This is a genomic window from Flavobacterium sp. Arc3 (assembly GCF_041431375.1).
In the GTDB taxonomy this organism is placed as follows: domain Bacteria; phylum Bacteroidota; class Bacteroidia; order Flavobacteriales; family Flavobacteriaceae; genus Flavobacterium.
The window spans coordinates 57,672-115,342 of the sequence record NZ_JASMRI010000008.1; the positions used below are offsets into that span (position 1 = coordinate 57,672).

Consider the following 57,671-nt stretch of genomic DNA (forward strand, 5'->3'; position numbering starts at 1 on the left):
TGATCTAAAGTTTGTTTAAGATCTACCTTTGTATCTGTTGAAAGGTCAACTAATTGGGATAAGCCTAGAATGTTGACAATCGGTTGTCTGATTTGATGAGAGGTCATATATATCATCATCTCTATTCCTTCGATGTATTCCTTTTGATATTCTTGGACTCTTTTAAGTTCTATGTTAGCCATTAGTAACTCTTGTGCTCTTTTTTCCTTTTCTTCATTTTGGAAAAGAAGTTCTGTATTGGCAATAAATAACTCAGCGGCTCTGTCTTTCTTTTCCTGATTTTGAAAGGCGAGTTTTTTCTTAATGGTAATTAACTCTTCGTTTATTATTTTGCTGTCCATGGCTCCTTAATTGAAATTTTTGAAAAAATGATGATTAAACTTAAAGGATTAACGGATGCTATTATTGCGGGTCACTTTCTTAGAAAGAATATAAATCAATAGTATTATTCTAATCATGATAAGTAAATTGACTTATTTAAAATATAATGTGAATTTTTTATTTAAGAAGTATTGATTTCTAAAGATCAATACGTTTAGCAACTAAATTAGTTACTACGAATTGTAATACGGTTCCTGCTATCCTTTTTATTGGATTGTGCGTTGAGCCCAACAATAACTTCTTTGAGATGTAGCCAGTAGATAAGCCAATGACCGTATTAAGTATATTGTGTCTTAAATCTGGAGAAGATGTCATTTTTTTTAAAGCACTTTTCATTAAGTTTAAAGGCTTTACACTTTCATATACGACAAGGTAGTGTTGATGTAGTGATTGTAATTCTTCTGCCTGTTTTTGTTCCAACAATAAGATCGTTTGTCTCAAAGTTTGTGTTGCGCTCCTTTTTTCCATGCTATTTGTGTTTTAGCATTTTGGTAATAATAAAATTACTGACCGGCATTTTAATCCATTGATCTTTATAATAATATAATACAATTGACAGTATTAAATATAAGGCAGCCATTATAAAGAAGCCGAAATAAAAATTCCCAAGAAGTTCACCAATCCAGAACGAAAGGCCAAGGTTTAGAAGTAGTAAAAACATAGCAAAAACAATAGCAATTGTTAATCGTGATATCATTGAAGATAGAACATCTGCTGAAGTGTCAATAACGTTTAGTTTTGCCAACTCCACAGTTGTCCGAGTATAGTCTTCTACTTTCTCGAAAAGAATTTCTATTGTTGTTGCTTTGCTACTCATAATTCTATTTTTAAGCCAATTAAAGTTTAAAAATGCTATTGTTAGATATTGATATTTTTAATATCCATATTTTCAATATCTTTTTTAGTTTTTTCAAATTTAGATTTCCCTTCATTAAAAAGACCTTGTCCTTCTTCTTTAAGTGCATCATATTTTTTTGACATCGTATCTAACGCAACATCGAATTTATCTTTTAATTCATCTGCGTAATCGTTGCTTACATTTTTAATTTTTTTTCTTGTTTTTTTTCCTTTTTCAGGAGCAAACAATATTCCCATTATTGCACCTGCTGCAAGACCACCTAAAACTCCTAATATTACTTTATCTGTTTTCATAATTTTATTTTTTTATTATTTATAATTGTTTATATATTATAATCTTCTTCCTTGGATAAGTCTTAATAATACTGCAATTACTGCAATAACAAGTAAGATATGAATGATTCCTCCTGCGCTAAATGCGAAGAATCCGATTGCCCAAAAAATGATTAAGATTACTGCTAATGTGTAAAGAAGATTGCTCATGATTTCTATTTTTTTATTGATTAATTATTGTTTTAATATCCGTGATTCTCTGTAAGAACCTCTTTTTATTTTTAGTTTAGTCTAAGACCAACATATACATTAAACACACTGTTTTTAGCATCTGGATCTGCAAAGCTTCCTTCTTTAAATACATGTGTTAAACCATAGTTGTAACGTACTCCAAAGTTTACAGTCTCTAAGTCAACGCCTAAACCTCCTGAAATTCCAGCGTCAAACCTTTCAAAATCATTAGTGTCTAATTCAGTTTCAGAGGTAAACAGGTTTGAATCGTTTGTTGTTTTACCGCTTACCATATAAGCTGCATACGGTCCCACATGTACATTAAAAGCATCTGTAAGATTGAAAACTAATAGTACAGGAACTTCAATATAGTTTGTTTTGAAAGTTGCTTTTCCTTTTGCAAAAGCATTATCGTAGGTAAGTTCCGCACCTTTAGTAGTGTAAGAGATTTCAGGTTGTATGGAAATAGAATTTGTAATTGGGAATTTAGCATACAAACCTGCATTGAAACCTGTTAATATATTATTATCATCTACGTTATCAGTGTAAAGATTGGAAAAGTTAAGACCACCTTTGAATCCAAATGCTGGAGTTTTTGATTTTATATCTTGTGCATTTGCTCCATTAAATGCAAAGCATGTTAGCAAAAAAGCAGCTAACGTAAGTTGTTTTGTTTTTTTCATTTTGTCTGTTTTTAATTTTAATTTTTGCTTCTATATTGTTTTACAAATATCGGTTACATCGTGAGGGGATTTCTTATATAACTTTTTATAAATGTTACATTATTTACGGTTAGCTACTTATTATGTAATGAATTAGAACTAGATAGCTTTAATTAGTGCTATTTAAGAACGTAAATAATCGATTCGTTTATTTACTTCAATACCTCTTTAAAGGCCATTGATAATTTGGTTTAACTCCTGCCTTGTTTTACCAAGTTTTAGTTGAAGTTTTACCATCATCTCTTCTTTTTTGCCTTCGAGAAATAATACGTCTGTGTCAGTCAAAGCGGCAAATTTTTGTTTTAGACGTTCCTTTTGCTTTTCCCATGTCTCTTTAAGATCTTTCTTTTGCATTTTAGTCTAATTTATATTCGATATTCAGTGCCTTACAAAGGTCGAACGTTATCACTAAAAATAAGTTACATAACTTTTAGAAGAACTTATATGATTCACTTATTTTAGAAATAATTTATGATAATTCATACGAAAGAACCGAAGAAAAATGGCATAAAAAAACACCTCAATTTTTTTAAGATTGAGGTGTATTAAAATTTTCAGCTTCTTCTTTTATGACAAGTCTCCCGCTTCAGTAATTTTTTAAATTATATTGATTTACTTTTTCTCTTGTTCTTTTTCCTTCAATTCTTTTTCCTTTTCTAACTCTTTAAGTTTCTTTTCTTCTTCTTTTTTCTTTTTATTAAAATATCCTTTCAATAAAAAATTATGTTTTGCCGCTTCCATATTGTCACTCAATCCCTTAGACCCGGTTTGGAGATTGGTAAGGGTTTTTGTCATACTATTTGCAAATTTTTCATCAGTGATTAATTTTGATAACGCACCGTTCCCATTGTTCATTTTATAAGTGAATTCAGCAAGCTCATTAGTAATGATACTGGCATTGTCCATACTCACTTTAACGCTTCTCATGATTTCATCCATTTCAATTGCTTGGATTGATTTTATGGTCGCGTTATCTTTTACGATACTCTTAGAACTAGTCCCTGGAGATATGGTAAGGACTTTATCTCCCATTAACCCATCAGACCCTATACTGGCAACAGCATCGCTTTTAATGAATTTTTGAACTTCTTTTTTTATTAATAACCGAACTACTACTGAAGTATCCGTTACTAATTGTATTTCACTTACTGTACCTACATTTATTCCGGAAAAAAGGACATTATTTCCTATTTCTAATCCGCTAACGTTTTTGAAATTTGAATTTAAATTAAATGTAGAGCCAAACATGTTTTTTTGCTTTCCAACAAAATAGATTGTGGACGTAAAAGCCACTAATCCTATTATAACAAACATTCCTAATTTCCAAGTGCTCCCTGATTTGCTGCTCATAACTAACTTCTTAAATTAAATAATTATATAAAAAAGGATCGAACCCATTTGTCTTCACTCTCTTCTAATTCTTGATAACTGCCCTCTGCATGGATTACTCCGTCTTTCAGAATCATAATGCGGTCAGCAGTAAGTTTTGCACAGGCCATATCATGTGTAATAATAATTGACGATGTCTTATTCTTTTTCTTAATGTCTAAAATTAACTCACTTATTTCCCTTGATGTAATTGTATCAAGACCGGTAGTAGGTTCATCATAAAGAATAATCTCAGGTTTTAATATTAAGGTGCGGGCAAGAGCAATTCTTTTTTGCATTCCGCCTGATAATTCTGAGGGCATTTTATTTATGGCTTCAGCCAAACCTACACTTTCTAATACCGTGTTAATCTCTTTTTCGATTTCTTTGATTGTTAAACTAGAGGCATGACGTTTTAAGGTAAATGCAAGGTTTTGTTTAACAGTCATAGAGTCGTATAAAGCAGAGTTTTGAAATAAGAAACCAATTCTAATTCGAACTTCATTAAGCTTATGAGTGGCTAAGTTCAATACATTTTGACCAAAGACCTTGATTTCTCCTTGGTCAGGTTGAACTAGACCTACAATACATTTTATAGTTATTGATTTACCAGAGCCAGACCTACCTAGTATTACTAGATCCTCTCCTTTATTTAGGGATAGATCTACTCCTTTTAGAACATGATTGTTTGCACCAAAGGTTTTAAAAAGTCCTTTAATTTCTATGACGGGTCCTTTTTCTTCCATTGTTACTTGAGGAAGTGTAGTTGTTGATTCTTGCTCCATTTTAAAAAAGTAAATCAGTTAATTGAACGGCTAACATATCGATAATGAAAATAGTTAGGGATGCTGTTACTACAGCTGAATTTGCTGCTTGACCTACACTTGCGGTTCCATTTTCAGCATTGAATCCTTTATAACATCCAATCATTCCAATGAAGAAACCAAAGAAGAATGTTTTAATTGTAGCTGGAATTATATCCACGAATGCTAATGAATCAAAAACCTTTGATATATAACGAAAAAAACTAACATCTCCATGCATATTTATACCAATGTACCCACCAAGCATACCAATCCCGTCAGCAAATATTACCAGAAGAGGAACCATAAGCATTGTCGCTAAAATTCGAGTAACTACTAGGTATTTGAACGGATTAATTGCTGCTACTTCCATGGCGTCTATTTGTTCTGTTACTTTCATGGAGCCCAGCTCAGCACCTATTCCTGATGAAATTTTTCCAGCACATATTAAAGCTGTAATAACGGGGGCAATTTCTCTAATAAGTGAAAGTGCTACCATACCTGGCAACCAAGACTCAGCTCCAAATTTAGCTAGGGTAGGGCGTGATTGAAGAGTTAGTACTAATCCCATTATAAAACCTGTTATAGCTACTAAGGGAATTGATTTATACCCTATAATATAACATTGTTTCATGAATTCTTTGAATTCGTACGGAGGAGAAAAAACCTCTTTAAAAAACTTCGTTGCAAATAATGTTACATTACCTACATCAGTAAATATATTTTTTAGATAAACGTTCAAAGCTTCATGTGTTATATAGATTAATAATTAGTAGTTGCTGTAGTTTTGTTTAATAATTGAAGGTTTTAACTTGAGAGTAATTTTTGTTATAATTTAAATAGCTCTTTTATAAGACTTCATTTTAGCATAATCAACATTTATTAATAAATATTGTTCGTTTAGCATTATTTGCTGCTTAGTCGAAAGAGATTCAAAATTGTTGTAAATCGCTTCATAGTAAGACTGTATTACAATAGTTTCATTTCTTTCACTGGAATATATGACGTCATCGAGATCCTTATAAACAAATATGTTTTTAAGATTAAACCAGATAGAGTAGAAATATCTTTTATTGGTTTGATTTTCTACTGGATTTCCTCCTAACTTTATAATTTCTTTTTTAAGTTCAGTTTTAATTTTTTCACTTGTTACTTGAAAATTGCTAAATACTTTTTTTAAATGTGATTCTTCAGTATCTTTTGCAGCCTCTTTATATCTTTGGATTCGGGCATTATTAATTGAAATAAATGAATTTAATACTATAATCGATTTTTCTGTATCCATAATATTCTAATTTTAAAATTAAAGTAGTATCGCAGTTCTCATAGTGTAAATGTATTTAGTCTGTCAAAAATTACTGTTGTATAATTTTTGCATAAATTTATATTTTTCACACTTTTTCAATAGTGAGTGAAAGGAAACAACAGCACCGTTTTAAAATCTATTTTACAGTACTAATTCTAATTTTTTATTTGAAAGCAAACTCCGTTTATCATTTGCTGTATTAATTTTCTGCAAAATATTTATTGATAAAAGCATGCTGTTGATTTACGCTCATTTTTTCAGTTTCTTTTATCTCCACTTTCATTTTCATAAACCGATGGTCTTCACTTAAAACATCAAATAATTCGACTTTTGCATCCGCCGGCCCAAAAAGAACAATTTGTTTGTAGTTTTTAATTGCTTCTCCTATTTTGTTATAATAGGCATATAAAAGATGTTGATCCGTATTTATTGATAAATCGGTTTTTTGTGATAGAATAAGTTCGTTTTTGCCTTCAATAAATTGAGATTCAATTGTTTTAATTTCAAAGGGATTGTTAGTGAACTCCATTAAATATGCAATAGAATGATCCATCCATACTCCTAATTTTTTTACTCTTTTCATGGTATTTAATTGTTTAAGGAAAATCTAAAAAATTTTTATAGAAACCTTTTGTTCGTAATACGTTAAAATTCAGTTTTTTAATGTAAAATCATGTTACGCAACTATTGAGAAAGCTTACATAATTTACATATTGAACTTACAGGAAATTAAAGTTATGACGAAGTTAAATTTGGCCGAGTATTAGTTAATTAGTGCTAATTGAATGATGATTTGCTATCAAAAGGAGATGATATAAAGAAGGAGATAAGAAAGAGGCAATTAATTTTTTTTGCTGTTGACTGATTCTTTTTTTGCAATTGCGGTAGGAGGAACGGTGCCAGAGTAAAATTTGGCATAGGCCGCAGTAAATTCAGCACCAAAAAACAGAATCATCGATGAGTAAGAAACCCATAATAGAATTAAAATGACTGAACCTGCAACTCCGTAAACTGATGCGGGATTTGCTGTACTGAAATAAAAGGCGAGTATCGTTTTACCAACGGTAAATAGAATTCCGGTCACTATAGCACCCAGCCAAACATGTTTCCATTTTATTTTGGCATCGGGTAAAATTTTAAACATTAGTGCAAAAAGCACCGATATTACCGCAAAAGAAAATAAAAAGTTTAATACGTTGAAAATGATAACAGTGGAATCATTCGAGTATATTTTGATCCAATCTGCCATACTGGATAGTGCCGTACTGACAACCAATGAAACCAGAAGTAAAAAAGCGATTGCTAATATTAATCCAAATGAAAATAATCTAGCTTTTAGAATAGTAAAAATTCCTTTCGAGGGTAGTACTTCTACTTTCCAAATTAAATTTAGCGATTTCTGTAACTCCACAAATACACCTGTTGCTCCAACAAGTAAAATAATAACTCCTATTATCGATCCCCATACTGTAGATTTTGATTCAGTAGACTTAATAAGAATTTGACTAATCTGGATCGATGTTTGTGATCCCATTGTACTAGAGATTTGTTCTAAGATATTTCGATTTACAACTTCGTTTCCAAAGAAATAACCAGCAATCGAAATAACTAAAACTAAAAGTCCTGGTATGCTAAAAATGGCATAGTATGCAATAACAGCACTTTGTCTAAACGGATCTTTGTCATTCCACGAAGTGAAAGTCGTCGATATTAGTTTGGTTGTATCCTTAGTTTTAAATTGTATTTTTTGCATTTTTATAAAAATTATTATAAGGAATAAAGGTCAGTTTTTCAATGACTTGAATTGTTATATAACTTTTTAAATAAATTGTAATATTCACATTTTTAGTACACAGTATTTTTTTATTCAAAAACAAAAAAAATTAGTTCAAAAAAAGGGTTGCATTTTACTGCAACCCTTTAACCAAACCAAACCAAAAAAAAGTTACTGAAATTCTGCTGCTTTTGTAATCTTCTTTAGAAGAGCAACAACCATTTTAATCTTATGTCTACTAATTTGTACTTTTTTAAAGTACTAAAAATTTCTTGTACTAATAATTATTTCTGTATCAGGGTACTGCACTGCTGGATCTTTCTCAGCAGTTATGAAAATTTTTGTGGGTTTCATTGGAGTAACTGTTTCAAAATTGGCTTTCAGTTTTGAAGATAAAAATTTTGAATCACTTTTTATCTGGCCAATATTTTTAACCATTGAATCATCTGTTTCCATCCATACTACATAGGCTTGTTTAGATGACTCTAGTCTCTTTACCTCTGCAAGGTTCTCCAGTTTAATGTTGATTACGTAGTTCTTATTATTATCTTTTGTTATTTTCACTTCACCGCGTGCGGCAGGAACAATAGTTGAAGTTTGGAAGGCAATATTTTTAGAGCAAGAACTAAAGGTTGCTGTTAGCATGATTGCAAACACACCCAAAATTAAACTCTTTGTAAATCGATTAAAAGTATTTTTTTTCATTGTAAAAAGGATTATCTGTTATATAAAGTTTTATAAAAAAGAATGAACCTTCACTCCCAATTAAAACGAATTTCACAAGATTTTCGTTTTGAATAAATAGGAGTGAAGATTTGTTTTCTAGCTTAAATACCTTCTTAATATCCAGGCTATTGTTTCGTGTTCTTGTAACAATCCCGTTAGGAAATCAGCAGTACCAATATCTTCATTTTCATCTTCAGATACTTCGATTCCTTTACGTAGTGCAACAATTACTGTTTCATGATCATTTAATAATTCAGTCAACATTTCTTTTTTAGCGGGGTACTTATTTGGGGATTCCTTTAGATTGGTAAGTTTAGAAAACTCTTCCATTGTCCCTATTGTTTTTCCTCCAAGTTTGTTGATGCGTTCTGCAATTTCATCTACACTTTCTTCTAATTGTTTGTATTGGTCTTCAAACAATTTATGTATTTCCATGAAACTTTCTCCAGAAACGTTCCAGTGAAATTTTCTCGTCTTAATATACAAAGTCATTGCATCTGCTAAAACGGATGATAGTAGTGTAACGCTATTTGCTAAATTTTTTTCTGTAATTCCAATTTGTGGTTTCATAATGTTAAATTTTTATATTTTAAGTATGAATAGTGAACTAAATCAGTAGCCATTTTTAAATTTTAATTACTATCACCTAGTAATAAAATTTGTAAGCTGATTTAGAATTTAAATTAATTATTTTTTATCTTTTACGACAAGGACAACACCTCCCATGATTAGTACTACACCAACGATTGGCGACCATTGTACTGGATGGTTTTCTTGTTTGTTTATTTCTATCGGGCCTATATCTACAACTTTTTCTGTGGTAACATAATTAAATCCAGTATAAAATACCATTATGGCTCCAATAACTATTAATAAGATTCCTATATTTTTTGCATTCATGGATTTTAAGTTTTTAAAGTTAATATTTGATAATTGGCATTTTTTAAAATACCAACAGATACATTTGTATGTATTAAAAAATCAAATATCAAATTGTATTTAATTTTAAATTGCACAGCACCTGATTATGAATAACGGAATCGCAACTGATTCATTTTGAAAATAAACAATGCTTTGCTAACTAGTGTTATGATCTAAGATTCATCTTTTGTTGTTCTAACTAAACTTATTCCAGATGTAAAGAATATTAGTCCTAATATTCCGTAGATTATCAAAGCTTTAATATCTTGATTACCGCCTGAAGTATTCATAAACAATACGGCAGCATAGATTAACGCTCCGATACCAAGAGCTGTAAGTAATGCCCCAAAGATTCTTTTAAGATTCATAATTTTATTTTTTAGATTTATAAATTTGATTATTTTGTTTTTTGACGATAAACATTGATTTATGAACTGAAAAGCCCAAAAGCATTAAGTATCCATATGATAGTCACAATTACAATTAATGAATTGAATATATTTTTTATTGTGGTATCCATAGGAACATAAGTATTGATCAGCCAAAGAACAGCTCCAATAACAATTAAAACTAACAATATGCTAATTAATGACATGATGATAACTTGTAATTATATTATAATCAAAGGTAACCCACTTATAGGCAGTATATTTTATACAATTTGAAGGAAAAGTTTCATCATTCACAGATTTTGTTGGATAAAATTAGAAGTTTTAAAAAAAAGCACGATTTGCCATTAGACATACGGTGCTTTTTTTAGTAATCTTAAATTTTTATTGTGGTTGTGTAACGGTATTCATTTCAAGTGTTACTGCAGTTTGTGCCATCATTCTTCCGTTAATGGAAGCTCCAGTTTTTAAATTGATACCAGTTTGGCTTAATATATTTCCTTCAAAATGGCTTGTTGTTCCTAGTGTCACTACACCAGCAGTTTGCCAAAAAATATTTTTAGCTTGTGCACCTCCAGCTAAAGTAATTCTCACTGCCGCACTCATACTAAGGTTTCCGGCAACCTGGAATATCCATACATCAGTTGGGCTACCAGAAATTGTAATGTCTTTTGGAATCAAAAGATCACTTGTCCAAGTATAAAGTCCTGGAGTAAGCGTTTTTCCTCCAATACTTCCGGCTCCTAAATTTAGAAAATCAGGATTAGAACGTCGCGCTGCATCCGTATAGGCAGTTTGCATGTCACCCACGGCAGTTGTTAGGCGCGTGGCATTTGTCACTCTAAATGGGAGTGGACCTGCGGCATCTACGGTGTATATTGTACCAGTCACTTCATAGCATTTTAATAGAATGGCAGCGCCTGTAATAGGACTTGCTCCCACATCTCCTGTAACGTCAGATTTATAAACATCAGTAATTCCTGTTTTAGAAAGAATTACGAAATTCTCAGCAAAGCCAAGATTTACACCTTTTAATTCTGAAATTGTTGACTCTGCAGCAAGGGATTGTTTGGCAGATGTCAAAGTAGTGGTTTCATAGGAAGAATTTGCTACCACAGGTTCTGCAGAATCCGTATCTGCACTGCAGCTTGATAGCACTCCAACCAATAGCATCGCTACAATTGGCATTACTTATAATAATTTCATGAATTTGGGTTTAAAATGTGAATTAATTATCACTAGCCAAATGTGATGATATTATTATCAAAGAAGTTATGTAAGCATGTTTAAACATTATACAATTCGCATAATTTGAGAAAATGTGCTTTTTTAGGTTAAGGTATAAAATAGCTAAGCCTCTCATTTGACAGGCTTAGCTATTTTATAATGTGTACTTTTAAGTTGTCGGATCTATAAATAACATCATTACATTCTAGCCATATACCAACTTAGTTCTTTTTCAATTCTTTCAAAATGAAAATAAGCAGTAATGTTTTTTTGAAGTCGTAAGAAAGAAGTTTCGCTTTTTACCACATAATCAAAAGCTTTGTGGTGCATACAACTAATGGCTACATCAATTTTATCTTGAGATGATAGCATTACCACTGGAATATCGGGATTAAACTCTTTAATTTTGTCTAAGGTTTCAATTCCGTTCATTGCAGTTTTATCAATTCCATCCAAATGATAATCAAGGATTATTACATCTGGTTTTTTGTCTAAATTTGCTAGACAAAGTTCCCCAGTTGCATACGTTTCCACAATAAAATCGGTATGTTGAATAAATTCGATTTCTAGTGACTTTAGAAAAACGGCATCGTCATCTACTAAAAATAGTTTTATTTTTTCTTCGTTTTTCATCAGTTTTTGTTTTTTATATTATTAAATTCTATTTCTAATTCTTCACAAGCTTGATTGCAAACCGTTGAAAGTTGCAAAACCAAGTCATTTATTTCTTCTTTTTGATCTCCTAAATTACCTGTGTAATTCTGTATTTTTTTAGCCATGTCTTCAAATTCTGAGTTAATACCCATTATGGAAAAGGAAGGAATCATTTTGTGGGCTGAGGCCCGAAGTAATTCCCAATCATTGCTTAACAAGCTTTCTTCCAGTACAGTGACCAATGGAAGTGTTTGTTTGATATATGCATCAATCATCTCCATCATCAATTTAGGATTAGATTTAGTGCGAGTCTCTAGATAGCTTAAATCAATATGTTTTTGAGTTTTGTGCACTATGATTTTTTTAATTTCTTTTTCTTTTTTAATAGATGACTTCCTAACAATACTTACAATTTTGCTATATAATAATCGTTCGTCAACAGGTTTTGCAATGTAATCATTCATTCCTACAGCCTTACATTTAGCTAGGTCTACCGTAGTAACATCAGCTGTTAAGGCAATAATAGGAATATCAGAATTCATTGTTTTTCTGATGTATTCTGTCGCCTCAAATCCATTCATTTCAGGCATTTGAAGATCCATTAAAATTATATCATAAGAATTATTTTGAAGTTTATCAACCGCTATTTTTCCGTTTTCGGCAATATCACGTTCGAATCCAAAATCATCCAAAAGTGTTTTCATTAATAATTGATTCAACGCAATGTCCTCAACTACTAAAACTTTAATGTTTTTTTTCTGCTTGTCTACTTCAAGTATTTCGGTTTCGATTTCTGCATCAGCCGTTGTCTTTTGGAAATTCAATCTAAAACTAAAAGTAGTTCCTTCACCAACTTTACTAATCACATTAATACTACCTCCTTGAGGTTCCACTAATTGTTTAACAATTGCAAGCCCTAGTCCAGTTCCACCATAGATTCTAGACGTCCCGCTTGAAGCTTGTTGAAAGTTATCAAATATAGATGCTATTTTTTCTTCTGGAATTCCAATACCGGTATCGGTGACTGCAAACTCAATCGTAACATTTTCTAAATCTTCGTCAATTAAACGTACGTTAACCGTAATTTTTCCTGTAGATGTAAACTTGACGGCATTACTAACTAGATTTAAAATAATTTGATGTAATCGAATCGGGTCTCCCACTATGACTGCCGGTATGTTAGGGTCGTATTCTTTAACTAATTTTAGATTTTTCTCTTGAATTTTTGTTTCGAATAAATGAAGCATTGATGAAATGGACGACTTCACTTTAAAAGGTATTTTTTCAAAGGACATCTTCCCAGCATCTACTTTTGCTAAATCCAGAATGTCATTTATAAGTACAATAAGCGCATCACCACTCATTTTAATAGCATCGAGGTATTCTTTTTGTTTGGCAGTCAAATCAGTTTTCAGTACAACCTTTGTGAAGCCTATAATGGCATTCATCGGCGTACGTATTTCGTGACTCATATTGGATAAAAATTGCTGTTTTGCTTTTACGGCATTTTCAGCAATTAAAGCTGCATTTTCAGCATTTCGTTTTTCTTCTTCAGCAATTCCTGTGGCAAGTTCAGCAAAGACTTTAGCCTCTATCAGTTCCGTTTCAATCCTTTTTTGGTCTGTGATATCTCTTGCAACAACAACAGCACCAAGTACATTCCCTTGATCATCTTTATAAACTGATCCATTGAATAAGACGTCTGTCAGTTTACCGTTTTTATGACGAAGTGTAAGCGGAGAGTCAGCAACAGATCCTTTTGCAAATACTTCCTGATATACTTCTCTCGCCATTTGCGGCTCTGTGAAATAATCAAAGAAATCAGAACCGGTAAGAAGCTCTCGCTCCATACCTGTAATTTTGATAGTTGCTTCGTTCATATCGGTGATTTTTCCTTCGATACTAATAGTAACCAATGGATCAAGACTTGCCTCAATAAGGCTTAACGAATAATTAGAGCTTAATTTTTGGGCTGTCACATCTCTTGCGGCAGCAAATACGCCTAGTACTTCTCCTTTATCATCTTTATAGACGGACGCATTGTATAATACATCTGTTAATTTCCCATTTAAATGTTTTATCGTCAAAGCGTAATCAGAAACAAAACTTTGTTCAAAAACTTGAATATAAGCTTGTCTCGCTTTTTCAGGCTCTGTAAAGTAAAGCGAAAAATCTGTTCCTATTAAATTTTCACGTTGAATACCGGTGACCGCTATTAATGCATGATTTACATCGGTGATCTGCCCTTCGGCATTAATAGTAACTAGAGGGTCAAGACTTGCTTCGAGTATACTTCGTGTATACAAAGCTGCTTGCTTTTGTTTTGTTACATCACGGGCAACTATTACAACTCCTAATACGTTTCCTACATCATTTTTATAAACAGATCCATTAAATAACACATCGGTTAATTTTCCGTCTTTGTGACAAAGGGTAAGAGGAGAGTCAATTACAAAACCTTTTGAAAATACTTCCTCATATACTTCACGTGCCATATCAGGATGTGTGAAATAATTAAAGAAATCAGATCCTATCAACTCTTCGCGTTTAATACCAGTGATTTTAACTGTTGCTTCATTCATATCGGTAATCTTACCATCAATATTGATCGTGATTAGCGGGTCTAGACTTGCCTCGATAAGACTAAGGGAATAATTAGAAAGTAATTTTTGTGAGGCAGTAAATAGTTCTAATTCGTCATTTCTGACTTTTAAACTTTTAACAATAATAAAGACAAGTGTAAAAATAACAAAAATCAAAATCAAGAGTAAGAAGAATAGTATTTCCGAATATTGAATACTATTTTCATTTTCTGTTTTTCTTAATTTAAGAGCATTGTATTCTTCAACATTAATTTTAGAAATGATATTCTTAATTACATCAGTAATAACTTTACCATCCTTTAGAATAGCAACCTTTTCATTTTCATCCAATAACTCATATGGTCTGTCATCTATAATTTTTTGTAATAAGACCAATTTTTTGGAGGTCATGATTTTTAAAGAATCTACCTGAATGTTTTGGTGTGTGTTGTCGCGGGTTAGCTCTGACAAAACCGAAAGATTTTTGTTCATTGCTTTTACAGCATTATTGAACGTATCTAAGTAAATGTCGTTTTCAGAGATAATATAGCCTCTTACTCCAGTCTCGATATCAAGAATGTCTAAAAGAACATTATCGTTTTTGCGTAATATCTCCTGAGCATGTTCTGCAGAATCGCTGCTTGACTTTACTTTTAGGTTATTGAAATAGAAAACACCTAAAACAGTAGTCAATATAATCGCTACTAGGATATAATAAAGTTGAAATCTTTTTTCTGAAATTAATTTCATGATGGTATTAAAACTTAATTGAGATTACTTTGATTTTTAATACCAACTTCCTCAAGAGGAGATCGTCTTTTATCTTTCAAATTTTTAAAGTGAGAAGGGGAGAGACCTGTTACTTTTTTAAATTGACTTGATAAATGCGCTACACTACTATATCCCATTTTCCAGGCAATTTCAGTGATATTGTGTTCACCATATATAATCAGTTCCTTCACCCGTTCTGTTTTATGAGAAATGATAAAATGCTCAATCGTGGTTCCTTGCACTTCAGAGAATAGGTTGGATAAATAAGTATAATCGTGATTCAGCTTTTCACTTAAATAAATAGAGAAATTTACTTTAATAACTTCATCTGAATGGTGAACCATTTGGATAATTACATTTTTAATTTTTTCGATCAGCATAGATTTTTTATCATCCATTAGCTCAAATCCAGCACTAAGTAACCCTGCTTTAAGAAGTTCTCTCTGCGCCATAGAAATGTTTTCCATGACATCTACTTCCCCTAAATCAACAAGAATAAAATGCAATCCAAGTTTTTTTAATTCCTCTTTAACTGCTAGTTTACAGCGATTGCTGACCATGTATTTGATATATAGCTTCAAATTATTTATTTTTTAACTGATTGTGTAAAATTTGCATTTTTTTCGCAGAAAAGAATTACATAATTTATAGATTAGTTGTATAATTTACAGATTATTTCGACTTTTTTGCAGCAAAAATAGGTAATAATTAGAGATAGTGGCTAGCTATTTTTAAATTAAGATTTCCGTATCTATTTCTGGTGTTAATGTGATTTTTTCGATTAGCTAGCGTTAGGTGTTAAAATTTAAAGATTTAAAACAGCAAAATACAAAAGCCGTTAGCAGTATTAAATTAATACAGCTAACGGCTTTTTTCATTCTTTTGTACTTTATAATTTAAGCTTTAACAATCATTTTTCCAGTGTTAGAACCTTCAAATAAACCGAGTAATGCAGTTGGTAATTGATCAAACCCATCTACAACTGTCTGTGTGAATTTTAATTTTCCTTCTTGAACCCAACTTGATAATTGCTTCATTCCTTCAGGAAATCTATCTTGGTAATTACTTACTATAAACCCTTGCATTAAAACACTTCTTGTTAGTAACATAGGTTGTAGTCTAGGGCCCATGGGTGTTTCTTCGCTATTGTATAAGGATATCTGTCCGCATAATGCAATACGGGCATGAAAATTAATGGCACTAATTACAGCATCAGAAATCTCTCCACCTACATTATCAAAATAGACATCGACACCTTTTGGGCAGGCCTCTTTTACTGATTTGTAAATATCTTTGGTAGTCTTATAATTAATTACTTGGTCAAAGCCAAAGTCTTCAATTAATGTTTTTGCTTTTTCATCTGTACCTGCAATCCCTACCACGTGGCAGCCTTGTAATTTAGCAATTTGTCCTACAACCATTCCTACGGCTCCGGCTGCACCGGACACAACAACAGTTTCACCTGCTTTTGGTTTACATATATCCATTAGTCCAAAATAAGCCGTTAAACCAGTCATACCTAAAATACTTAAGTAATAACTCAGCTCGGGTACATTGGTATCTACTTTTTGTAGGACATCATCTTTTGATACAAACGTTTCTTTCCACGGAAATCTTCCTACTACGGTATCACCAACTTTAAAATTATCTGATTTACTTTCTACAATCGTAGCAACAACACCGCCGTCGAGAGGTTCGTTAATCTTAAAGGGTTCCACATAAGATTTGGCATCATTCATTCGGCCACGCATATAGGGGTCGACCGAGTAATACAGTCCTTTTAACAGCACTTCCCCTGGCTGTAACTGATCTAATGTGGTATTTTCAAGTTTGAAATTCTTTAGCGTGGGTGCGCCAGAAGGTCGTGATTGTAATATAATTTGCTTTGTAGTCATAATTCTTTTATTTTAATTGTTAAACAGATATTAAAAGCACTTATTTTTAAAACAAAATAATCATTTCCCTATTTTAAAAATAAGTGCTTCTTTATACATCTATATAGTTTTAGCTTACTCTAATTAGTTTTTTGTTTACAAACTCATGAATTCCTTGTTCAGATAATTCACGTCCGTAACCTGAACCTTTAGTTCCTCCAAAGGGCAAGTCTGGTTGTGTTCCTGTGGGTTGATTGATGAAAACCATTCCGCTTTCGATCAAATCAGCTAATCGTATGGCTCGTTTTATGTCTTTTGTAAAGATAGATCCCCCTAAGCCAAAAGGCGAGTCATTTGCAAGGTCTATAGCTTCTTGTTCATTTTCGACTTTGTAAAAAGAGGCTACGGGACCAAATAATTCTTCCTGAAAAGTAGGTACTCCACGTTTTAGATTAGTTAAAATGGTAGGTTGCATAAAAGCACCGGTTTCAAAGGCCCTTTTACCGCCTACTAGAACTTTGGCACCTGCTTTTTCAAATCGTTTCACCTGATCTAATATATTGACTAAAGCTTCTTCGCTACTTAGCGGTCCAACCTCTGTATTTGGATCCATAGGATCGCCTACTTTAAGTGAGGCAACTTTTTTGGCAAACTTTTCTAAAAACTCGTCAGCTATAGCTGCTACGGCAATAAATCTTTTTGAAGCTACACAACTCTGTCCGGTATTGCTAAATCTTCCTGCAATAGCCATTTCAACAACGGTATCTATATCAGCATCTTCAAGAATTATAAACGGATCGCTACCACCTAATTCAAGGACTGATTTTTTTAAATGTTTACCTGCAGCTTCTGCAATACTAGAACCTGCACCTTCACTACCCGTTAGCGATACTCCTTTGATTCTTTCATCGCTAACTAAAGCTGTACTTCGTTTACCTGAAATCAATAAATTAGTGTATAATCCTTCTGGCGCTTTTGCTTCTTTAAATAATTCTTCAATTGCAATACCGCATTGAGGCACTATTGATGCATGTTTTAATAAAATGGTATTCCCTACCATGATATTTGGCGCAGCAAATCGTATGATCTGATAAAAGGGAAAGTTCCAAGGCATAACACCAAAGAGAACACCTATAGGGCTACTGCGAACAAACGCTTCGCCAGATTCAGGGTTTAATTTTTTATCGGCAAGAAATGCAGCACCATTATTAGCGTAGTAATCCAATATGTCTGCACTTAGATCAACTTCCCATTCCGCTTGTGCTTTTATTTTTCCCATTTCAAGGGTGATTAAGTCGGCTAAATCGCTTTTTCCTTTACGCATCAGATCGGCTACTTTATGCAACACTTTTGCTCGTTCGTGATAAGAAGTTTTCTTCCATTCTTGAAAAAAGTCATTAGACTTTTCGATTGCGGCTTCAACTTGTTCGTCAGTCATTTCATCGAATGATTTTACTACTTTGTTTGTGGTGGGGTTTGTTGTTTGAATAGACATAAATTTATTTTTAATTAATTTTAAATAGATTTAATCTTGCTTTTTAGGGTGTTAAAATGAGTGGAAATAGATACTGTGATTTCAGATATTTAGAACTACAGTATCTATTTCGACATTTTTTAAACAACTTTTATGCAGATTAAAGTTTGTTTTATAAAATTAATAAGAAACCCAATCGATTTGTCGCAACTAAATGTTAAAAGAATAAGACAGTACTACTAATTAATTCATAAATTTTAACACGTAAGTATTTATTGTATGTATTTTAAGGCAGTAATGAGTGTATGGTTCTATTTATCAGTTAATTGGTTCTTATCTTATATTCAGTTATTATGTTAAAACGATAAAAATAGGGAAGGACAATTAAACTTAGTAAGAGGATTATTTGTTTCATTATAATTGCTTTTCTATGAAATTTTAGAAATCAATAGTATTGCCACGATATTTTTTTTCCAATGATTTATTTGTAACCGATAGATCCAGTGGTATGTATTTATTCTCAGAGATGCTTTCTAGAATTACAGCAACATTTGAAGTATTATGTAATTTCATTTCTAAAATGATAATGTACCGTGTCTTAATTAAAATACTAAAATAAAAAAATTAAAGCCAACATAAAATATTTATGTTGGCTTCAAAAAGTAAAATTTGTTTTTTATTGAGATTAAATTTCGATATAAATTACTTTCAGACTATATCGAGCAACTTAAAAGTTGACTGAGTACTTTCTGATTATTTAACGGCTATTAAATCTACTAATTCAATTACAGGATCTTTAGAAAGTAATGTTCCTGCGTTTGCCATTAAAGCTTCTGCAATTTTACCTGCAAGATGCGCTTTTCTACCTTCTTCAGTTTCAAAAGTATCAAAAATCCCAAAGGTTGATGGCCCTATTTGTAATCCGTACCAATTTACAGTGTCTGGCTCGTCCAGTACTAATGGTAAAGCACTTTTTAAAAATGCAGCAACTTCGTCTTCTTTTCCTACTTTAGCTTCTAATCGTGCTAATAAAGCATATTTTTCCATGATGATAAATTTTATTTAAGTAATAAAAGTAGTGCTATTAGTTTTTAGGTTTGTATAGTTTAACTATTGTTCAACCTAAAATTTAACAGTATAGTACTTTTAGCAGAATCAGAAATCATAACAATAAAGGGAAACGCTGGAAGGCTGGCTCTTATAGACGCCTCACCAGATTTAGGGTTTACGTTTTTATCGGCAAGAAAGACCTCAGCTTTATCGACTTAGTAATCTAATATATAATAACGTAGATTGCCATCTTATTCCGCTTAGGCTAAAAATTTCCCGATTTCAAGGTTGATTAGCTCGATGAACTAACTTTTTCTTTTTGCGTAAAATATCGGCTACTTTATGCAATACTTTTGCTCGATCATCATAAGAAGTTTTGTTCTATCCTTTAAAAAAGCCATTAGACTTTTCGATTGTGGCTTGAACTTGTTCGTCAGTCATTTCATCGAAGGGTTTTAATATTTTGTTCGTAGTAGGGTTTGTTATTTGAATAGACATTAATTCTGGTGGTGTTAAAATAAGTAGAAACAGATACTGTGATTTGAGATAATTAATAAATGTGTTGATACTGTATGTCATTTTCTTAGGTATGTGCTAACCTTTGATACTATGTTAAAACGACAGGGATAGGGAAGGAGTGTCGACCGTATTACTAGCTTTGAACTGAAAACAAAAAATCCAAATAGAAAATGAAATTAAGTCATTTTCTATTTGGATTACTGTTGAAAAGCAAATCATATAAAGTTATTCTGTATCGGTATCTGTATTTCTGAATAATTTTCTTTCGAAAGTATCAGACCAATCCATTGACTTTATTGCTGACACTTGACTTTGATCGTTCATGTAAACACGAAGTTCTTTATTGGCCACCGCCTTTGTATAGAGTGCTTTATAACGAAAAATAGTTGTTCTAGTTTCGTTGTCTTTATAGATTTGCATTAATTTAAGGTCTTTAAAATCACCATATCGCTGTCTAAATTTAGCACATGTTTTTGATAGCTTTTCCTCTGTAATATTGTCGATTACAGATCTTGTTGCTTCACTTTTATTAAAAGGCTTAAACTTAGAAGTGTTACAAGTCATTAAAATTCGTTTGCCTAACTGATAGGCTTTAGTCTTTAGATTAGCGTCAACTTCGGTGGTGGTTAATCGCACGAATGTTACTACTTCTGGTATTGCCTCAGTTGTTGTATCCGGTTTTTTTGACTTACATCCAATAAGTACAATTAAACTGAACAGTAGGATAATTTTTTTCATTTTCAAGATGTTATTTTTAGTAATAAGTTAGGGTCAGGGCAATTGTTTAGATAAAAATCCAAATCACTTTTTGTGCAAACACCAGGGTAATCACCAGAATTAGCCCCTATGTTATCTATAATCTGAAAATGTAAATGCGGTGAGTAATCGCCGTTTACCGCTGCATCTCCCAAAAGGCCTATTTGTTGTCCTTTTTTATAAACTGTGCCAACTGCAAGGTTATCAAGACTATCTAACGACAAATGTCCGTATAAAGTATAAAATGTTTGATTTTCGATATGGTGTTCTAAAATGATAGTTGGACCATAATCACCAAAACCAGCATTGAAATTGAAACTATGAATTTTACCCTCAAGCGCTGCTAAGATAGGAGTTCCCGCTTTTATCCATAGATCTAGGCCAATGTGCATATTTCTTTCCTCTGTCTCAATATCTTTAAAAATAGTACTTCGCTTATAAAGATTCCTTTCTTCATTATACCCTCCATACGCCACTTTTGAATTGTTTGAAGTCAGATAATTTTCTATATATTTTTCAAAATCAGCTGAATCAGCCATCGATTGCTCACGTAGATTGTAATTTAAAACAGATAAATCCAAAGCGACATATTGATTTAAAGTAATAGAATCAGCGATTACTTTGACGTTTTGGGCATTTCTTAAAACGGTTTCTAAACTTGTCATTTTTTGCTATTTTGTGTTTCTAATTTCAATAATATAAAAAAAGCCAACTGAACTAATTCAGATTGGCTTTATTATTTTTAATTTTAAAAAACGAGATTATTTTTTAACTTCAACTTTTGCAGTACCTCCAGAAACGTTTACGTTGGTTTTGTTTTCTCCGTTTTTAGTACTTACATCAACACCGTCCGTACCTACACTTATAGAAGTTCCATCTTGTTTTTCTTCTACTACAGGAGCTTCTGTAGTAACTTCAATGGTTTGATTAGTTGTGGTTGCTGGAGCTACTTCAGGAGTTTCTTCTTTTTCTTTACAAGAAACGATTGCCATAACAGACAATACGCCTATGAACATTGATATTTTTTTCATTTTTTTATATTTTAGTTTGTAACTAATTAGTCGACAAGATACTGTTTTTATTATTACTGAAACAGTTCCAATTACGATTCAGTTAAATATTCCCAGTACTTTATTTTTTTAATATAAGTTTGGATACTTTGCAGGGTTTACCTCATTCATCATTGCATATACTTTTTCGTAAATATCTTCCGCAGAAGGTTTAGAGAAATAGTCACCATCAGTTCCATATGAAGGTCTGTGTGCTTTTGAAGTTAAGGTTTGTGGCTTGCTGTCTAAATAGTTATAGCCATCTTGTTGGTCAATAATTTGTTGTAAAATATAAGCAGATGCACCTCCTGGAACATCTTCATCAATTACTAACAAACGATTTGTTTTAGCAATACTTTTTACAAGATCATGATTAATGTCAAATGGAAGCAACGATTGTAAATCTATAATTTCACAGTCAATACCTACTTCAAGTAGTTCTTGTGCGGCTTGTTCCACTAATCTTAATGTGGAACCATAAGAAACTAATGTAATATCAGAACCTTCTTTCATCGTTTCAACCACACCAATAGGAGTCTTAAACTCACCATAATTAAGCGGTTTTTTCTCTTTTAAGCGGTATCCGTTTAAACATTCGATTACTAAAGCTGGTTCATCACATTCCAATAGTGAATTGTAAAAACCTGCTGCTTTTGTCATATCTCTTGGAACTAACACGTGAATTCCTCTAATGGCGTTGATAATCATTCCCATAGGTGAACCAGAATGCCAAATTCCTTCCAGACGATGACCTCTTGTACGGATGATTAGTGGCGCTTTTTGTTTCCCTACTGTTCTGTATTGTAGGGTGGCTAAATCATCACTCATGATTTGGATCGCGTACAATAGATAATCTAGATACTGAATTTCGGCAATAGGGCGCAGACCTCTTAAGGCCATTCCTATACCTTGTCCTATGATGGTAGCTTCTCGTATTCCAACATCGGCAACACGGAGCGCACCATATTTTTCTTGCATTCCTTCTAAGCCTTGATTAACGTCACCAATTGCTCCTGCATCTTCTCCAAAGATTAGTGCTTCTGGGTATTTTGTGAAAATAGCATCAAAATTATCACGTAAAATCATTCTGCCATCTGTATCTTCATTTGAATCTTCAGCATACTGTGGTAAAACTTCTTTTGCGGAAAATACATTTAAGGCAGAATCAGAATGTAAATGACTACTGAATTTTTTTTGATTTATCTTAGTATACGAAGTGATCCAGTTTGATAGCTCCTCTTGTCCGTTCTCATTAAGTACAAGACGCAAAGATTTACGTGCTGCAACAAGAATTTCTTTTCTTATCGGGTCTTTTACACTTTTTAAGCTGGAAGCATATTTTAGAATACCTTCTTTATTATTACTTGAATTTGCAATTTTTTGCAATAATAAAATCAACTCTTTTTGTTCTTCAACAATAGGCTCAATAAAAGAACTCCATGCGGCTTTTTTACCTGCTAGAACTTCTTTCTTAGCGTTTGCATCTATCTCGGCTAACTCTTCAGTAGAGGCAATATTAATTGCAATCATCCATAATTTCATCTGTCTGATGCAGTCAAAATCTCTTTCCCACGCTAGACGGTCTCCATCTTTGTATCTTTCATGTGATCCAGAGGTAGAATGTCCTTGAGGTTGCGTTAGCTCACTTACATGTATTAGTACGGGAACATGCTGTTCTCGCGAAATCGCTGATGCTTTCTCATAGGTAGCAATAAGATCAGTATAATCCCATCCTTTTACTCTCAGAATTTCGTACCCTTTTTCAGTCTCGTTTCTTTGATATCCTTTTAAAATTTCTGAAATGTTCTCTTTAGTAGTCTGATGTTTTGCATGAACAGAAATACCATATTCATCATCCCAAACGCTTATTATCATAGGTACTTGTAAAACACCTGCAGCATTAATGGTTTCAAAAAACAATCCTTCAGAAGTACTTGCATTTCCAATGGTTCCCCAAGCCACTTCATTTCCTTCATTTGAGAAATTTGCTTTGTTGGGTATTCCTTTAACTTGTCTGTATATTTTTGATGCCTGTGCAAGTCCTAATAATCTAGGCATTTGTCCTGCTGTAGGAGAAATGTCAGCACTGGAGTTTTTTTGTTTTGTTAAGTCTTTCCATGAACCGTCGTCATTTAAACTGTGTGTAACAAAATGACCGCCCATTTGTCTACCGGCAGACATTGGCTCTTCTTCTAAATTTGTATTACCATATAGTCCGGCAAAGAATTGTTCAACAGTCATTTGACCTATGGCCATCATAAAAGTTTGGTCACGATAATATCCGGAACGGAAATCACCATTTTTGAAAAATTTAGCCATTGCTAATTGGGGCACTTCCTTTCCATCACCAAAAATTCCGAATTTTGCCTTTCCGGTCAACACCTCTCTACGTCCTAATAGACTACATTCCCTACTTATCATAGCGATTCTATAGTCGTTCAACACTTCGGTTTTAAAGTCTTCGAATGTCAATGTAGTATTGGTTTTTTCTTTTATCATAGTTGGAAAGTATCACTTTATGAGACAAATTTACTTAAAATCTATCGATTTTCATAATACAGTGAAAGAAATATAATTTAATTATTATCAATTAAATCACTATAAACATATGTATAATTTAGATATTCGGAATTTAATTGCTTTTTATTGTATAATAATATAATGAAAAAGTATTAAAACTTTCGATTAAAACCATTTTCGATTAAATAAATTGATTAAAATTTTAGGAGATAATGTAATTACAAAACGAATTTTCTCACTGTATTTGTCTTGGCCTATTTCCCAACCGTTAGAAGAATAGACGGGTAGGTACATTTCAAAGTAATCGGGAACAAGATTTAATCGGATGCCGTTATCATATACAAATCTCTCCCTTTGGTATCTGTTTTTTAATATTCCGGCATCACCATAGACTTCAATCCAATTCCACAACGTATAACTCGCATTGACAGTAGTCATCCATTGATTGGCGTATGGCGTATTGAGTTTTGATTTAAAACCACCCTCAGCTACAATTAATTGTTGGCTAAAAAAACCACTGCTTTCAGATCTCCCATAGTAGCCATAATCAAACAAATAATCGGTCGGTCGGTCTAGAGCAAAACTAAAGAAATCAGAATTGGTTTTGTTGTATAGAAAACTACCTGCATAAACACGCAAATTGATCTGACGATTATTCTCAAATAGTTGTCTGTATTCCAGTTCTGCAGCAATTTTCCCAAACTTAGCCGCTAATTGTAGGTCAGTCGAAAAGCTAAAATGATGAGTTACCTCAGTTGTTGTATTGAAGTACTTGGCATTAAACACAGAATAATTTTCTGTAGAATTGTCAATTATAAGGTCACTCTTTTCTCTGCTCACCATCACTTGGCGTAATACGATTAGCTGTTTTTTGTTGTCTCTAATATCATCTTCCCTGATTTTTAACTGAACCATCGGATTGATTTTTAAATAAGCAGCATCTGGTGCATAATGGAAATAAGCACCGGAAAGTGAATAACGCACATTGTAAAGAGCACTGTTTCTATAGTTTTGATTGACCACCATAAAACCCGAACCAGAAAATGTTTTTGCATTTGTTGAATAGGCTGGATTTACGTCAAAGGTAAAAGGCTTGTCTAAAATCGTTTTGTTATGCAGGCGCATTCCAGGAGAGAGGCCATCATATAAATTGTAGGTGAGGGTAGGGACATATAAAACCTGATTGTAATACGGATCCTCAAGATCCTTCATAAACACAAATTTTACGGGACGGTTATTTGGAAAAAAAGACTTTAGGGATTTCCAGTTGTTTCTTAAATTGTATTCAGGAACTTCGTTCTTATAGTTCAAAACAATTTTATCGGCACCTTTTCTTTCAACAGTAAATACACTGTCGGATATTTGTGGGTCCAACCATTTTTTAAACACAATTTGGCCTTTATAAACTCCATATACTGGCACAGGAACAATCACTCCTGTTTTATTTTTAAGGGTAAACGAAATACTGTCTTTGGATTTTTCTACGTTAGCAAATTTAAAATCAATGATTTCCCTAGAATCTATAATGGTTTTAAAGAACCAATTAATATTTTTACTTGAATTTTCTTTTAAAATGGCTTCAAAATCATTTCTGGATACCTGCTTCTCTTTGTTTTCAGCATAGAACTGGCGGATACTGTTACTTACCACGGCATTACCAAGATAATTATCTAGATATCTAAAGCTTAATCCGGCGCGATATTTACTGGCGATTTGCTCGTTGAATTTTATCAGAGAATTTTTTGGATCTCCCAGCGGTTGATCCAGATTTTTTCTGGCCATCAACATATAGAAATAGCTGTACTGCTCATTAAAATCTAAATTAGTCAAATTGTAACTTTTCAATAATAGAAAGGTAGAGGCGCTACCTAGCATTTTTGTGTCAGGGTAATTTTGTTCTATATATTTCATCATGACATAAACCTGAATCCCGTCATAGATCCAATTGTCTTTCCTATTGTCTAAATGCAAACTGTTTTTTAGATAAGCATTCAAGTAGGTTTTTAGAAATTTAATCTCATAGGTAAATTCATCCGAAAATGGCCTGATAAAAGAGGGCAGTTGATTTAGACCATAGAACGGATTGCGTTCATAATCCGTTTGTGAAACAACAATTTTATCAAAAGGGTACTGCCCTATTAAATCATCTACATAATTAACAATACAATCAATCGCATAGGCTTGTTGTTTTAAGCTGACTTTATCCTCTTTTAAATTAGTCACTACTTCAAGGCCTTCAGTTTTATAGCTATAAAAACTGGATTTTGGTTCTATAAAAAGACTGAAATTAGTTCTGTTTTTTCCTGATAGTTTATAGATGGTATAACTTTCCTTTTGAATTCCCCCAGTACTGTCCAGATCAGTGGTCACTTCTAAACCTTTGGCTACTTTTAATTCGATATCAATATCAGATACCGCAGTGGCAATATCATCTAAATTAGCATTGCTGTATTTAATAAAAGTATGGTTTTCATAGCGGGCAGGAGCGAGGTACCACGTTTTTAGATTCATGCCACCTGTTGCATCGTAACCAAATTTAGTAAATACATCACTAGGAATCTTTGTCGTATAAGTAAGGCGCAATTTTATTTTTTCGTGCGGGGCGAGTTTTTCTCTCAATTTGACACTAATAATATCTGGATTTTCAGCCGTTCTTTGCCAGGAAAGGAATAATTTATTGGCATCAATAATCGTTATATTTTTAGTACTGCCTCGTTCTTCTTCTCTAGCCAGATGGAAACCGCGATAGAATTCATCCGAAAATCGTCTGGCCAAAGGAGTATTTACATCAGAGTAGGCATTATTCCAATCATTCAAAACCAGCGAAGTCAGCGTATCATTTGACTCATTAAAAAAAGTCAATTCCTGCTCGATATTCAATGTTTTATCATCAGCATTCACTTCCACAAACAGTTGAGAATGATGCTGGGCATATTGTTTTATTGAGGTCAATAAAACTAAGATACAAATCACTATTTTATAAAATGGTTTCAATGATCAATTCAACTGGTTAGTAGTGCACAATATACATTTATTTGGACACAAAAGGAATTATTTTTTTAAGAGAAGGCATAAAAAAAAGCTGTTCGTAAAAACAGCTTTCTTTATTAAAAATTGGGTTGCAAATTGTACTTTTTATAGAAAGTATCCAAGACATCAACCACTTCGTCTTCGGTATCAACAATTTTTATCAGATTCAAATCGTCGGGGCCTACGGTCTGTTCTCTTTCGATTAACATTTTCTTTACCCATTCTATTAATCCGGACCAAAACTCAGTTCCTACCAGTATGATAGGGAATCTCGCGATCTTTTTTGTCTGTATCAAAGTCATTGCTTCAAATAGTTCATCCAAAGTCCCAAATCCACCAGGCATAACCACAAATCCTTGAGAATATTTCACAAACATTACTTTTCTAACAAAGAAATAATCAAAATTCAGGTTTTTATCGCCATCAATGTACGGATTGAAATGCTGCTCAAACGGCAATACAATGTTCAAGCCTACTGAAGTTCCTCCGCCCAGATGCGCCCCTTTGTTACCTGCTTCCATTATCCCTGGACCGCCACCAGTAATTACACCGTAACCGGCTTTACTGATTTTGTAAGCTATTTTTTCTGCAAGTAAATAATACGGGTCTTCTGGTTTTTTTCGTGCCGAACCAAAAATGGATACACATGGACCAATACGTCCCATATTTTCATAACCGTTTACAAACTCGGCCATGATTTTAAAAATCGCCCAGCTATCATTAGTCCGGATCTCATTCCAGTTTTTCTGTTTTAAGCGGTCTTGGATTATTTTATCCTCATCATTGTCAAAATCTTCTAATCTCATATTCGTATTGTATTATTAACTATTATTTTCAGGAGCCTTATCCAGCTATCCGCTATATTCCCGATAACAAAAACTACGGCCAATGCCTTGTTTTTCTAATTCGGGAGATACCGCTTCTATCTGGGCTAGGAATCCAAGATACTAAAGTAACTCTTTTTTCAAAAGCGGCACGGTATAGTTTAATTATTTTTAAAAGCTTCTTTCTTTTTTGAATTGCTGTATCGACAGGAACTTAAATGGGACAGCCTTTTTATAAATAAGAAAAACCTTAGATTCGTTAATGTAAAGTTCAAAAAGAGGTGTATATTTGATGTTGTATACAAGTTAGCGGTAATTTAATGAAAGAAAGCGATAAAATAGAAATAAACGATGAAATTTGGACTGATATAAATTATCAACTAGGTAATTATTTGCTTAAAGAAGCATTCTCTAATCCAAATCTCAATCACAAGCTTGAAAATTCTGAAATTGTTTATCATTACGTAACTTTAGAGAGCTTTTTATCAATAGTAGAAAGTCAATCTTTATATTTCACAAACCTTTATTATCTAAATGATAGAAAAGAATATAATCACGGAGTGGAAATAATATTAGATACTCTTAAACACCAAGCTTATAATGAAACTTCTGAATCAAAATTAAAAATCTTAAACTACATTGAGAAAAATTTAGAATCAAATAATAAATCATCTAGATATGTTGCTTGTTTTTCAAAAAATGGAGATTTATTAAGTCAATGGAGAGCATACGGTAATCAAGGAAAAGGAATTTCTATTGGATTTAAAAAGAGTAATTTAGAATATTTTGATGGTGTATCTTTAAATTGTATGAATATTGAATACCGAGAAGAATTTCAAAAAAAAATTATAAATGAAATTATAAAAATTATAATCGCATACTTTGAAAACATAAAAGTCTCAATCGATTGGGAAGGTTATAATTATGAACTTTTAGTATCAAAATCAATTATAACATTTATTGAAGATTTCATTTCAAATTTTAAAGACCCTAGCTTTGACGAAGAAAAAGAATTTCGTCTTGAATATAAAATTGACGGAAATATTAATAAAAATGACAACAGTAAACTTCTTTTTCGTAGTAATGGTAGTTTAATTATTCCTTTTTATAAAATTGAATATGTTAACAGAAACGATAAACTTTCAATAGAATCAGAATATAAAAAATTGCCAATCGAAAAAATTATTATTGGGCCCTCTTTAGATTACGAATTAAATAAAAACTCAATAGAAAGTTTTCTATTAAAATTTGGCTATGAAAATATTGAAATAATCCAATCAAAAATACCTTATCGAATATAAACTGGTGCTAACAGCCGTTTGGCGGGATTGCGAATTTTGTGGTAAATTCACGTTTACGTTTCGCAATAAATTTTATCTTTAACAGAAAATATAAGGTTACGAAGTTCGCAACCTCGCCAAGCGGCAAACCGTCAGGCTGTGAAAAAACCTGCTTTTCCCTTAATTTCACAAATAATACATACTCATAAACGGCAATATAGTCGTTCTACTGCTAGCTATTTTTTAGGCAGCAAATTGTCGCTCATTTTTAATAATGGCTTTATAAACCCTAAAATAGTTCGTTATACAGACAAAACAAGCTTTTGCTTTGTAGGGGGAGTTCCATTTTTTGAGTTTGGCAATTAAATCAGCCACGCCCAGTATATTGACCGAGCGTTTTATGTTGTATACCAGCATAATTACACTGTGTTCCCCATTTACTTTTTCGAGTCCCGTTAAATTAGTGTGATTATAACCCCATTGTCTTTTTATAGTACCGAATATATGTTCGTTTATCTCTTGTCGTGTTCGGTATAACTGTGGGTTTTCCTGATAGCGTTTGTTGTTTTCTTCAACGCCTTGCGCGTACTCGCTCCGATCGATTTCTCTTCCTGCTGGTCTAGCGGTACAAAGGTGTTTTACGGGACATTCCCTGCAGGCTGGGGTTCGGTATTTTTTAAATTGATACCCGCTTTGTTCTGTGCGCCCACTTTATTTATGCCATCTTCCTGTGGTTTTTAAAGTTTCTCCTTGGGGACAAGTATAGCTGTCGTTTGCTGCATTGTATTTAAATTTGGCTACCAAATAATCTGGTTGCGTTACGCTTTCTTTGCTTGTTCCTGGCGTAGGATGGGCTACAATGGTGGTGATGTTATTATTTATGCATTGGGTAATTTCCCTTCCATTATGATAGCCTTTATCCACCAAAACGGTGAAAGTATCTACGCCTAAATTTTCTTTTGCTTCCAAAGCGATAGCCCCTAAGGCGTTAAGATCGTTGCGGTTTATGGTGTGAGTAGCTACAACTAAGTTATGCTTATTATCCACTGCTGCCTGGATATTATAGCTTATCTCAACTACTACTCCTTGAACTAAAAGTGCTCTAGCATCTTGATCCGTGGTACTTATTTGAGGTTGTCCACTCCCTTTTAGTTTTTCTTCTAGAAATTCATAGCGTAACTTATTCTTTTTTAATCGCTCTATTTTTTCTGCAATCTTACTTACTGTAATGCTATTTTCCTGTAGATCATTTTGGGCCAATTCGGCTAGATATTCTTGGGTTCGCTCTTCAATATACATTAAATGTCTCTCAATTTTCTTTTGATTGAAGTTTGCTTTCTTACTGTTATGCGCTCTACTTTTTGCGCCATCAATAGCGATGGTTTCACATCCAATCAAGTCAGCATCTTTAAGAAAAGAAACAAAGAGTTTGAACAGATTCTTTAATCCCGATGGATTCTGCTTTCTAAAGTCGGATATGCTATGGTAGTTGGGTATGATTGCGCATAAAAGCCATTGCAATTCGATATTGCGAGCGCACTCCTTTTCTAGCTTTCTGGAGCTCCGCAGCCCATTTAGATAACCATACAAATAGATTTTAAGAAAGATTCTAGTATCAAAGCTCGGGCGACCTTCCCCTTTAATGGTTTGAACAGAAAAACCTAAAGTTTGTAATGACAATGCTTCGACAAAAGCATCGATAAAACGAACGGGGTTTTCCGGTAAAATAGTGTCTTCTAAACTAGAAAAAACCATCTGATTGCGAGAAATTCCTGTGATGTGTTGCATCATTAAATATACAACTTTTCTTGCTTTAATATTCGAAATATACATTATATTTGAAAGAACATAACGGCGGTTTTTTCACAGACTGACGTTAGGCGATATTTTGTCGCAGAGTCGGAGAATTCAATGATCTAGAGAAATTGAGTTTTTCAATTTTAGAAAGAAAAATTAATGTATTTTTGATATTTATATAGGACTTAAAATGGAATTAACTGACGTATTTGTAACTGAAGGTCTGCCTGGACTGACTTTTGTAGAACCACCAAACTATCATCAAATTTTAATAGATGTAAAAAAGAAAGGCAAGCCTGTTGTAATAGAAGGTCAAGCTGGAACTGGTAAGACTACAACAATTTTAAAAATTATAGAAGACATACAAGAAGATATTTCTTTTACATATTTATCTGCTAGAAAAAGAGATGATGTTGTAACTATTGTAAAACTGATTAATGACCCAAAACCGGGAAATTATGTTATTGATGATTTCCATAGACTGGTAATTAATTTTAAAGTATCACTCTCCAATATTGCAAAAATTGCCGCTGATGAAGGTATTGATTCAAAATATCCAAAACTTGTTATAATTGGAATAAATCAAACAGGATATGAATTACTAAATTTAGCACCAGATATTGCTAAAAGATGTGGCATTTTCAAAATAAAACCGGGAACAGAAGCAGTTACTGCTAAAATTATTGCTCGTGGAGAACACCTTTTAAATGTTAAATTTTTTAGACCCAAAATAATATTTAATGAGGCTAAAGGAGATTATTGGTTAACACAACTAATATGTCAAACTATTTGTCTTGAAAATCAAATTTATAAAACTCAAGAGGAAACAAAAATTCTAACATCTAATATAAAAGATATTAGAAAATCCATTATTGAAAGACTTGAAAATGCCTTTCATACTATTGTTAAGGAGTTTTGTAGAGGAAAAAGGTTTAGACCAAGTAACAACTCGTATATAAAATTTCTACAATCAGTTAGCAAAACAAGTACTTTCCCTGTTGATTTAAACGAACTGGCTGCTAATGCAGAAGAAGCTAATAAAATTGCAATAAATAGTATTAAAGAACATCGTCTTAACATTCATATTACTGAAAAAAAGTTATTAAATTCAAATTTTTATTATTCGCCAGAAACAAAACTTTTCAATATTGAAGATCCTGCTCTTCAATATTATATAAAACATATTGACTGGAAAAATTTATATAAAGAATGTGGGTTTAATAAATCTCAAAATAATTATACTTTTGACATTGCTATTTCTTTTGCCGGAGAACATAGAGAATTAGCCGCTCAAATCGCACACACTTTGCGATTACTTGACTACGAAGTATTTTACGACAGGTTATATGAAGCTAATTATTTAGGAAGTTCATGGAGCAAAGAATTTGAAAGGATTTTCGCAAATGAATCAAAATTTATAATTTGCTTACTGGATGAAAATCATCGCTCTAAAATTTGGCCCACTTTTGAACGTGAATGTTTTTCCGAAAAAGTGCAAACTAATGAAGTAATTCCAATATTTTTAGACAACACTAAATTTGTAGGTATTCCTCAAGATTTAATTGGAATTAAATTTAATTATTCCCCAGATGAAAAAGATTTGACGAAAAGAATAAGAGAAGAAATAATATACAAGATAGTTGCAAGGGTTCAATAAAAAAACATCGCCTAACAGCTAGAGTTTCGTTGGGTGCGTAGCACCAACAATGAAGCTCGTGTTGAACGAAACCGCTTCCACTTCCGCAATACTATGCACTTATCGTAAAGGTTTTAGAGAGATATTCAAGAGGCCATAGCGCCTCTTTTTTTGGAGTAGTTTATAACATGGTTTTCGAGTGTTTTCCTTCACTTTTGAGCATAAATGCCCTTACCCTTAAAATGAACTTTCGTAGTCCCGATAGCTATCGGGAGAGTCTTGGCTAGTGCCAAGATTCCAAGCCGGAAGATCTTGTTGGTATTTAGTTTGATTTATCAAAACAAAGTACGAATCGAAAATAATTATGAAATATACAGACGACGACAAGCCATTGTGGAACACCCATATGGTGTTATCAAAAGACAATGGGGCTTTTATTATATTATAACTAAGAAAACCATTAAACACGCCTCTGCCCATGTGGGACTGATCTTTACGGCTTACAATCTGTGTAGAATTTTTAATTTAATTGACCCAAATCAACTAAAACAGTATCTAAAAGTACTGCGCTGCTATTTTGCTGTTATTAGCACTTATTTTAAGCTTTTTTATGCCTTACTTTTTTTCACAACAGCCAATAGTATTTATAATAAAAAAATAAATATTGTAGCTTAAATCGCCTATATTTACTTTAAATTTAACACCTAATTAAACAGTTTGGAGGTTTTTAGACAAACTGACGTTGGCTGCTATTATAAACCGACCGTACTAACAAAAATTGACAGACAGAGAAATGAAATGTAAAAATTGCGACACAGATTTAACTTCAAAATATTGCCCAAACTGCGGACAACCAAACGAACTGAAAAGAATTGATGGACATTACATAATTCACGAAATTGAACACGTTTTACATTTTGAGCGTGGAATTTTATATACGATTAGAGAACTAATTACAAATCCAGGACAAAATGTAAAAAATTATCTTAATGAAAACAGAACAAGACTTGTCAAGCCAATCATTTTCATTGTTGTCACTTCATTGATTTACTCATTGTGTAGTCACTTTTTTCATTTTCAAGACGGCTATGTAAGCTATTTGGACAGTACGAAATCTACAACGAGTGAAATTTTTAAATGGATACAAGGACATTTAGGGTACTCGAATATAATTATTGGTCTATTCATTGCTTTGTGGACAAAACTATTTTTCGGAAAGTACAAATACAACATATTTGAAATACTAATTCTTCTCTGTTTCGTTATTGGAATGGGAATGTTGATTTATTCAGTTTTTGGAATTCTTCAAGGAATAACACATTTCAACTTAATGCAATTTGCTGGAATTGTTGGACTTATTTACACAACTTGGGCTGTTGGACAATTTTATGACAAAAGAAAAGTTTCCTCTTACTTTAAAGCTTTTTTCGCTTACATTTTAGGTATGCTAACTTTTGCATTGGCAGTTATTATAGTTGGAACTTTAACAGACTTAATAATCAAACATTAAAACTGATAAAAAATAAAAATGAATACTCATTTCCATTACTAATTATAGCACTTGTTTTAGGTTGGACAATTTTTAAACAATTTGACTTTGAAAATTTGAAATATTAAAAACCTGCATTGACAGTAGTTTACATACTAACATTTTTAATGACAGTTTACTTTGTATTAAAAAAGGACAAGGGCAAAGAAAAATAACAGCAGCCAACCGCTATTTAGCGAGATTGTGGGTTTAGTGGAACTACCGTTTCGCATCAAGTTTTCGTTAAGCCGCAAATACTCGTTTTCAAGCGCTTCAAACACGGCAACGTTGGGTGATATTTTACGACCAAAAACTAAAAATGAAAAAAATAACATTATTAGCATTATTTGCTACAATTTTCGCTTCTTACGGACAAAATTACAAAGATTTAATTAAAAAAGCGGATTCATGCTACAATGAAAAATCATATAAATTATCAAATGATTTCTATAAAAAAGCATTTAAAATTGAAACTAAAAATTCAAATGATTTATATAATGGTGCTTGTGCATCTGCTTTAGCAAATGAAAAAGAAAACGCATTTTTTTATTTAAAATTATCAATTAATAAGGGCTGGACATACCTTGAAGAATTAAAAACAGATAGCGACCTAGAAAATTTACATTCTGAAACAGAATGGCTGAAATTAATTGAAAAACTGCAGAAAAAAAATGACAAAGAATTATCCTTGATTTTCAAGGGAGGAAAAGAAGTTGTAAAAATTTCGGTTTCTAAAACAGACCCTTCAGAATTATATATAAATGATGGAAATTCAACAGAACTTTTTTATTACAAGTTTGTGCCCAAAGAAGTAATAAAAGGAGTGTTGATTATTTTACCATCTGGTGGCGAAAGTATTGAAAACACATTAAGACAGATGACTCTACATAAAATTGCAGTTGAAAATGGAATTATGGTAATTGTTCCATCGATAAATTGGAGTACTGATAATCGAGATGCTGAATTTAATATGTTGGATAAAATTTTTAATGAAATTGTTGAAACTTACAAAGTGTCAAAAAACAACTTTATTATTGGAGGACTTTCAAATGGTGCAATGATTTCTTTATCTTATGCTGAAAGAGCAACTAAAAACCCTGAAAATTTTTTCTTAATTCCAAAAGGGATTTTTGCACTAGATGCTCCTTTAGATGAAGCACGGTTTTATAAATTTTGTGAAAGAGAAATTAAAAGAAATATAGTTCAGTCAGGAGTGAATGAGGCAAAAAGGATTAAAAATAATTACGATAGTATCTATGGTGGTTCTCCTGATAAATTTCCAGAAAAATATATTGAAAATTCTATTTACTCCTATGGCGAAAAAGAGGGTGGAAATGCAAAATATTTAAAAGAAATGCCTCTTCTAATGTTTACTGATATCGATACAGACTGGTTAATTAACGAAAGACATCGCGATTTATATGATTGGAACGGTATTGATATAATTTCAATGATTAATCAATTAAAGATGATGGGTAATGAAAATGCTAAAGTAATTGTTAGTCAAGGAAAAGGAATTAGATTAAACGGTTCAAAAAATCCACATTCTTGGTCAATCATGGACTCCACAGTCTGTTTAAAGTGGATTACGAAAACACTTGATAAATAAAAAACATTACGCAACCGCAGTTTTGCAAGATTGCGAATTTTCTGGTAAATTCACGTTTACGTTTCGCATCACGTTTTCGTTAAACCGAAAATTGAGCGGTTACGAAGTTCCAGCCATCTTAGTGACATAACCTTAGTTCAAATAGTAGCTGCTCTACGAAGTCTACCTAAAAGGGTATTGAAAGTGCATATGCCTTGCGTAGTCTCCAGACTTCTTGCTCACAAACCAATACAAACTAAAAAACTACTGCATCACACAGTAGTTTTTTAGTATTATTTCAAAGTCTAATTAAAAGATAATAATTTGCGAATTTGCTGTAATTAAAAACACTTACTCCAATTCCTTTTTCAAAAACTTTGCAGTATAGCTCTTTTTATTATCGGCTATTTCTTCGGGAGTTCCTTTAGCAACGACTTTTCCGCCGCCTTTTCCTCCTTCAGGACCAATGTCTATAATATAATCTGCCAGTTTTATCACGTCCATATTGTGTTCGATAATCAGGATCGTGTTTCCTTTGTCTACTAATTTGTTGATAACGCCCATCAATACGCGAATGTCTTCAAAATGAAGTCCCGTTGTGGGTTCGTCCAGAATGTAAAAGGTGTTTCCAGTATCTTTTTTGGATAATTCTCCAGCAAGCTTAATGCGTTGTGCTTCCCCGCCCGAAAGCGTGGTGCTCTGCTGACCAAGGGTAATGTATCCTAATCCTACATCTTGAATCGTTTTTACTTTACGGTGTATCTTCGGAATCATTTCAAAAAACGGAACTGCTTCGTCAACAGTCATGTTCAATACATCAGAAATGGATTTTCCTTTAAAACGAATTTCTAGAGTTTCTCTGTTAAATCGTTTTCCTTGACAGGTTTCGCATTCTACGTAAACATCTGGAAGGAAGTTCATTTCGATGGTACGCACACCAGATCCTTGACAGGTTTCACAGCGTCCACCTTTTACATTAAAGCTGAAACGTCCCGCCTTATAGCCACGTATCATGCTCTCTGAAGTCATGGTGAATAATTTCCTGATTTCAGTAAACACTTCGGTATAAGTGGCAGGATTAGAACGTGGTGTTCTCCCTATCGGGCTTTGGTCAATATTTATTACTTTGTCAATAAGCTCTAAGCCTTCAATTTTTTTGTACGGTTGCGGTTTCTTGACACCATTAAAGTAATAGGCATTCAAAATAGGGTAGAGCGTTTCATTGATCAAGGTCGATTTACCGCTTCCAGAAACTCCCGTCACACAAATCAGTTTACCTAATGGTAGTTCAATAGAAACATTTTTCAAGTTGTTTCCTGTGGCTCCGGTTAGTTTCATGAATTTTCCATTGCCTTCCCGTCTTTTTGATGGAACTTCGATTTTCATCTCGCCATTCAAATATTGTGCGGTAATGGTATTTGATTTCAGGGTTTCCGCCGGTGTTCCAATGCTTATGATTTCGCCTCCAAATTTTCCCGCTTTCGGACCAATGTCAATCACATAATCAGCGCGTTCAATCATGTCTTTATCGTGTTCGACCACAATAACCGAGTTACCTATATCGCGCAATTGTTCCAAAGAATGAATCAGTTTATCATTGTCTCTTTGGTGTAAACCAATACTAGGCTCATCTAAAATATAGAGTACGCCAACCAATTGTGAACCTATTTGTGTTGCCAGTCGGATGCGTTGTGCTTCTCCACCAGAAAGTGATTTTGAACTTCGGCTTAAAGCCAAATATTCTAAACCTACGTTCATTAAAAAGTTCAGTCGATCCTTTATTTCTTTAATTACCTCAGTAGCGATACGCTGCTGTTTATCAGATAAACGACTGTCTAAATCCTTAAACCATGCGGTCAGGTCAGAAATGTCCATCGCACAAAGTTCCGTAATATTTTGTCCGTCGATTTTAAAGAATTGAGCTTCTTTTTTCAAACGGGAACCATCACAAACCGGGCATGGAATTTCATCCATGAACTCCTTAGCCCATCGTTTAATAGTCGTAGAACCGCTTTCGTCGTGCTGGTTTTTTATAAAGTGAGAGATTCCCTCAAAGTCTATTTTGTAATCTCGAGCAACACCTAAATCTTTTGAGTTTATCGTGAATTTTTCCTTGCCACCATTCAAAATCATTTCCATCGCTTCGGCTGGAATTTTTTCAATGGCATCGCTAATTTTAAAACCATATTTCTCTCCTATGATTTCTAATTGCTTGAATATCCAAGACGATTTGTATTCGCCCAAAGGAGCAAAACCACCCGCTTTTATGGATAATTTTGGATTTGGAATAATCTTTCTTGTATTGATTTCGTTTACCGTTCCCAGTCCTTTGCAATGATCACAAGCTCCTTTTGGAGAGTTAAAAGAAAACAAATTAGGTTCCGGATTTTGATACGATATTCCAGTAGTAGGACACATCAGGTTTCTACTAAAATAGCGTACTTCTTTAGAATCCTGATCCAGAACCATCAACACATTTTCCCCATGATGCATGGCAGTGTTGATGCTTTCGCTTAAGCGTTTTTCATTATCTGGAGTTTTTTCAATAACCATACGATCCACAACAATTTCGATATCGTGGGTTTTGTAACGGTCCAGTTTCATTCCCGGAGTAATATCTAGGACATCACCATTCACACGAACTTTTAAGAAGCCTTGCTTAGCTATTTGCTGGAACAATTCTCCGTAATGTCCTTTTCTCGCTCTAATAACCGGAGCAAGAATATTAATTCGTTTTCCTGTGAAATCGTCAATAATTAGCTCTTTGATTTGTTCATCAGAATAGCTGACCATTTTCTCTCCCGTATTGTAACTATAGGCATCTGCTGCACGTGCATAAAGCAGACGCAGGAAGTCATATATTTCAGTGATAGTTCCCACAGTAGACCGCGGACTTTTGCTGGTGGTTTTTTGTTCAATGGCGATAACAGGAGAAAGTCCATCAATTTTATCGACATCTGGACGCTCTAAGCCGCCAAGAAACTGTCTGGCATAAGCCGAAAATGTTTCTACGTACCGGCGCTGTCCTTCAGCGTAAATAGTATCAAATGCGAGGGATGATTTTCCAGAGCCTGAAAGACCAGTAATGACTACCAGTTTTTCACGAGGAATGGAAACATCTATATTTTTTAGGTTGTGAACGCGAGCGCCTTGAACCTCAATAGTATTGTCTTTGTCTAACATAATTTTTGCAAAAAAGCAAAGTTACCATTTTGATTTATTCTTTCGATAGAACACTTTAAAAGTTTATGTTAAAATCAATGCTTTACAATTGAATTAGGCGCTGTATTTAGAGCAGAAACACCGCTTTTTTCAATAAAGTACTTTCCCGCTTTCCGTTTCAATCTTATAAGGCAAAACAGGTGCCTTATAAGGATTCTTACTTCAATCGGGGCTATTGAGGTCGTTTTGTTCTTGTAATAATGAATGGGTATTTCGCATAAAAAAACGCTAATTATTTGATTAGCGTTTTCTCTTTCTAGTGGCCATATAATTCTCTACGGCTTCTCTTGTGGTAAGCCAATTGCGTCCTTCTTTATAAGCATCTATTTTACCTTGCCTAGCCAGTAGACTGATGTATTCTTGACCATAAGGCATATCAGGTTCCTGAACTAAATTAGAAATGGCAATGTATTCTGTATCATTTCCTGGAAGTGCATTCAAGTAAATATTAAGTGTGCGCTCAAGAGCTTGACACATCAATAAGGTAAGTTTTTGATAATTACCTCCATTGGCTTGATTGAGTGCTTCATAGTATTTCTTTTGATCGTTTTTTAAGATGATGGCAGGCGGAAAACCACAACGCATCAATACTAAATTCATTGCCAGCCGGACCGTTCTACCATTTCCATCAAAAAAAGGATGAATCCAAACGAGTTTATGATGAAAAACAGCCGCTAGCTCAATGTCATTAAGTCCTAACGGATTTGTATTGATAAAATCAATCAGTTCATCGAGTAAATCCGAAACTTTATTGGCATTTGGAGGAACAAAATTAGCACCTGATATACGCACGCCTCCATTGCGCAAGCGACCTGCAAAATCATCTTCAATGGAACGTAAAACTAATCCATGCAAAGACAAAATATCTATACTACGCAACACATAATCAGCATTTACAATGGAGAATAAATAAGCGATTGCTTTATCGTGATTGTGGGTTTCAAAATGTTCTCGTAATGATTTTCCCTTGATGGTTATTCCTTCTTGAAGCACCATTTGAGTTTCTCTTAAACTCATGGTGTTTCCTTCAATACTATTAGAATTATAGGTCCATTCTATAGATAGACTTTTCTTGATTTTATTCAATGCGATGGCAGGCAATGGTCTGCTGGTTTGCAGGACTTGCTTTTTTTGATACAATCGATCAAAGGTTGATTGAAATTCTTCTCTATAATTTGTATCTATCTTCCACATAACCAAAAAGATACTACAATTATCGGATAATAATAAAAAACACCCTATCCGATATTAAGAATTATAAATTATTCAATAGTCATCGATTTCAATTTGGTACGATAGGCTTCAAGTGCTATTGATTTTGATATAAATCCGAAGTATTTATCATCTTTCACCACGGGTAAAAAGGCAACTTTTGATCGTTCAAATTTGTTCATAACCGTCTCCATTGTATTAAATGGATAGATTATTTCAGTAGGAACGGCCATGATGTTTTTAACTAAAGTATATTTTACCCTGTAGGTGTTAAAAATTATTTCACGTATGTTATTGAAATGGACAACACCTACTAAGTGTTTTTCTTTATCTACGACAGCAAAAATAACTTGATTCGAGTGCGAAATTAAATCGACTAATTTCTCCAAGTTTTCGTCTGGGGTAACCGTTAAATAATCGGTTTGTATAATAGAATTGGTATCTAATGTAGCAAGTACATTCGTGTCTTTATTACTGGTAAAAGCATGTCCTTTTTTAGCTAATTCTTTTACATCCATGGAATGTCTTTCAAATCGTTTTGAAATAGCAAAACTGATGGAAGCAACAATCATCAAGGGAAGCATTAAACTGTAGCCACCAGTTATCTCAGCAATCAAGAAAATCGCTGTCAAAGGAGCATGGAACAATCCGCTCAAAATACCGGCCATACCTACCATCGTAAAATTACTAACGGGTAACTGGGTTAGACCAGTTAGATTTATCGCTTTTGAAAAGACAAATCCAAGATAGGAACCTACAAATAAGGAAGGGGCAAAGTTACCTCCGTTTCCACCAGATCCTAAAGTAATTCCAGTGGCAAAAACTTTTACCATCATCGTCAAGCCTACAAATATTAGTAGCACCCAACTATTATTACTAAAACTACTGAAAAGAGTGTTTTCTAACATTACACCGGGATTATCCTCTGATAATACTTTGATGCTTTCATAACCCTCACCAAAAAGTGTTGGAAATATAAAAATTAAAATGGCTAGAATAGAGGCTCCTACCATTGCCTTTTTATAAGAGTTAAGTTTAAGTTTAGCAAAATAATGTTCCGTTCTTTGAAAATATCGGGTGTAGTAAACAGACATAAAACCAGTTAATATACCTAGAAGGATATAAAATGGGATTTTATGATAATCGAAGACTTGTTGCTGTTTAAAATTTAATAAAATAGATTCATCCAAGATAATTTCAGAGACCAAAGCACCGGTAGCGGCGGCAATCATAATTGGAGTAAATGCTGCAATACTCACATCGACAAGTAAAAATTCGATAGCAAATAAAACACCGGCAATGGGCGCGTTAAATGCCGCAGCTATTCCGGCTGCAACACCACAGCCAATAAGAAGGGTTCGGTCTTTATAACTCAGTTTGTAGCGCTGTGCATAATTTGAACCAAAAGCGGCTCCAGCCACAACAATAGGACTCTCTAAACCTGCCGATCCCCCAAGTCCAACAGTTAGGGAACTTGTAATGATTTGGGCATACATTTGTTTTTTTGGAACGATACTGGCTTTCTTTGCAACTGCATATAAAATTTGGGAAGTCCCTTTTTCTATAGAGCCGCCAAGCACTCTTTTTACTACCAATACAGTCAGTAATAAACCTGCGATAGGTAATATACTGTTTATGAAACTTAGTTTTAAAATACCATTAATATAAGTGGCAAATGAGAAAACTCGGTGGGCAAATGATTTCAGAACAATAACTGCAAATGCTGAAGAAATACCTACTAATACACTCGATAGGAAAATAAATTGCTTTTCTGTTAGCATAGATTGCGACCAGCCAATAATATTTTCTAACTTAGTAATGTATTTTTTGAACATTTCTTTTTTTTTAAAAGTGCTAATTTACTATTAATTTAATGATCCTATAAGTTTTTTAGTGCTTCTTTTCTGCTCAATCGTTGTAGGTTAATATTGGTAACAAAATTTTTTATTACTTCTGGATTTGCTTTTATATATTCACGCAAGGGCCAGCTAATTGCTTTCAAAATAAAAATTTAGAAGAGCGTATATGTTGACTGCATATTTTTTATATTAAATCTAAATCCGTTTTGTTTTTGTTCCAAAAGAACCAAATTATTCTCAATAGCCACAGCATTTCACTATGGCTATTTTCTTTAAAGGTAAGTTCTAAATCGGTATTAAATCACATTCCTCTAAAATCCCACGGCGGTATCATCTCCTCTAAAATCTGCTCCACCTTCCAACTTATTGTTTGGCAAAACTAAAATAGCATCTACTTTACCAATAACAGGAGTTGTTTTTTCATTGATGAGATAGGCTTTTGCTTTTAATGTATCAAGGGTTTGTGTACTAAACGTATTCGGTTCAAATGTAATCAGATCGGGCAACCATTGGTGGTGAAAACGGGGTGCATTTACAGCGTCTTGCATACTTAAATTGTATTCGTACACATTCAATATGGTTTGCAATACAGAAGTGATAATGGTAGAGCCTCCAGGCGAGCCCACGGTCATCAATAGTTTTCCATTCTTTTCTACAATGGTAGGCGTCATAGAACTCAACATTCTTTTTTGGGGAGCAATGCTGTTTGCTTCATTTCCTACAAGGCCAAACATATTAGGAACTCCTGGTTTAGCGCTGAAATCATCCATTTCATTATTCAATAGAAAACCTAGCTCATCACAGTAAAATTTTGAACCATAACCTGCATTTAGCGTTGTTGTTGCGGCAATAGCATTTCCAAATTGATCTACGATGGAGTAGTGGGTCGTTTCCATACTTTCGTTATAATTTACATTCCCTTCTTTGATGTCTGATGATAAGGTGGCTTTCTCAAAACTGAAATCGGCCATTCTTTGCTTCAAATAGTTGTCATCCATTAATGCTTTTAAAGGAATTTTTACAAAGTCAGGGTCTCCTAAAAAGTAACTTCTGTCTGCATACGCTCTGCGCTCTGCTTCTACAATAACTTGAATCGCTTGTGGTGAATTATGTCCCATCTTAGCCAAATCATAAGGGGCAATCATTTTAAATATTTGTGCCAAACATATTCCACCGCTACTTGGTGGTGCCATTGAAATGATGTTTAAATCTTTGTATTTAAAACTAAGCGGGGTCCTCCATTTAGCTTCATACTGAGCCAAATCTTCCATAGTTATGATGGCTCCTTTTTCCTGAAGATAACGGACTAAAGTTTTAGCAGTTTCTCCTTTGTAAAACTCGTCTCGTCCATTTTTTGAAATTCTTCTTAAAGTTGCAGCAAGCGCTGGGTATTTAATGGTGTCTTTTTCTTTGTATACTTTTGAAAGTACCGAGTTGGCCCCGTTAATTTTAGTAAGTTCTTGACGGTAGTCATTCAGACGTTCTTCTTGTTTTTGGGAAACCACAACACCGCGTTCAGCTAATTCGATAACGGGTTTCAATATTTCTTCGATCGGTAAAGAACCTAATTTTTCATGTACTGCAAAAACACCTGCTATGGTTCCTGGTATACCTATTGCCAATGGAGTTTTGGTACTTTTTCCAGGAATAACATTTCCATTTGTATCCAAAAACATATCTTTTGTGGCTGCCAAAGGTGCTTTCTCACGGTAATCCAAAGTTCCTTTTTCGCCATTTGCTTTTCTATAGACCATAAATCCACCACCACCAAGATTACCGGCATAAGGATAGGCTACCGCCAATGCTAATTCAGTTGCGACCATGGCATCAAAAGCATTTCCGCCTTTTTTCATTATTTCGACACCAATTTTAGAGGCTTCTTCACGTGCCGAAACAACCATAGCCTCATTTGCTAAAAGACCTGTAGGTTGGACAACACTAGTTTGGGTTTTACAGCCAAAAGCAAAGACGCATAATAGAATTATAATTTTTTTCATTTTAGATGTATTTGTGTTATTTATTTGGAATAGGATGAATTAAAATCGTCTAGAAACCTAAAGCTTTATTGTCTTCTCTTTTATCAGCACCGCCTTCTAGTTTTCCGTTTGGCAGTACTAAAATAGCATCTACCTGGCCTACAATTTCCTTATTAGTTTCGTTGACTTTGTAGCCTTTTGCTTTTACTTTATCTAATAGTTCTTTGTCGAAAGAGTTCGGTTCAAAGGTGATTTCGTCAGGAAGCCATTGATGGTGAAAACGAGGCGCGTTGACTGCTTCTTGCATGCTCATGTTAAATTCGTAAACATTCAATAGGGTTTGCAAAACAGAAGTGATAATGGTAGAACCTCCGGGAGTCCCCAAGACCATAAACAACTTTCCGTTTTTCTCAACAACTGTTGGCGTCATCGAACTGAGCATTCTTTTTCCGGGAGCGATACTATTGGCTTCGGTTCCAGTAAGTCCGTATAAATTAGGAACACCAGGTTTAGCGCTAAAGTCATCCATTTGGTTGTTTAAAAAGAAGCCTAACTCATCACAATAGATTTTAGAACCGTAGTTATCATTTAAGGTGGTGGTGGCAGAAACCGCATTTCCTTCGGCATCAACAATAGAGTAGTGCGTAGTTTGCTTGCTCTCGTAACCTGCAATTTTTCCTTTGCCTATTTCGGATGATTTTGAGGCTTGGTCGAATGAGAAATCGCTCATTCTATTTTGGATGTAAGTGGAGTCCAATAATTCTTTTACGGGAAGCTTCACAAAATCAGGATCTCCTAGGAAAGCATTTCTGTCAGCGTAGGCTCTTCGCTCGGCTTCAGTGATTAGCTGAATGGCTTTAACACTGTTATGTCCCATTTCGGCAAGATTAAAAGGCTCAATCATTTTCATGATTTGGTTTAAACAAATGCCACCGCTGCTGGGCGGAGACATGGAAGTTACTTTCAGATCCTTGTAAGTAAAAGTAATAGGCGCTCTCCATTTAGCTTCATACTGATTTAAATCTTCCGCTGTCATATTACCGTCTTTCTCCTTTAGGAAAGCCACTAATTTTTTAGCAGTTTCTCCTTTGTAAAACTCATCCCGCCCGTTTTTTGCAATTCGTTTTAAAGTGGATGCCAATGCGGGGTATTTAATCGTGTCACCTGCTTTGTATACTTGAGAAAACAGGCTATTGGGGCCATTGGTTTTTATAAAAGTCTCTCTGTAATGAGCTAAACTTTGTGCTTGAAATTCGGTAACCACCACGCCGTTTTCTGCTAAGGCTATAACAGGGGCGAGTATTTCGGCGATGGGTAAAGAACCGTATTTTTTATGTACTGCAAATAATCCAGCCAGCGTACCAGGAATTCCAGACGCTACTGCCGAAGCGGTACTTTTGCCTTCAATTACATTTCCTTTTTCATCGAGATACATGTCTTTGGTTGCGGCAAGAGGTGCTTTTTCTCTGTAATCAAGCGCTCCGGTTTCTCCATTTGCTTTTCTAAAAACCATGAAACCACCACCACCAAGATTCCCTGCCTGCGGATAAGCTACTGCCAATGCGAGTTCAGTAGCCACCATCGCGTCAAAAGCGTTTCCGCCTTTTTTCATTATTTCGACACCAATTGCGGAAGCCTCTTCTCGGGCCGAAACAACCATCGCTTTATCAGTAACCAAACCTGTAGGAGTAACTGTTTGTTCATTTGATTTACAGCCGATTACTGCTAGCGAAAAGAGTAGTATCATTTTTTTCATTGTGGTTTGGTATTATGGTTTTACAGATATCGTTAATTTTTGTAAACATTTTAGCTCCAATTATGGTATAGTTTTTTTAAAAACATATAAGTCATGTAAGTAAAATTTGTACTTATAGTATTTTTCAACATTTAAAAACTTATATGTTTCTATAGCTACTCTATTTTTAAATTTATTCTTCTAATAATTTTTGTCTGACATGTGCTCTCAAATCCTCAAAGAACAGCGTGAAATCCTGCTCAAATTCGGTGTATAACTCCGTTAATTCCTCTGATGCAAAACGCATTTTTGATTCATTCTTGGTTCGGCTATCCATTTGCGTTAATATTTTGTCAATTCCTTCAATGGTTTGATAACTGAGCAGCCAATTTTGTTTTATCATATAGGGCATTAAACCAATCGTTCTTTCGCTTAGAATAGGAGTGTTATCACTCAAAGACTTATAGAAAGCAGCAACATAGCCGTCTAAATCCTGATTAGAGTATTTAATCCAGTTTTTTGCCAGAAAATGATCGTAAAAAACATCAACGATAACACCAGAATAATGATGGTATCTGGAATGCAATTTTTTAGTGCTTTGTCGAAAAATAGGATGTGCATCAGTAAAGGTGTCAATGGCGCGATGTAACATAATTCCTTTCTGGACTTCCAAAGGATAATTTTTAAATTGTTTCCCCCGAATACCATCAGCCATAAAATTGCCGATTTTGATTAAATCATTGTCGCCCGAAAGATAGATGTGTGCTAAGAAGTTCATTCGCCTAAATTATGAATTCTAAATGACTTATTTAAACTGTCAATTATTATATTTGTGGAAAATAACAAGAAATAAATCAAAATTTAAAAACATAAGAATGACTTTAATAAAATCAATATCTGGAATTCGTGGAACTATTGGAGGTAAAGTAGGGGATAACCTGACGCCAGTTGATGCTGTAAAATTTGCTTCGGCTTATGGGACTTGGTTGAAAAACAACACAGCTTCTAGAAGTAATACTGATGAAAAACTAAAAGTAGTTGTAGGTCGCGATGCTCGTATTTCTGGACCTATGATTCATAATCTAGTAGTGAATACTTTGATTGGTTTAGGTATTGATGTGATTGATTTGGGATTGTCAACGACACCTACAGTTGAAGTTGCCGTTCCTTTGGAGAAAGCAGACGGAGGAATTATCCTTACCGCTTCGCACAACCCCAAGCAATGGAATGCCTTAAAGTTATTGAATGAAAAAGGGGAATTTCTAAATGGTATCGAAGGAGAAAAAATCCTTGCTATCGCTGAAGCCGAAGCGTTTGATTTCTCAGATGTGGACAGTTTAGGCGAAATCACAGAGAATGATGCTTACATGGATATTCATATTGATGAGGTGCTGAACTTGCCCTTGGTTGATGTTGAAGCTGTAAAAGCAGCTAAATTCAAAGTGGTAGTAGACGGAGTGAATTCATCTGGAGGAATCATCATCCCAAAATTATTAGAATTAATGGGCGTTGAAGTAGTGAAATTGTACTGTGAACCTAACGGACATTTCCCGCACAACCCAGAGCCTTTAAAAGAACACCTGACTGATATCTCAGAACTTGTAGTTAAAGAAAAAGCGGATTTAGGGGTTGTCGTTGATCCAGACGTAGACCGTTTGGCTTTCATCTGTGAAGATGGTGAAATGTTTGGTGAAGAATATACTTTGGTAGCTTGTGCCGATTATGTATTGAGTAAAACCCCAGGGAACACTGTTTCAAATATGTCTTCCTCTCGTGCATTGCGCGATGTGACCAACAGACACAATGGAACTTACGAAGCATCTGCTGTAGGTGAAGTGAATGTGGTGGATTTAATGAAAAAGAACAATGCTATCATTGGCGGAGAAGGAAACGGAGGAATCATTTATCCAGAGTCACATTATGGTCGTGACAGCTTGGTAGGGGTTGCCTTATTTTTGACGCATTTGGCCAACAAGAAAATGACCGTTTCTGCTTTGCGTGCTTCGTACCCGGAGTATTACATGAGCAAAAACAAAATCGAGTTGACCCCACAAATTGATGTAGATGCGATTTTAGTTGCTATGACTGAGAAATATAAAAACGAAGATATCACGACCATTGACGGAGTGAAAATTGATTTTGCAAATGAGTGGGTTCATCTAAGAAAGTCAAATACAGAACCTATTATCCGTATCTATACCGAAGCGCCTTCACAAGCGCAGGCTGATACGTTAGCTCTGCGAATTATTGACGAAATTAAAGCGGTAGCTGGAATCTAAAACTGCGCTTTTTAAAAATGTAAAAACCCCTTTCAAAGTTGAATTTGAAAGGGGTTTTGATTTTTAGTTCGTGTAATGAAAGAATGCAAATTATGCATAGTACTTTTTTAATTTCATATAGTCAAAAGTTTAATCCCATGTATTGGAAGAAGAAACCGCCGTTTTTCCACCTCCAGTAAAGAATAATGTCAACGCACCAAATAGGTATAATCCCAATAATTCCAATTTCCAACCACCATTTTCGTTTAATAAAAATAGATCTGCTGTGTGAACTAAGAAAAAAGCAAATAAAGTACCAAAAATATATATAACAGCCGCTAATCGAGTTCTGTATCCAACAAGGATTAGTAAAGGAGCAACAATTTCAGTAATATAAACCCCATAGGCAAGAAATGAAGGCAGTCCTTTTGCAGATAGCATGCCTTCAATAAAAGAGACATCTCCTAATTTAGAAATTCCGTGAAGTAACATTAAGGCTCCAACTGCAATGCGAAGGATTAACAATCCTAAATCAGTGTTTTTATTCATAATTTTTTTTATAGGTTTCAAATGAAAGGTTAATATGATTAGGCTGTGCTATAACTAAGCTCTTATTTTGTTTTTCAAATATATTCTATTTTTTTAAATAGACGTAGTTTTTCACTTATAAACGGTACTGTTTTTAATCTTTAATACAAATAAACCCCTTTCAAAGTGGATTTTTAAAGGGGTTCCTATTCGTTATAATATAGCTATTGACTTTTGGAATGAGTTTCGATTTTAAAGCAGTTTATATGCTTTACTTTTAATTGTATTTCGTTTAAGTAGAATTACCGCACTTCCCGCATTTTTGCAACTTTATCAGCGAATTGATCGATAAATTTTTTTACGGCATTCCAGTCCGTGTATTCAAAATCCTGCGAAGTATCTGTAGTACGTCCTTCTTTTTTAGAAATAAATTTCATGATCAGGCGTTTGAAGTAATCATATTGAGTGTACTTAAGGGCTCCAGCAATTTGAGTGGTAACCATAGGTTTCCATCCTTTTTTGGTAAGGAATTTATCTGTTATTTTTTGAACTTCCTCATGTTCTTCTTCCATGTCAGATGCCACAGCCAGAGAGACTGAGAAGAATGCTGTGGGCATTTTATTTAAATCAGTAACATGACTGGTTATATAATGCGCCATTGGCGATTGATATTTGTGCATGTGAATAGATCCGCCTATCAAAACGGCATCAAAATCAGTTGGCGTTGGAGGTTCGTCTGAAGCATCAGCAATAATCACCTGATGGCCATTCTCTTGTAATACCTCTTGCATAAAACGTGCAATTTTTCGGGTTTGCCCCTCAGTAGTACCGTAAATAATTAATAATTTCATAGTTGTCGTTTTTATATTTCTACTCTTTTAGCTTTTCGAATGTGCCCCGTTTTTATTTTGAGATCTGGTCTACACACAGAAATAAATAGAGGGTAATTATAGAAGTAAAAATACGGATAAAAAATCACAAGTATCTGAAAATAAATTAATTATAGTTTTTTTTTTATTATGATAAATTCTGTGGTAAAGTGATAAAGGAGGGCTGTTAATTCGAAAAAAGAATAGCTTCAATGGACTTATTTAACAGATAATAGGAAAGGGCAACAAAAGCAACGCCTCCTTTCAAAGTTGAATTTAAAAGAGGGTTTAAGTTCTAAATTGGTACTGCTTTAAGCGCGAACGCTAAAAATTGACTCTAAAACTGACATTAGGAGTCATACCTAGGGATTTGTTGTTTACTGCAATAGTATTGCTGTTGTCGTTTGAATCTACTTTGTAATAACGGTTTATGACATTGTCTTCATCAGTGATATTGATTACTCCACCGCGTAGGGTTGCCTTTATTGCAGTACTGAAATTGAAACTATAACTGAACGAAGCATCTAATCGCATAAAGTCATCTAGATTCTCGCTGTTAGGTGCGCCGTAATTGACAAGGGTATTGTTGCCATTTTGAACCGTTTCGTTACCTTCAAGTGGGCGAGTGTATGGTTGCCCATTGCGCCAAACTCCTCCAATTGAAATTTTTAGATTGTTCAGAATATCATAATTTAGCCCCAGTGAAGCAGAATGCCGAATGTCCACGTTATTAGGGAAGGTAGCAGGAGTAAAAGAATCAAACTCATAGTCGTTAGTGCTATACGTATAACTAATCCAAGCGCTGAATCTTTTAGCTGTTTTATTGGCTAGAAATTCGACTCCTTTTGCCGTATAACTGCCATGTGCATTTTTATATTGAAAGTTATTGTAAAATCCCTGATTAGAAGCCGTAATACCATCCACGATTTTGTAAAATCCTGTCAGTTCGATATTCAATTTGTTTTTTTTGAATTCGATACCAAAAGAGCTTTGCTTGCTGGTTGCGATAGGAATGTCTTCATTGTTGACAAGCACCCAGCGTCTTTTTTCAACACCGAGGAAATCGTCTTCAAAATCGATGATTTGAGTTGCGGTTTGATTTTTAAATTCCCCTTCCAGTTTTAACGCAAATTCCTTTGAGAGCTGTTGGCGGATATTAATCCGCGGTTCTACCAGTAATTTGTCAAATTTTTGAAAATAATTTAACCGTGCTCCCAGTCTTAAATAGGTGTTATTCTTGTTGTATTCTGCTTCTGTAAAAATGGCATGATTCAGCAGTACGTCTTTTTTAGTGCTGGAATAGGAGGGTGCACTCACGGTAGTTTGGTTAAGCATTCCGGTTTCGTTAATCTGGTATCCTAATAGTAAACTAAGATTGGAACTAGCTTTATAATGTGCATTCAGTTTGGTTCCTGTTTCAAGTACTTCATTGGCTTCGGTTAATAACTGGTCCGTTGGCACGCGATAATCCGTTGCGTTAATATTGTATCTGGAAAAATAGGTTACTACATCTGTACTAAAACGATCCGTCCATTGTCCTTTCCAACTTCCTCCATACCCCATATTCTTTTGCGAAAGCTGGCTCACCTTAGATGCGCTTTGGTCGGTGTTAGAGTATTCAGCATAATTCAAGGCGTTATTGATCGCGATTATATTGGCTCTAAAGCTATGCTTGTCGTTTAAGTCAAATAGTAATTTAGCGGTAAAATCATAAAAATAGAAATCAGATTTGGTACTTTTATCAGCATTGTCAGCATTAATTTCAGTGTCCTGAAAACTTCTCTGGTAATAGTTGGTAAAAGTGGGTGTAGTAACTAAATCAGTAACGGAACGACGTGCAGAGATATCCAACTCGATATTCTTTGCCAGCGGAATTTCTACAAAGGCATCGGCACTGATTAGATTGACACCACCACCACCTGAAATAGAGCTTCCTATTTTATCATTTGTACTCATGTTTATGGTACTCGAAACCCCATCACTATAGGCGGCGCTGGTTCCGTTTTTACTTACTGTGACTTTATTTGTTACGTTCGGATTGTAAGCAGATATCAAACCAAAAAAGTGTCCGGAATGATACATTTTTATATTATCCCAAAGCATTAAATTTTGGTCATTGGTGCCACCACGTACATTAATATTGGCAATACTTTCATTCGTGCTTTCCACGCCTGGCAAAGCTTGTATAGACTGTAATACATCAGGTTCTACCAGTCCGGGAAGAATGCCAAATTTTTTAGTATTTAAAACCGTACTTCCATCAATATATTTCTGTAATCCCGGTGTCAGGTAAACATTGATTAACACTTGATTGAGTTCTTCCTTAGAAGGTTTAAGGAATATTTTCTTGCAATTGACTGTAGTAGAAAATAATTCATTAGCAGTAAATTGTTTGGATTCATAGCCTATATACGAAATGGTAATATTCGCGTCAAGTGGTACATTGTCCAGTATAAAAGAACCGTTTTTTATAGTTATGGTTCCTTTAGAACTGTTATCAATACGCACAGATGCTCCCGGTAAAGAGGTATTAGAATCCTGTGCGATCACGGTGCCGCATATGGGGAATGTTTTGTTTAATACGGAAACCGTTACGTAACGACCGTCCAACGATTTAAAGTTCAAAAGTACTTTTGAGTTGAGGTAGGCTATAGTTTGCTCAATCGTTAGTTCAGTAGCAGGTTTTTCGATGGAAATATTGGCCACGTCTTCGACAGCATACGAAAACTTCACATTGAACTGTTGCTCAACAGTACCTATGATTGCTGTTAAAGCCGTTTTATTGGTTGCTGTTTGCGCCTGACCAATGGTTGTTATACACAACAATAAATAAAGGATCCATTTATTCATAATTATAGAATACGATAGTTTTACCTTCTATTTTGTAACTTAATTTTAAGGGAATAGTCACTGCTTCCAATGCGATTTTTTGATTGGTGTGGGTAAAGCTTCCTGTAAATAATTTAGAAGTATCAACCCCTTCCGTTTTGATTTTAATATTGTACTGACGCTCTAATTCTGCTATTACCTGAACCAAAGGAATTCCTGTAAAACTAGATTCCTGTTGCATCCACGATGGATTTTCGGCAGTAGAATCATCTACATCTTCTATTTCTTTATTTACTACTCTAAACGTTTTACCAGGAGGTAGTTTAATCGTTTCATTGTTATAGGTTACACTAACTAATCCTTCATAACAACTAACTTCATAGTAGTTGTTGCGTTGTTTTACATTAAAATGGGTTCCAAGTACTTTTACAACACCGTCAGCAGTTTGTACGCTGAAGGTTTCTCCTTTTTGCACCTGAAAATAAGCTTCTCCATCAAGGGTTAAATCGCGGTTGTCTTTCCATTTTTTTTCATTGAACGTGATTTTTGATTTTGCATTCAATAAAACTTCGGAGTTATCTGGTAATCGGAAGGTTTTTGTTTGTGCGATTCCGGTTTGGTGGGTCTGGGTGTTGTTAAAAAATAGAAAATAAGAGGAAGTAAGTAACACCACTAAAACCGACGCCACTTTAAAGAAGGACTTGAAGTTTAGGGTACGTACTTTTGTTTCTTTTTTCGAAAGAGACCTAGTTTTGAAAGCTGCCAATGCTGCTTGCGCATCTACGTTTGGGGTTTCCAAATGGGAAGCATAATGCGCTATTTTTTCAATCGTGTCAAAACCTTCAGATTGTTTTAAATCTTCGATTTCTTTACTTGAAAGTTCGCCGTTAAGCCATTTTATTATTTCGTTTTCGTTTTTCATTTTCAACTCTATATGTATAAGACAACTTCAATTCGATTTACCCTACTATAAATCAAATAATTATATATTTTCTATTTGTGCTTTCAAAATTTTTAGTGCTGCCGACATTCTTTTTTCAACGGCTTTCTGCGAAATATCAAGTAGTTCTGCTATTTCGCGGTATTTTTTTCCGTCAATTCGATTCATTAGAAAAACTTCGCGCTGCGCTTCACTTAAAGACGCAATCGCATTTTGCAGTTTTACTTTGAATTCCTCTTCTTCGAGTAGATATTCTGGACTTTGATTTGTAGTGTCTAAATTAGGCGTCTCTTTGGCGAAAGCCATAACTACCTTATTGTGTTTGATAGTATTTAGAAATAAATTATTTACTGTAGTCAACAAATAGGTTTTGACTTTACTGAAATCAATCTGGGAACAATTCTCCCAAATTTTAGCAAAAGCATCTTGAACAAGATCCATGGCAGCATCGCTATCACCGCATTTATAGTAGGCAAAATTAGTCGCTGATTGAACATTCTTTATATAAAAGTCGCTAAAATGTTGCTCCTCACAAAGGTTTTTATCTCCGTTATTCATTTATCGTAGGTTCATTGAATGGGCTGTAAATGTAAAATATTTTTTAAACAACGGGAGGAACAAGGCAAGTTGATATTTTTTTATGTTTTTTTAATTATTTTAAATAATTGATTATAAGTAGGTTGTTAAATTTATTATTTTTTATTAAAAAAGGGGGTAGGGTAAAAATAATGTTGATTGTCTTACTAACAGAAAGGCGAATCAATCCTCGCTGTATAACATTAGAAAAACATTAAATTTGTAAATTATGAAAAGATTAAAAACTATTACAGGAATTGCATTGATGACTATATTAGGTTTCACATCATGCCAAATTGAAGTAGATGACGTACAAGGAGAGAATCCAAATACAAACGCTGCTAATTCAACTACTTCAAACAACCTGAAACGTACTGCGATGTACGATGGTTCTTTTGACGATTTTATTGATGGTACTTCATGCTCATCAATTATGCTTCCTGCAAAAGCTACAGTAAATGGGGTGCAAGTAACACTTTTAAGTCAATTAGATTACCAACAAGTAATTTCTATTTTAGGGCAGTTTAATAATGATCAGGATTCAGTAACCTTACAATTTCCTTTAAAAGTTAAAACAAGTAACTATACAGAGGTTACGGTAAACAATCAAACGGAATACAATGCTATTCTTAATGCATGTACGACTGCTCAGTCTTCTGGACAAGATGCTATTTCTGCGGTAACAATTAACTTTCCTATTACAATTTTAATCTATAATGTAAGTTTACAACAAACGGGGAGTGTGGTTATAACATCCGAACAGCAATTATATACGTATATGTCTAATATAAGCAGTACAGAATTGTTTTCAATTAATTATCCAATGTCAGTTACACTGATTGATGGAACAAAATCAACGGTATCCAGTGATGCGGAATTTCAATCAACTATTAATGCCTCTATTAAAACAGAAGCAACAATGGCTGAAGCAGTTCAAAATTCTAAAAAAGTGGAAACTATTTTAGTAAACGGAATGTTTAAAGTACAATCCTATTTAAATGCAGGTGTTGACTCAGCGAATAACTATAAAGATTTTACTGTAGACTTTGCAAATGACATGTCTATTAAAGTAGTAAACAGTCTTACCACAGCTGCAACAGGTACTTATGCGGTAAGTTCGCAGACTGATGTGTTTTTGAAATTGAATTTTTCAGGAAATGCTTCTTTTAGCTTACTGAACAATACTTGGAAAGTAACTAGTTTCAGTGCAACTTCAATCACGTTGCAAAGCACAACAAATGCTGCTGTAACCTTAGTGTTGAAACAAATATAATTTGAGTGATTAGTTTTAAATAATGGATAAGTTTAGAACAGCAACTGGAAACGGTTGCTGTTTTTAAAAATGGGATTCCTAAAAAAAGAATAAAATGAAAAAAAGAATTGCATTAGTAATGATGGCCTTTGCCTTATTAGTTTCTTGTTCGAAAGAGGATAGTACAGATACAGCTTTAGTAGACGGATTTTCGATTAGTAATAATAAGAAAGCAACGGGAAGTTCAGCCCATGATTTATTATCTGAAGATACTTATAAAAGCATGGTAATCGAAGTGGTTTATGTCCAAGGATATGAACCGACAGCGACAACAATTAGTAATTTTACTTCTTTTTTGAATGCCAGAATTAATAAATCAGGGGGGATAACGGTAGCAAAAAGAGCAATTGCTTCACCTGGGAAAGCTACATTTACAAATGAAGAAATTGTAGCTATCGAAGATGCCAACAGAACCAAATATAACACTGCAGACCAAATTGCAGTATGGGCTCTTTTTATTGATGGAGCATCTGCTTCTGACTTAGGGAATAGCTATGTTTTAGGTACTGCTTATAGAAATACGTCCTTCGTGATTTACGAGAAGACAATTCATAGTTTAAGCGATAGTCCTTTTGAGCCTAACAGGGCTTTATTTGAAACCACGGTAATTACACATGAGTTTGGACATATTCTAGGACTGACTAATTTAGGGACAGTCTTGCAAAGCAATCATGAAGATACAGAACATGAAAAACATTGTAATGTTGAAAGTTGTTTAATGTATTGGTCTGCAGAGTCAGGAAGCGGAATTGCCAATATGGTTTCAGGAGGTTCAGCCCCAAAACTGGATGCCCAATGTTTAGCAGATCTTAAAGCAAACGGGGGGAAATAGAAGAATAACATAAATAATAAAAACATGAAAACGATATATAGTACACTAGCTTTATTAGTAGGTATCGCTACATCAAACGCACAGGATACAGCGACGCACCAGTCAAATGCAGGAATCAAAGGAGGATATAATTTAGCTGCAGTAAGTTTTGACGGGGATGGAGAAACGGGACAGCGACACGGGTTTCAAATAGGGGTTTACGGCGAGTCATTTATCAGCGAAAGCTTTTCTATCCAACCCGAATTGATGTATTCGCAACAAGGGTACGAAATTAAAGATGTTAATGGCACGTTTACCCAAAAACTGAATTATATAAACTTACCGGTTATGCTAAAAGCATATCCCTCTAAAAACTTCTTCTTAGAAACTGGGCCACAAATAGGATTAGCTATTTCTCATAAGGAAGAATACGATGGGTTGTTTAGTAGTTCTCAGGAATATGATCCTAATAACTTTGATTGGGGTATGAACTTTGGAGCAGGTTTTAAAACTAATTCCGGAATAAGTTTAGGAGTGCGTTACCACCTAGGCCTTGGAGACTTGTATGACGAAGGAAAAGCACAAAACCGAGTTTGGCAATTTTCAGTTGGATTTGATTTGTAAATTATGACGTTTTAATAATAGGATGAACCCTTTCAGAGTAGTACTTTGAAAGGGTTTTGCTTTTATCTCGAATGAGTGATGTTTTTAGAAATAGTTGTTACTTATCTTAAAAGTATAAATTCCAGCCGTCCATAATAAGTCTTGGGCCGAATGACAATCGATCTCAATTGCAGGTTCCCTAAAATTCAATTATCTTTACAACCAAATAATGACTATAATGACTACCAAAGAGAATCCAACCCAATTAGAACAATATTTCCAACAATTCCGAAAGAATATCATAGGAATCGATCAAGACTTCACTTCTCCGTACGGGCAACAACAAATTATCTATACGGATTGGACAGCGAGCGGTCGTTTATACCGTCCTATTGAGGAAAAATTGATGAATAAATTTGGACCCTTTGTTGCCAATACGCATACAGAGACAACGGTGTCTGGTACAGCAATGACGAAAGCATACCACCATTCGAGAAGTATTATCAAAAAGCATGTTAATGCAAATAGTGATGATGTTCTCATTACGGACGGAACAGGTATGACAGGGGTAGTAAACAAATTTCAACGTATTCTAGGACTGAAAGTACCAGAGAACTTGAAAGATTTTATAAACGTACCTGCTGATAAGAAACCTGTTGTCTTTATTTCGCACATGGAACACCATTCGAATCAAACTTCCTGGTTAGAAACGATTGCTGATGTTGAAGTTATCCCTGCTACAGAAGATGGATTATTTAGTGTAGAAAATTTAGAAATACTTTTAGAAAAATACAAAGAACGAAGTTTTAAAATTGCATCAATTACTTCCTGCTCTAATGTAACTGGCATACGAACACCTTATCACGAGGTGGCAAAAATAATGCATCGACATAACGGACTTTGCTTTGTTGATTTTGCTTGTTCAGGACCTTATGTGCCAATAGACATGCATCCTGAAGATCCAGAAAGCTTTTTGGACGCCATTTTCTTTTCACCACATAAGTTTCTTGGTGGACCTGGAACCTGCGGT

Annotated in this window: 55 protein-coding genes and 1 pseudogene (2 of these 56 cut by a window edge); 9 read left to right on the plus strand and 47 right to left on the minus strand. The window is 34.0% G+C overall.

Annotated features, from left to right (window positions below; all coding sequences use genetic code 11):
• From QO200_RS07420 to QO200_RS07580, 33 genes are all read right to left on the minus strand, one after another.
• Positions 1-341, minus strand: partial view of a histidine kinase dimerization/phospho-acceptor domain-containing protein gene (locus QO200_RS07420; RefSeq protein WP_371538340.1) — the 5' portion only. The gene continues 97 nt to the left of window position 1, outside the view; only the first 341 of its 438 coding nucleotides appear in the window; it begins with the start codon at positions 339-341; its stop codon lies off the left edge, out of view.
• 178 nt (positions 342-519) lie between these two features.
• A complete protein-coding gene (locus QO200_RS07425; RefSeq protein ID WP_371538342.1) occupies positions 520-849 on the minus strand; it encodes a hypothetical protein in 330 nt (109 codons plus the stop codon).
• 1 nt (position 850) lies between these two features.
• On the minus strand, positions 851-1,198 hold the full coding sequence (locus QO200_RS07430) for a hypothetical protein (protein ID WP_371538344.1): 348 nt from the start codon (positions 1,196-1,198) through the stop codon (positions 851-853).
• A 41-nt stretch (positions 1,199-1,239) separates the two neighbouring features.
• A complete protein-coding gene (locus QO200_RS07435; RefSeq protein WP_371538346.1) occupies positions 1,240-1,533 on the minus strand; it encodes a YtxH domain-containing protein in 294 nt (97 codons plus the stop codon).
• A 36-nt stretch (positions 1,534-1,569) separates the two neighbouring features.
• A complete protein-coding gene (locus tag QO200_RS07440; protein WP_371538348.1) occupies positions 1,570-1,722 on the minus strand; it encodes a lmo0937 family membrane protein in 153 nt (50 codons plus the stop codon).
• A 71-nt stretch (positions 1,723-1,793) separates the two neighbouring features.
• Positions 1,794-2,426 carry a porin family protein gene (locus QO200_RS07445; protein WP_371538350.1) on the minus strand — a complete coding sequence of 211 codons (633 nt, stop codon included), beginning with the start codon at positions 2,424-2,426 and terminating at the stop codon, positions 1,794-1,796.
• Positions 2,427-2,633: 207 nt separating this feature from the next.
• Complete coding sequence (locus QO200_RS07450) at positions 2,634-2,819, minus strand: hypothetical protein (RefSeq protein WP_371538352.1); 186 nt, start codon at positions 2,817-2,819, stop codon at positions 2,634-2,636.
• Positions 2,820-3,077: 258 nt separating this feature from the next.
• On the minus strand, positions 3,078-3,815 hold the full coding sequence (locus QO200_RS07455) for an MlaD family protein (protein ID WP_371538354.1): 738 nt from the start codon (positions 3,813-3,815) through the stop codon (positions 3,078-3,080).
• A gap of 23 nt (positions 3,816-3,838) precedes the next feature.
• Positions 3,839-4,618: an ABC transporter ATP-binding protein gene (locus QO200_RS07460; RefSeq protein ID WP_371538356.1), complete on the minus strand. Its 780-nt coding sequence runs from the start codon at positions 4,616-4,618 to the stop codon at positions 3,839-3,841.
• 1 nt (position 4,619) lies between these two features.
• Entirely contained in the window at positions 4,620-5,378 is a 759-nt protein-coding gene (locus QO200_RS07465; RefSeq protein WP_371538358.1) for an MlaE family ABC transporter permease, read from the minus strand.
• A 93-nt stretch (positions 5,379-5,471) separates the two neighbouring features.
• On the minus strand, positions 5,472-5,921 hold the full coding sequence (locus QO200_RS07470; protein WP_371538360.1) for a DUF2383 domain-containing protein: 450 nt from the start codon (positions 5,919-5,921) through the stop codon (positions 5,472-5,474).
• 220 nt (positions 5,922-6,141) lie between these two features.
• Positions 6,142-6,525: a hypothetical protein gene (locus QO200_RS07475; RefSeq protein ID WP_371538362.1), complete on the minus strand. Its 384-nt coding sequence runs from the start codon at positions 6,523-6,525 to the stop codon at positions 6,142-6,144.
• A gap of 258 nt (positions 6,526-6,783) precedes the next feature.
• Complete coding sequence (locus QO200_RS07480; protein WP_371538364.1) at positions 6,784-7,695, minus strand: YihY/virulence factor BrkB family protein; 912 nt, start codon at positions 7,693-7,695, stop codon at positions 6,784-6,786.
• Positions 7,696-7,977: 282 nt separating this feature from the next.
• Positions 7,978-8,421 (minus strand): hypothetical protein, encoded by a 444-nt coding sequence (locus QO200_RS07485; RefSeq protein ID WP_371538366.1) that lies wholly within the window; start codon positions 8,419-8,421, stop codon positions 7,978-7,980.
• A gap of 117 nt (positions 8,422-8,538) precedes the next feature.
• The gene (locus tag QO200_RS07490; RefSeq protein ID WP_371538368.1) at positions 8,539-9,012 is read right to left on the minus strand and encodes a Dps family protein; all 474 of its coding nucleotides are present in this window, start codon (positions 9,010-9,012) and stop codon (positions 8,539-8,541) included.
• Between the two features lie 117 nt (positions 9,013-9,129).
• On the minus strand, positions 9,130-9,342 hold the full coding sequence (locus tag QO200_RS07495) for a hypothetical protein (protein ID WP_371538370.1): 213 nt from the start codon (positions 9,340-9,342) through the stop codon (positions 9,130-9,132).
• 194 nt (positions 9,343-9,536) lie between these two features.
• A complete protein-coding gene (locus QO200_RS07500) occupies positions 9,537-9,731 on the minus strand; it encodes a hypothetical protein (RefSeq protein WP_074724241.1) in 195 nt (64 codons plus the stop codon).
• Positions 9,732-9,790: 59 nt separating this feature from the next.
• A complete protein-coding gene (locus QO200_RS07505; RefSeq protein ID WP_371538372.1) occupies positions 9,791-9,958 on the minus strand; it encodes a Thivi_2564 family membrane protein in 168 nt (55 codons plus the stop codon).
• Positions 9,959-10,136: 178 nt separating this feature from the next.
• A complete protein-coding gene (locus QO200_RS07510; protein WP_371538374.1) occupies positions 10,137-10,940 on the minus strand; it encodes an ice-binding protein in 804 nt (267 codons plus the stop codon).
• Between the two features lie 237 nt (positions 10,941-11,177).
• Positions 11,178-11,612 (minus strand): response regulator, encoded by a 435-nt coding sequence (locus QO200_RS07515; RefSeq protein ID WP_371538376.1) that lies wholly within the window; start codon positions 11,610-11,612, stop codon positions 11,178-11,180.
• A complete protein-coding gene (locus QO200_RS07520; RefSeq protein ID WP_371538378.1) occupies positions 11,612-14,965 on the minus strand; it encodes a PAS domain S-box protein in 3,354 nt (1,117 codons plus the stop codon). The genes QO200_RS07515 and QO200_RS07520 overlap by 1 nt, the downstream gene beginning before the upstream one ends.
• A gap of 14 nt (positions 14,966-14,979) precedes the next feature.
• Positions 14,980-15,546: a helix-turn-helix domain-containing protein gene (locus QO200_RS07525; RefSeq protein WP_371538514.1), complete on the minus strand. Its 567-nt coding sequence runs from the start codon at positions 15,544-15,546 to the stop codon at positions 14,980-14,982.
• Between the two features lie 336 nt (positions 15,547-15,882).
• Positions 15,883-16,881, minus strand: a complete 999-nt coding sequence (locus QO200_RS07530) for an NADP-dependent oxidoreductase (protein ID WP_371538380.1) — start codon at positions 16,879-16,881, stop codon at positions 15,883-15,885.
• A gap of 109 nt (positions 16,882-16,990) precedes the next feature.
• Positions 16,991-18,355: an NAD-dependent succinate-semialdehyde dehydrogenase gene (locus QO200_RS07535; RefSeq protein ID WP_371538382.1), complete on the minus strand. Its 1,365-nt coding sequence runs from the start codon at positions 18,353-18,355 to the stop codon at positions 16,991-16,993.
• Between the two features lie 417 nt (positions 18,356-18,772).
• On the minus strand, positions 18,773-18,907 hold the full coding sequence (locus QO200_RS07540; RefSeq protein WP_371538384.1) for a hypothetical protein: 135 nt from the start codon (positions 18,905-18,907) through the stop codon (positions 18,773-18,775).
• 180 nt (positions 18,908-19,087) lie between these two features.
• Positions 19,088-19,381 carry a putative quinol monooxygenase gene (locus QO200_RS07545; RefSeq protein WP_371538386.1) on the minus strand — a complete coding sequence of 98 codons (294 nt, stop codon included), beginning with the start codon at positions 19,379-19,381 and terminating at the stop codon, positions 19,088-19,090.
• A 384-nt stretch (positions 19,382-19,765) separates the two neighbouring features.
• Positions 19,766-19,963, minus strand: a complete 198-nt coding sequence (locus tag QO200_RS07550; protein WP_371538388.1) for a hypothetical protein — start codon at positions 19,961-19,963, stop codon at positions 19,766-19,768.
• Between the two features lie 165 nt (positions 19,964-20,128).
• Complete coding sequence (locus tag QO200_RS07555) at positions 20,129-20,641, minus strand: hypothetical protein (RefSeq protein WP_371538390.1); 513 nt, start codon at positions 20,639-20,641, stop codon at positions 20,129-20,131.
• Between the two features lie 2 nt (positions 20,642-20,643).
• Positions 20,644-21,324, minus strand: a complete 681-nt coding sequence (locus QO200_RS07560; RefSeq protein ID WP_371538392.1) for a peptidoglycan DD-metalloendopeptidase family protein — start codon at positions 21,322-21,324, stop codon at positions 20,644-20,646.
• A 96-nt stretch (positions 21,325-21,420) separates the two neighbouring features.
• A complete protein-coding gene (locus QO200_RS07565; RefSeq protein ID WP_371538394.1) occupies positions 21,421-21,690 on the minus strand; it encodes a hypothetical protein in 270 nt (89 codons plus the stop codon).
• A 108-nt stretch (positions 21,691-21,798) separates the two neighbouring features.
• Entirely contained in the window at positions 21,799-24,207 is a 2,409-nt protein-coding gene (locus tag QO200_RS07570) for a thiamine pyrophosphate-dependent enzyme (RefSeq protein ID WP_371538396.1), read from the minus strand.
• 186 nt (positions 24,208-24,393) lie between these two features.
• Positions 24,394-27,141, minus strand: coding sequence for an aminopeptidase (locus QO200_RS07575; RefSeq protein WP_371538516.1), 2,748 nt, complete (start codon positions 27,139-27,141; stop codon positions 24,394-24,396).
• A gap of 194 nt (positions 27,142-27,335) precedes the next feature.
• Complete coding sequence (locus QO200_RS07580; RefSeq protein ID WP_371538398.1) at positions 27,336-28,064, minus strand: TIGR00730 family Rossman fold protein; 729 nt, start codon at positions 28,062-28,064, stop codon at positions 27,336-27,338.
• 338 nt (positions 28,065-28,402) lie between these two features.
• Here QO200_RS07580 and QO200_RS07585 point away from each other — a divergent pair, with 338 nt between their 5' ends.
• Entirely contained in the window at positions 28,403-29,383 is a 981-nt protein-coding gene (locus QO200_RS07585; RefSeq protein WP_371538400.1) for a DUF2971 domain-containing protein, read from the plus strand.
• A 222-nt stretch (positions 29,384-29,605) separates the two neighbouring features.
• Here the strand turns inward: QO200_RS07585 and QO200_RS07590 are convergent.
• Positions 29,606-30,046, minus strand: a pseudogene (locus QO200_RS07590) (transposase); the annotation flags it as partial.
• 27 nt (positions 30,047-30,073) lie between these two features.
• The gene (locus QO200_RS07595; RefSeq protein ID WP_371538402.1) at positions 30,074-31,195 is read right to left on the minus strand and encodes a transposase; all 1,122 of its coding nucleotides are present in this window, start codon (positions 31,193-31,195) and stop codon (positions 30,074-30,076) included.
• A gap of 154 nt (positions 31,196-31,349) precedes the next feature.
• Between QO200_RS07595 and QO200_RS07600 the strand changes: the two genes are divergently transcribed.
• The 3 genes from QO200_RS07600 to QO200_RS07610 all read left to right on the plus strand — a co-directional run bounded on the left by QO200_RS07600 (position 31,350) and on the right by QO200_RS07610 (position 35,932).
• Positions 31,350-32,816, plus strand: coding sequence for a TIR domain-containing protein (locus tag QO200_RS07600; protein WP_371538404.1), 1,467 nt, complete (start codon positions 31,350-31,352; stop codon positions 32,814-32,816).
• A gap of 772 nt (positions 32,817-33,588) precedes the next feature.
• Entirely contained in the window at positions 33,589-34,305 is a 717-nt protein-coding gene (locus QO200_RS07605; protein ID WP_371538406.1) for a DUF3667 domain-containing protein, read from the plus strand.
• Positions 34,306-34,642: 337 nt separating this feature from the next.
• On the plus strand, positions 34,643-35,932 hold the full coding sequence (locus QO200_RS07610; protein WP_371538408.1) for a hypothetical protein: 1,290 nt from the start codon (positions 34,643-34,645) through the stop codon (positions 35,930-35,932).
• A 330-nt stretch (positions 35,933-36,262) separates the two neighbouring features.
• Here the strand turns inward: QO200_RS07610 and uvrA are convergent, their stop codons facing one another.
• The 7 genes from uvrA to QO200_RS07645 form a co-directional block, all read right to left on the minus strand.
• Complete coding sequence (gene uvrA, locus QO200_RS07615) at positions 36,263-39,094, minus strand: excinuclease ABC subunit UvrA (RefSeq protein ID WP_371538410.1); 2,832 nt, start codon at positions 39,092-39,094, stop codon at positions 36,263-36,265.
• Between the two features lie 279 nt (positions 39,095-39,373).
• Positions 39,374-40,327, minus strand: coding sequence for a Fic family protein (locus QO200_RS07620; protein ID WP_371538412.1), 954 nt, complete (start codon positions 40,325-40,327; stop codon positions 39,374-39,376).
• Between the two features lie 68 nt (positions 40,328-40,395).
• Positions 40,396-42,180, minus strand: a complete 1,785-nt coding sequence (locus QO200_RS07625; RefSeq protein ID WP_371538415.1) for a chloride channel protein — start codon at positions 42,178-42,180, stop codon at positions 40,396-40,398.
• A 44-nt stretch (positions 42,181-42,224) separates the two neighbouring features.
• A complete protein-coding gene (locus QO200_RS07630; RefSeq protein WP_371538417.1) occupies positions 42,225-42,347 on the minus strand; it encodes a DNA alkylation repair protein in 123 nt (40 codons plus the stop codon).
• 168 nt (positions 42,348-42,515) lie between these two features.
• On the minus strand, positions 42,516-44,201 hold the full coding sequence (gene ggt, locus QO200_RS07635) for a gamma-glutamyltransferase (protein ID WP_371538419.1): 1,686 nt from the start codon (positions 44,199-44,201) through the stop codon (positions 42,516-42,518).
• Between the two features lie 49 nt (positions 44,202-44,250).
• Complete coding sequence (gene ggt, locus QO200_RS07640; protein WP_371538421.1) at positions 44,251-45,936, minus strand: gamma-glutamyltransferase; 1,686 nt, start codon at positions 45,934-45,936, stop codon at positions 44,251-44,253.
• 172 nt (positions 45,937-46,108) lie between these two features.
• The gene (locus tag QO200_RS07645; RefSeq protein ID WP_371538423.1) at positions 46,109-46,693 is read right to left on the minus strand and encodes an ACP phosphodiesterase; all 585 of its coding nucleotides are present in this window, start codon (positions 46,691-46,693) and stop codon (positions 46,109-46,111) included.
• Positions 46,694-46,790: 97 nt separating this feature from the next.
• Here QO200_RS07645 and glmM point away from each other — a divergent pair, with 97 nt between their 5' ends.
• The gene (gene glmM / locus QO200_RS07650) at positions 46,791-48,194 is read left to right on the plus strand and encodes a phosphoglucosamine mutase (RefSeq protein ID WP_371538425.1); all 1,404 of its coding nucleotides are present in this window, start codon (positions 46,791-46,793) and stop codon (positions 48,192-48,194) included.
• Positions 48,195-48,323: 129 nt separating this feature from the next.
• On the opposite strand, the gene QO200_RS07655 is transcribed toward glmM, so the two are convergent.
• From QO200_RS07655 to QO200_RS07675, 5 genes are all read right to left on the minus strand, one after another.
• On the minus strand, positions 48,324-48,722 hold the full coding sequence (locus tag QO200_RS07655; RefSeq protein WP_371538427.1) for a DoxX family protein: 399 nt from the start codon (positions 48,720-48,722) through the stop codon (positions 48,324-48,326).
• 281 nt (positions 48,723-49,003) lie between these two features.
• Positions 49,004-49,552 carry a menaquinone-dependent protoporphyrinogen IX dehydrogenase gene (gene hemG, locus QO200_RS07660; RefSeq protein WP_371538429.1) on the minus strand — a complete coding sequence of 183 codons (549 nt, stop codon included), beginning with the start codon at positions 49,550-49,552 and terminating at the stop codon, positions 49,004-49,006.
• A gap of 342 nt (positions 49,553-49,894) precedes the next feature.
• Positions 49,895-52,420 carry a carboxypeptidase-like regulatory domain-containing protein gene (locus tag QO200_RS07665; RefSeq protein ID WP_371538431.1) on the minus strand — a complete coding sequence of 842 codons (2,526 nt, stop codon included), beginning with the start codon at positions 52,418-52,420 and terminating at the stop codon, positions 49,895-49,897.
• Positions 52,413-53,321: a FecR family protein gene (locus QO200_RS07670; protein WP_371538433.1), complete on the minus strand. Its 909-nt coding sequence runs from the start codon at positions 53,319-53,321 to the stop codon at positions 52,413-52,415. The genes QO200_RS07665 and QO200_RS07670 overlap by 8 nt, the downstream gene beginning before the upstream one ends.
• Positions 53,322-53,381: 60 nt before the next feature.
• Positions 53,382-53,897, minus strand: coding sequence for an RNA polymerase sigma factor (locus QO200_RS07675; RefSeq protein ID WP_371538435.1), 516 nt, complete (start codon positions 53,895-53,897; stop codon positions 53,382-53,384).
• Positions 53,898-54,144: 247 nt separating this feature from the next.
• Between QO200_RS07675 and QO200_RS07680 the strand changes: the two genes are divergently transcribed.
• The 4 genes from QO200_RS07680 to QO200_RS07695 form a co-directional block, all read left to right on the plus strand.
• On the plus strand, positions 54,145-55,188 hold the full coding sequence (locus QO200_RS07680) for a hypothetical protein (protein WP_371538436.1): 1,044 nt from the start codon (positions 54,145-54,147) through the stop codon (positions 55,186-55,188).
• A gap of 94 nt (positions 55,189-55,282) precedes the next feature.
• On the plus strand, positions 55,283-56,059 hold the full coding sequence (locus QO200_RS07685; RefSeq protein ID WP_371538437.1) for a membrane metalloprotease: 777 nt from the start codon (positions 55,283-55,285) through the stop codon (positions 56,057-56,059).
• Positions 56,060-56,083: 24 nt separating this feature from the next.
• Positions 56,084-56,662 (plus strand): porin family protein, encoded by a 579-nt coding sequence (locus tag QO200_RS07690; protein WP_371538439.1) that lies wholly within the window; start codon positions 56,084-56,086, stop codon positions 56,660-56,662.
• Positions 56,663-56,879: 217 nt separating this feature from the next.
• Positions 56,880-57,671, plus strand: the 5' portion of a protein-coding gene (locus QO200_RS07695; RefSeq protein WP_371538441.1) for an aminotransferase class V-fold PLP-dependent enzyme. 696 nt of this gene lie beyond the right edge of the window; only the first 792 of its 1,488 coding nucleotides appear in the window; it begins with the start codon at positions 56,880-56,882; its stop codon lies beyond the right edge, outside the window.

Coding starts and splice junctions, on each gene's coding strand:
- QO200_RS07425 (WP_371538342.1), bottom strand. CDS start 849: ATGGAAAAAAGGAGCGCAACACAAACTTTGAGACAAACGATCTTATTG.
- QO200_RS07430 (WP_371538344.1), bottom strand. CDS start 1,198: ATGAGTAGCAAAGCAACAACAATAGAAATTCTTTTCGAGAAAGTAGAA.
- QO200_RS07435 (WP_371538346.1), bottom strand. CDS start 1,533: ATGAAAACAGATAAAGTAATATTAGGAGTTTTAGGTGGTCTTGCAGCA.
- QO200_RS07440 (WP_371538348.1), bottom strand. CDS start 1,722: ATGAGCAATCTTCTTTACACATTAGCAGTAATCTTAATCATTTTTTGG.
- QO200_RS07445 (WP_371538350.1), bottom strand. CDS start 2,426: ATGAAAAAAACAAAACAACTTACGTTAGCTGCTTTTTTGCTAACATGC.
- QO200_RS07450 (WP_371538352.1), bottom strand. CDS start 2,819: ATGCAAAAGAAAGATCTTAAAGAGACATGGGAAAAGCAAAAGGAACGT.
- QO200_RS07455 (WP_371538354.1), bottom strand. CDS start 3,815: ATGAGCAGCAAATCAGGGAGCACTTGGAAATTAGGAATGTTTGTTATA.
- QO200_RS07460 (WP_371538356.1), bottom strand. CDS start 4,618: ATGGAGCAAGAATCAACAACTACACTTCCTCAAGTAACAATGGAAGAA.
- QO200_RS07470 (WP_371538360.1), bottom strand. CDS start 5,921: ATGGATACAGAAAAATCGATTATAGTATTAAATTCATTTATTTCAATT.
- QO200_RS07475 (WP_371538362.1), bottom strand. CDS start 6,525: ATGAAAAGAGTAAAAAAATTAGGAGTATGGATGGATCATTCTATTGCA.
- QO200_RS07480 (WP_371538364.1), bottom strand. CDS start 7,695: ATGCAAAAAATACAATTTAAAACTAAGGATACAACCAAACTAATATCG.
- QO200_RS07485 (WP_371538366.1), bottom strand. CDS start 8,421: ATGAAAAAAAATACTTTTAATCGATTTACAAAGAGTTTAATTTTGGGT.
- QO200_RS07490 (WP_371538368.1), bottom strand. CDS start 9,012: ATGAAACCACAAATTGGAATTACAGAAAAAAATTTAGCAAATAGCGTT.
- QO200_RS07495 (WP_371538370.1), bottom strand. CDS start 9,342: ATGAATGCAAAAAATATAGGAATCTTATTAATAGTTATTGGAGCCATA.
- QO200_RS07500 (WP_074724241.1), bottom strand. CDS start 9,731: ATGAATCTTAAAAGAATCTTTGGGGCATTACTTACAGCTCTTGGTATC.
- QO200_RS07505 (WP_371538372.1), bottom strand. CDS start 9,958: ATGTCATTAATTAGCATATTGTTAGTTTTAATTGTTATTGGAGCTGTT.
- QO200_RS07510 (WP_371538374.1), bottom strand. CDS start 10,940: ATGCCAATTGTAGCGATGCTATTGGTTGGAGTGCTATCAAGCTGCAGT.
- QO200_RS07515 (WP_371538376.1), bottom strand. CDS start 11,612: ATGAAAAACGAAGAAAAAATAAAACTATTTTTAGTAGATGACGATGCC.
- QO200_RS07520 (WP_371538378.1), bottom strand. CDS start 14,965: ATGAAATTAATTTCAGAAAAAAGATTTCAACTTTATTATATCCTAGTA.
- QO200_RS07525 (WP_371538514.1), bottom strand. CDS start 15,546: ATGGTCAGCAATCGCTGTAAACTAGCAGTTAAAGAGGAATTAAAAAAA.
- QO200_RS07530 (WP_371538380.1), bottom strand. CDS start 16,881: ATGACTACAAAGCAAATTATATTACAATCACGACCTTCTGGCGCACCC.
- QO200_RS07535 (WP_371538382.1), bottom strand. CDS start 18,355: ATGTCTATTCAAACAACAAACCCCACCACAAACAAAGTAGTAAAATCA.
- QO200_RS07540 (WP_371538384.1), bottom strand. CDS start 18,907: ATGAAATTACATAATACTTCAAATGTTGCTGTAATTCTAGAAAGCATC.
- QO200_RS07545 (WP_371538386.1), bottom strand. CDS start 19,381: ATGGAAAAATATGCTTTATTAGCACGATTAGAAGCTAAAGTAGGAAAA.
- QO200_RS07550 (WP_371538388.1), bottom strand. CDS start 19,963: ATGACATACAGTATCAACACATTTATTAATTATCTCAAATCACAGTAT.
- QO200_RS07555 (WP_371538390.1), bottom strand. CDS start 20,641: ATGAAAAAAATTATCCTACTGTTCAGTTTAATTGTACTTATTGGATGT.
- QO200_RS07560 (WP_371538392.1), bottom strand. CDS start 21,324: ATGACAAGTTTAGAAACCGTTTTAAGAAATGCCCAAAACGTCAAAGTA.
- QO200_RS07565 (WP_371538394.1), bottom strand. CDS start 21,690: ATGAAAAAAATATCAATGTTCATAGGCGTATTGTCTGTTATGGCAATC.
- QO200_RS07570 (WP_371538396.1), bottom strand. CDS start 24,207: ATGATAAAAGAAAAAACCAATACTACATTGACATTCGAAGACTTTAAA.
- QO200_RS07580 (WP_371538398.1), bottom strand. CDS start 28,064: ATGAGATTAGAAGATTTTGACAATGATGAGGATAAAATAATCCAAGAC.
- QO200_RS07585 (WP_371538400.1), top strand. CDS start 28,403: ATGAAAGAAAGCGATAAAATAGAAATAAACGATGAAATTTGGACTGAT.
- QO200_RS07595 (WP_371538402.1), bottom strand. CDS start 31,195: ATGTATATTTCGAATATTAAAGCAAGAAAAGTTGTATATTTAATGATG.
- QO200_RS07600 (WP_371538404.1), top strand. CDS start 31,350: ATGGAATTAACTGACGTATTTGTAACTGAAGGTCTGCCTGGACTGACT.
- QO200_RS07605 (WP_371538406.1), top strand. CDS start 33,589: ATGAAATGTAAAAATTGCGACACAGATTTAACTTCAAAATATTGCCCA.
- QO200_RS07610 (WP_371538408.1), top strand. CDS start 34,643: ATGAAAAAAATAACATTATTAGCATTATTTGCTACAATTTTCGCTTCT.
- uvrA (WP_371538410.1), bottom strand. CDS start 39,094: ATGTTAGACAAAGACAATACTATTGAGGTTCAAGGCGCTCGCGTTCAC.
- QO200_RS07620 (WP_371538412.1), bottom strand. CDS start 40,327: ATGTGGAAGATAGATACAAATTATAGAGAAGAATTTCAATCAACCTTT.
- QO200_RS07625 (WP_371538415.1), bottom strand. CDS start 42,180: ATGTTCAAAAAATACATTACTAAGTTAGAAAATATTATTGGCTGGTCG.
- ggt (WP_371538419.1), bottom strand. CDS start 44,201: ATGAAAAAAATTATAATTCTATTATGCGTCTTTGCTTTTGGCTGTAAA.
- ggt (WP_371538421.1), bottom strand. CDS start 45,936: ATGAAAAAAATGATACTACTCTTTTCGCTAGCAGTAATCGGCTGTAAA.
- QO200_RS07645 (WP_371538423.1), bottom strand. CDS start 46,693: ATGAACTTCTTAGCACACATCTATCTTTCGGGCGACAATGATTTAATC.
- glmM (WP_371538425.1), top strand. CDS start 46,791: ATGACTTTAATAAAATCAATATCTGGAATTCGTGGAACTATTGGAGGT.
- QO200_RS07655 (WP_371538427.1), bottom strand. CDS start 48,722: ATGAATAAAAACACTGATTTAGGATTGTTAATCCTTCGCATTGCAGTT.
- hemG (WP_371538429.1), bottom strand. CDS start 49,552: ATGAAATTATTAATTATTTACGGTACTACTGAGGGGCAAACCCGAAAA.
- QO200_RS07665 (WP_371538431.1), bottom strand. CDS start 52,420: ATGAATAAATGGATCCTTTATTTATTGTTGTGTATAACAACCATTGGT.
- QO200_RS07670 (WP_371538433.1), bottom strand. CDS start 53,321: ATGAAAAACGAAAACGAAATAATAAAATGGCTTAACGGCGAACTTTCA.
- QO200_RS07675 (WP_371538435.1), bottom strand. CDS start 53,897: ATGAATAACGGAGATAAAAACCTTTGTGAGGAGCAACATTTTAGCGAC.
- QO200_RS07680 (WP_371538436.1), top strand. CDS start 54,145: ATGAAAAGATTAAAAACTATTACAGGAATTGCATTGATGACTATATTA.
- QO200_RS07685 (WP_371538437.1), top strand. CDS start 55,283: ATGAAAAAAAGAATTGCATTAGTAATGATGGCCTTTGCCTTATTAGTT.
- QO200_RS07690 (WP_371538439.1), top strand. CDS start 56,084: ATGAAAACGATATATAGTACACTAGCTTTATTAGTAGGTATCGCTACA.